The sequence below is a fragment of the Aeromonas sp. ASNIH8 genome, from assembly GCF_002919855.1.
Classification (GTDB): Bacteria; Pseudomonadota; Gammaproteobacteria; order Enterobacterales; family Aeromonadaceae; genus Aeromonas; species Aeromonas caviae.
In genome coordinates, this window is the sequence record NZ_PQLN01000008.1 from 1 (window position 1) to 54,477 (window position 54,477).

At 60.7% G+C, this 54,477-nt stretch carries 61 protein-coding genes (1 of these 61 only partly in view); 21 read left to right on the forward strand and 40 right to left on the reverse strand.

Annotated elements, in window-relative coordinates; genetic code table 11:
- Positions 1-226 precede the first annotated feature (226 nt).
- The 4 genes from thyA to rppH all read right to left on the reverse strand — a co-directional run bounded on the left by thyA (position 227) and on the right by rppH (position 4,732).
- Complete coding sequence (gene thyA, locus C3418_RS03565; RefSeq protein WP_103857966.1) at positions 227-1,021, reverse strand: thymidylate synthase; 795 nt, start codon at positions 1,019-1,021, stop codon at positions 227-229.
- Positions 1,021-1,845 (reverse strand): prolipoprotein diacylglyceryl transferase, encoded by an 825-nt coding sequence (gene lgt / locus C3418_RS03570; RefSeq protein WP_042079291.1) that lies wholly within the window; start codon positions 1,843-1,845, stop codon positions 1,021-1,023. Before lgt ends, thyA begins: the two co-directional genes overlap by 1 nt.
- A 66-nt stretch (positions 1,846-1,911) precedes the next feature.
- Positions 1,912-4,191, reverse strand: a complete 2,280-nt coding sequence (gene ptsP, locus C3418_RS03575) for a phosphoenolpyruvate--protein phosphotransferase (protein ID WP_103857967.1) — start codon at positions 4,189-4,191, stop codon at positions 1,912-1,914.
- Between the two features lie 13 nt (positions 4,192-4,204).
- Positions 4,205-4,732, reverse strand: a complete 528-nt coding sequence (gene rppH / locus C3418_RS03580; protein ID WP_010673089.1) for an RNA pyrophosphohydrolase — start codon at positions 4,730-4,732, stop codon at positions 4,205-4,207.
- 731 nt (positions 4,733-5,463) lie between these two features.
- On the opposite strand from rppH, the gene mutH reads away from it, so the two are divergent.
- Both mutH and C3418_RS03590 read left to right on the forward strand, forming a co-directional pair.
- Positions 5,464-6,138 carry a DNA mismatch repair endonuclease MutH gene (gene mutH / locus C3418_RS03585; protein WP_042014896.1) on the forward strand — a complete coding sequence of 225 codons (675 nt, stop codon included), beginning with the start codon at positions 5,464-5,466 and terminating at the stop codon, positions 6,136-6,138.
- Between the two features lie 83 nt (positions 6,139-6,221).
- Complete coding sequence (locus C3418_RS03590; RefSeq protein WP_010673087.1) at positions 6,222-6,551, forward strand: isoamylase early set domain-containing protein; 330 nt, start codon at positions 6,222-6,224, stop codon at positions 6,549-6,551.
- Positions 6,552-6,654: 103 nt separating this feature from the next.
- Here the strand turns inward: C3418_RS03590 and rplS are convergent, their stop codons facing one another.
- The 5 genes from rplS to ffh form a co-directional block, all read right to left on the reverse strand.
- Positions 6,655-7,002 carry a 50S ribosomal protein L19 gene (rplS, locus tag C3418_RS03595; RefSeq protein ID WP_005313505.1) on the reverse strand — a complete coding sequence of 116 codons (348 nt, stop codon included), beginning with the start codon at positions 7,000-7,002 and terminating at the stop codon, positions 6,655-6,657.
- Positions 7,003-7,034: 32 nt separating this feature from the next.
- The gene (trmD, locus tag C3418_RS03600) at positions 7,035-7,784 is read right to left on the reverse strand and encodes a tRNA (guanosine(37)-N1)-methyltransferase TrmD (protein ID WP_010673086.1); all 750 of its coding nucleotides are present in this window, start codon (positions 7,782-7,784) and stop codon (positions 7,035-7,037) included.
- Between the two features lie 34 nt (positions 7,785-7,818).
- Positions 7,819-8,340 carry a ribosome maturation factor RimM gene (rimM, locus tag C3418_RS03605; protein WP_039039979.1) on the reverse strand — a complete coding sequence of 174 codons (522 nt, stop codon included), beginning with the start codon at positions 8,338-8,340 and terminating at the stop codon, positions 7,819-7,821.
- A 24-nt stretch (positions 8,341-8,364) separates the two neighbouring features.
- A complete protein-coding gene (gene rpsP, locus C3418_RS03610; protein ID WP_010673084.1) occupies positions 8,365-8,613 on the reverse strand; it encodes a 30S ribosomal protein S16 in 249 nt (82 codons plus the stop codon).
- A 179-nt stretch (positions 8,614-8,792) separates the two neighbouring features.
- On the reverse strand, positions 8,793-10,172 hold the full coding sequence (gene ffh / locus C3418_RS03615; RefSeq protein WP_010673083.1) for a signal recognition particle protein: 1,380 nt from the start codon (positions 10,170-10,172) through the stop codon (positions 8,793-8,795).
- A 285-nt stretch (positions 10,173-10,457) separates the two neighbouring features.
- Between ffh and C3418_RS03620 the strand changes: the two genes are divergently transcribed.
- Both C3418_RS03620 and C3418_RS03625 read left to right on the forward strand, forming a co-directional pair.
- The gene (locus C3418_RS03620; protein ID WP_103857995.1) at positions 10,458-11,249 is read left to right on the forward strand and encodes an inner membrane protein YpjD; all 792 of its coding nucleotides are present in this window, start codon (positions 10,458-10,460) and stop codon (positions 11,247-11,249) included.
- Between the two features lie 39 nt (positions 11,250-11,288).
- The gene (locus C3418_RS03625) at positions 11,289-12,569 is read left to right on the forward strand and encodes an HlyC/CorC family transporter (protein ID WP_010673081.1); all 1,281 of its coding nucleotides are present in this window, start codon (positions 11,289-11,291) and stop codon (positions 12,567-12,569) included.
- Positions 12,570-12,599: 30 nt separating this feature from the next.
- On the opposite strand, the gene C3418_RS03630 is transcribed toward C3418_RS03625, so the two are convergent.
- The gene (locus C3418_RS03630) at positions 12,600-13,067 is read right to left on the reverse strand and encodes an Rrf2 family transcriptional regulator (RefSeq protein WP_039039978.1); all 468 of its coding nucleotides are present in this window, start codon (positions 13,065-13,067) and stop codon (positions 12,600-12,602) included.
- A gap of 111 nt (positions 13,068-13,178) precedes the next feature.
- On the opposite strand from C3418_RS03630, the gene hmpA reads away from it, so the two are divergent.
- Positions 13,179-14,372 carry an NO-inducible flavohemoprotein gene (gene hmpA, locus C3418_RS03635; RefSeq protein ID WP_103857968.1) on the forward strand — a complete coding sequence of 398 codons (1,194 nt, stop codon included), beginning with the start codon at positions 13,179-13,181 and terminating at the stop codon, positions 14,370-14,372.
- An 82-nt stretch (positions 14,373-14,454) separates the two neighbouring features.
- On the opposite strand, the gene C3418_RS03640 is transcribed toward hmpA, so the two are convergent.
- The 6 genes from C3418_RS03640 to C3418_RS03670 all read right to left on the reverse strand — a co-directional run bounded on the left by C3418_RS03640 (position 14,455) and on the right by C3418_RS03670 (position 19,429).
- Positions 14,455-15,045, reverse strand: coding sequence for a tetratricopeptide repeat protein (locus C3418_RS03640; RefSeq protein ID WP_103857969.1), 591 nt, complete (start codon positions 15,043-15,045; stop codon positions 14,455-14,457).
- A gap of 384 nt (positions 15,046-15,429) precedes the next feature.
- Entirely contained in the window at positions 15,430-16,365 is a 936-nt protein-coding gene (gene mdh / locus C3418_RS03650; protein ID WP_010673076.1) for a malate dehydrogenase, read from the reverse strand.
- A 242-nt stretch (positions 16,366-16,607) separates the two neighbouring features.
- Positions 16,608-17,270 (reverse strand): arginine ABC transporter permease ArtM, encoded by a 663-nt coding sequence (gene artM / locus C3418_RS03655; RefSeq protein WP_103857971.1) that lies wholly within the window; start codon positions 17,268-17,270, stop codon positions 16,608-16,610.
- Positions 17,271-17,272: 2 nt separating this feature from the next.
- Positions 17,273-17,923 (reverse strand): arginine ABC transporter permease ArtQ, encoded by a 651-nt coding sequence (gene artQ, locus C3418_RS03660; protein ID WP_010673074.1) that lies wholly within the window; start codon positions 17,921-17,923, stop codon positions 17,273-17,275.
- Between the two features lie 3 nt (positions 17,924-17,926).
- Positions 17,927-18,664 carry an arginine ABC transporter substrate-binding protein gene (locus C3418_RS03665; protein WP_010673073.1) on the reverse strand — a complete coding sequence of 246 codons (738 nt, stop codon included), beginning with the start codon at positions 18,662-18,664 and terminating at the stop codon, positions 17,927-17,929.
- Between the two features lie 24 nt (positions 18,665-18,688).
- On the reverse strand, positions 18,689-19,429 hold the full coding sequence (locus C3418_RS03670; protein WP_041210949.1) for an ATP-binding cassette domain-containing protein: 741 nt from the start codon (positions 19,427-19,429) through the stop codon (positions 18,689-18,691).
- Between the two features lie 200 nt (positions 19,430-19,629).
- Here C3418_RS03670 and argR point away from each other — a divergent pair, with 200 nt between their 5' ends.
- Positions 19,630-20,100 (forward strand): transcriptional regulator ArgR, encoded by a 471-nt coding sequence (gene argR, locus C3418_RS03675; protein ID WP_005308670.1) that lies wholly within the window; start codon positions 19,630-19,632, stop codon positions 20,098-20,100.
- 79 nt (positions 20,101-20,179) lie between these two features.
- Here argR and C3418_RS03680 read toward each other — a convergent pair whose 3' ends face one another.
- The 5 genes from C3418_RS03680 to glnK form a co-directional block, all read right to left on the reverse strand.
- Complete coding sequence (locus C3418_RS03680; protein ID WP_103857972.1) at positions 20,180-21,085, reverse strand: Dyp-type peroxidase; 906 nt, start codon at positions 21,083-21,085, stop codon at positions 20,180-20,182.
- Positions 21,086-21,174: 89 nt separating this feature from the next.
- The gene (locus tag C3418_RS03685) at positions 21,175-22,209 is read right to left on the reverse strand and encodes an ABC transporter ATP-binding protein (protein WP_103857973.1); all 1,035 of its coding nucleotides are present in this window, start codon (positions 22,207-22,209) and stop codon (positions 21,175-21,177) included.
- A gap of 40 nt (positions 22,210-22,249) precedes the next feature.
- Complete coding sequence (locus tag C3418_RS03690; protein WP_103857974.1) at positions 22,250-23,875, reverse strand: iron ABC transporter permease; 1,626 nt, start codon at positions 23,873-23,875, stop codon at positions 22,250-22,252.
- Positions 23,876-23,914: 39 nt separating this feature from the next.
- Positions 23,915-24,922 (reverse strand): Fe(3+) ABC transporter substrate-binding protein, encoded by a 1,008-nt coding sequence (locus C3418_RS03695; RefSeq protein WP_010673068.1) that lies wholly within the window; start codon positions 24,920-24,922, stop codon positions 23,915-23,917.
- Between the two features lie 228 nt (positions 24,923-25,150).
- Positions 25,151-25,489, reverse strand: a complete 339-nt coding sequence (glnK, locus tag C3418_RS03700; protein WP_005332325.1) for a P-II family nitrogen regulator — start codon at positions 25,487-25,489, stop codon at positions 25,151-25,153.
- A gap of 201 nt (positions 25,490-25,690) precedes the next feature.
- On the opposite strand from glnK, the gene arfB reads away from it, so the two are divergent.
- Both arfB and C3418_RS03710 read left to right on the forward strand, forming a co-directional pair.
- Positions 25,691-26,107 carry an alternative ribosome rescue aminoacyl-tRNA hydrolase ArfB gene (gene arfB, locus C3418_RS03705; protein WP_010673067.1) on the forward strand — a complete coding sequence of 139 codons (417 nt, stop codon included), beginning with the start codon at positions 25,691-25,693 and terminating at the stop codon, positions 26,105-26,107.
- A gap of 26 nt (positions 26,108-26,133) precedes the next feature.
- Positions 26,134-26,628 carry a methylated-DNA--[protein]-cysteine S-methyltransferase gene (locus C3418_RS03710; RefSeq protein ID WP_103857996.1) on the forward strand — a complete coding sequence of 165 codons (495 nt, stop codon included), beginning with the start codon at positions 26,134-26,136 and terminating at the stop codon, positions 26,626-26,628.
- Between the two features lie 599 nt (positions 26,629-27,227).
- Here the strand turns inward: C3418_RS03710 and C3418_RS03715 are convergent.
- The 7 genes from C3418_RS03715 to C3418_RS03745 all read right to left on the reverse strand — a co-directional run bounded on the left by C3418_RS03715 (position 27,228) and on the right by C3418_RS03745 (position 34,686).
- A complete protein-coding gene (locus C3418_RS03715; RefSeq protein ID WP_103857975.1) occupies positions 27,228-28,424 on the reverse strand; it encodes a NupC/NupG family nucleoside CNT transporter in 1,197 nt (398 codons plus the stop codon).
- A gap of 182 nt (positions 28,425-28,606) precedes the next feature.
- Complete coding sequence (locus C3418_RS03720) at positions 28,607-29,542, reverse strand: LysR family transcriptional regulator (RefSeq protein ID WP_010673064.1); 936 nt, start codon at positions 29,540-29,542, stop codon at positions 28,607-28,609.
- An 82-nt stretch (positions 29,543-29,624) separates the two neighbouring features.
- Positions 29,625-30,161, reverse strand: coding sequence for a glutathione peroxidase (locus C3418_RS03725; RefSeq protein ID WP_103857976.1), 537 nt, complete (start codon positions 30,159-30,161; stop codon positions 29,625-29,627).
- A gap of 59 nt (positions 30,162-30,220) precedes the next feature.
- Positions 30,221-30,784: an NnrU family protein gene (locus C3418_RS03730; RefSeq protein ID WP_103857977.1), complete on the reverse strand. Its 564-nt coding sequence runs from the start codon at positions 30,782-30,784 to the stop codon at positions 30,221-30,223.
- A gap of 261 nt (positions 30,785-31,045) precedes the next feature.
- Entirely contained in the window at positions 31,046-32,179 is a 1,134-nt protein-coding gene (locus C3418_RS03735; RefSeq protein WP_103857978.1) for a glycerate kinase, read from the reverse strand.
- A gap of 9 nt (positions 32,180-32,188) precedes the next feature.
- A complete protein-coding gene (locus tag C3418_RS03740; protein ID WP_103857979.1) occupies positions 32,189-33,451 on the reverse strand; it encodes a GntP family permease in 1,263 nt (420 codons plus the stop codon).
- Between the two features lie 119 nt (positions 33,452-33,570).
- Complete coding sequence (locus C3418_RS03745; protein WP_103857980.1) at positions 33,571-34,686, reverse strand: sugar diacid recognition domain-containing protein; 1,116 nt, start codon at positions 34,684-34,686, stop codon at positions 33,571-33,573.
- 206 nt (positions 34,687-34,892) lie between these two features.
- Here C3418_RS03745 and C3418_RS03750 point away from each other — a divergent pair, with 206 nt between their 5' ends.
- From C3418_RS03750 to C3418_RS03760, 3 genes are all read left to right on the forward strand, one after another.
- Entirely contained in the window at positions 34,893-35,267 is a 375-nt protein-coding gene (locus tag C3418_RS03750; RefSeq protein WP_039039964.1) for a YacL family protein, read from the forward strand.
- Between the two features lie 49 nt (positions 35,268-35,316).
- Complete coding sequence (locus tag C3418_RS03755; RefSeq protein WP_039039963.1) at positions 35,317-35,607, forward strand: hypothetical protein; 291 nt, start codon at positions 35,317-35,319, stop codon at positions 35,605-35,607.
- A gap of 161 nt (positions 35,608-35,768) precedes the next feature.
- Positions 35,769-36,599, forward strand: coding sequence for a CPBP family intramembrane glutamic endopeptidase (locus C3418_RS03760; RefSeq protein WP_103857981.1), 831 nt, complete (start codon positions 35,769-35,771; stop codon positions 36,597-36,599).
- A 75-nt stretch (positions 36,600-36,674) separates the two neighbouring features.
- Here the strand turns inward: C3418_RS03760 and C3418_RS03765 are convergent, their stop codons facing one another.
- The 5 genes from C3418_RS03765 to C3418_RS03785 form a co-directional block, all read right to left on the reverse strand.
- On the reverse strand, positions 36,675-37,094 hold the full coding sequence (locus C3418_RS03765; protein WP_103857982.1) for a DUF4426 domain-containing protein: 420 nt from the start codon (positions 37,092-37,094) through the stop codon (positions 36,675-36,677).
- Positions 37,095-37,112: 18 nt separating this feature from the next.
- Positions 37,113-37,412, reverse strand: a complete 300-nt coding sequence (gene yggU, locus C3418_RS03770) for a DUF167 family protein YggU (RefSeq protein WP_010673054.1) — start codon at positions 37,410-37,412, stop codon at positions 37,113-37,115.
- A complete protein-coding gene (locus tag C3418_RS03775; protein WP_042014922.1) occupies positions 37,412-37,963 on the reverse strand; it encodes a YggT family protein in 552 nt (183 codons plus the stop codon). Before C3418_RS03775 ends, yggU begins: the two co-directional genes overlap by 1 nt.
- A gap of 23 nt (positions 37,964-37,986) precedes the next feature.
- Positions 37,987-38,811, reverse strand: a complete 825-nt coding sequence (gene proC / locus C3418_RS03780) for a pyrroline-5-carboxylate reductase (protein WP_010673052.1) — start codon at positions 38,809-38,811, stop codon at positions 37,987-37,989.
- 123 nt (positions 38,812-38,934) lie between these two features.
- Positions 38,935-39,636: a YggS family pyridoxal phosphate-dependent enzyme gene (locus tag C3418_RS03785; RefSeq protein WP_103857983.1), complete on the reverse strand. Its 702-nt coding sequence runs from the start codon at positions 39,634-39,636 to the stop codon at positions 38,935-38,937.
- A 39-nt stretch (positions 39,637-39,675) separates the two neighbouring features.
- Here C3418_RS03785 and tapT point away from each other — a divergent pair, with 39 nt between their 5' ends.
- From tapT to yaaA, 3 genes are read left to right on the forward strand one after another with little or no spacing between them, the layout of a single operon-like run.
- On the forward strand, positions 39,676-40,710 hold the full coding sequence (gene tapT, locus C3418_RS03790) for a type IVa pilus ATPase TapT (protein ID WP_010673050.1): 1,035 nt from the start codon (positions 39,676-39,678) through the stop codon (positions 40,708-40,710).
- A gap of 23 nt (positions 40,711-40,733) precedes the next feature.
- Positions 40,734-41,843: a PilT/PilU family type 4a pilus ATPase gene (locus tag C3418_RS03795; protein WP_042882153.1), complete on the forward strand. Its 1,110-nt coding sequence runs from the start codon at positions 40,734-40,736 to the stop codon at positions 41,841-41,843.
- Between the two features lie 32 nt (positions 41,844-41,875).
- Entirely contained in the window at positions 41,876-42,649 is a 774-nt protein-coding gene (yaaA, locus tag C3418_RS03800) for a peroxide stress protein YaaA (RefSeq protein WP_103857984.1), read from the forward strand.
- A 187-nt stretch (positions 42,650-42,836) separates the two neighbouring features.
- Here the strand turns inward: yaaA and srmB are convergent, their stop codons facing one another.
- On the reverse strand, positions 42,837-44,057 hold the full coding sequence (srmB, locus tag C3418_RS03805) for an ATP-dependent RNA helicase SrmB (RefSeq protein WP_041210934.1): 1,221 nt from the start codon (positions 44,055-44,057) through the stop codon (positions 42,837-42,839).
- A gap of 127 nt (positions 44,058-44,184) precedes the next feature.
- Between srmB and C3418_RS03810 the strand changes: the two genes are divergently transcribed.
- Complete coding sequence (locus C3418_RS03810) at positions 44,185-44,895, forward strand: tRNA1(Val) (adenine(37)-N6)-methyltransferase (RefSeq protein WP_103857985.1); 711 nt, start codon at positions 44,185-44,187, stop codon at positions 44,893-44,895.
- Positions 44,896-45,130: 235 nt separating this feature from the next.
- Positions 45,131-46,393, forward strand: a complete 1,263-nt coding sequence (gene brnQ, locus C3418_RS03815; protein ID WP_258039784.1) for a branched-chain amino acid transport system II carrier protein — start codon at positions 45,131-45,133, stop codon at positions 46,391-46,393.
- A 90-nt stretch (positions 46,394-46,483) separates the two neighbouring features.
- On the opposite strand, the gene C3418_RS03820 is transcribed toward brnQ, so the two are convergent.
- The 3 genes from C3418_RS03820 to zur are packed head-to-tail and all read right to left on the reverse strand — an operon-like array spanning position 46,484 to position 47,626.
- A complete protein-coding gene (locus C3418_RS03820; RefSeq protein ID WP_039039956.1) occupies positions 46,484-46,711 on the reverse strand; it encodes a hypothetical protein in 228 nt (75 codons plus the stop codon).
- 5 nt (positions 46,712-46,716) lie between these two features.
- Complete coding sequence (locus C3418_RS03825; protein ID WP_010673043.1) at positions 46,717-47,178, reverse strand: chemotaxis protein CheX; 462 nt, start codon at positions 47,176-47,178, stop codon at positions 46,717-46,719.
- Positions 47,168-47,626 (reverse strand): zinc uptake transcriptional repressor Zur, encoded by a 459-nt coding sequence (gene zur, locus C3418_RS03830; protein WP_103857998.1) that lies wholly within the window; start codon positions 47,624-47,626, stop codon positions 47,168-47,170. The genes C3418_RS03825 and zur overlap by 11 nt, the downstream gene beginning before the upstream one ends.
- 136 nt (positions 47,627-47,762) lie before the next feature.
- Here zur and dusA point away from each other — a divergent pair, with 136 nt between their 5' ends.
- On the forward strand, positions 47,763-48,749 hold the full coding sequence (gene dusA / locus C3418_RS03835; protein WP_103857986.1) for a tRNA dihydrouridine(20/20a) synthase DusA: 987 nt from the start codon (positions 47,763-47,765) through the stop codon (positions 48,747-48,749).
- Between the two features lie 2 nt (positions 48,750-48,751).
- A complete protein-coding gene (locus tag C3418_RS03840; protein ID WP_103857987.1) occupies positions 48,752-48,901 on the forward strand; it encodes a hypothetical protein in 150 nt (49 codons plus the stop codon).
- 82 nt (positions 48,902-48,983) lie between these two features.
- On the opposite strand, the gene C3418_RS03845 is transcribed toward C3418_RS03840, so the two are convergent.
- Together C3418_RS03845 and hupA are read right to left on the reverse strand one after the other, a co-directional pair.
- Positions 48,984-49,409 carry a hypothetical protein gene (locus C3418_RS03845; RefSeq protein ID WP_029313758.1) on the reverse strand — a complete coding sequence of 142 codons (426 nt, stop codon included), beginning with the start codon at positions 49,407-49,409 and terminating at the stop codon, positions 48,984-48,986.
- Positions 49,410-49,522: 113 nt separating this feature from the next.
- A complete protein-coding gene (hupA, locus tag C3418_RS03850; RefSeq protein ID WP_005305063.1) occupies positions 49,523-49,795 on the reverse strand; it encodes a nucleoid-associated protein HU-alpha in 273 nt (90 codons plus the stop codon).
- Between the two features lie 338 nt (positions 49,796-50,133).
- On the opposite strand from hupA, the gene C3418_RS03855 reads away from it, so the two are divergent.
- Positions 50,134-50,616 carry an Rsd/AlgQ family anti-sigma factor gene (locus C3418_RS03855; protein ID WP_029313757.1) on the forward strand — a complete coding sequence of 161 codons (483 nt, stop codon included), beginning with the start codon at positions 50,134-50,136 and terminating at the stop codon, positions 50,614-50,616.
- Positions 50,617-50,718: 102 nt separating this feature from the next.
- Positions 50,719-51,105 carry a PilZ domain-containing protein gene (locus C3418_RS03860; RefSeq protein ID WP_029313755.1) on the forward strand — a complete coding sequence of 129 codons (387 nt, stop codon included), beginning with the start codon at positions 50,719-50,721 and terminating at the stop codon, positions 51,103-51,105.
- A gap of 53 nt (positions 51,106-51,158) precedes the next feature.
- On the opposite strand, the gene radA is transcribed toward C3418_RS03860, so the two are convergent.
- Positions 51,159-52,523 carry a DNA repair protein RadA gene (radA, locus tag C3418_RS03865; RefSeq protein ID WP_010673036.1) on the reverse strand — a complete coding sequence of 455 codons (1,365 nt, stop codon included), beginning with the start codon at positions 52,521-52,523 and terminating at the stop codon, positions 51,159-51,161.
- A 100-nt stretch (positions 52,524-52,623) separates the two neighbouring features.
- Here radA and C3418_RS03870 point away from each other — a divergent pair, with 100 nt between their 5' ends.
- On the forward strand, positions 52,624-54,477 hold the 5' portion of the coding sequence (locus C3418_RS03870; protein ID WP_103857988.1) for a PilZ domain-containing protein. 522 nt of this gene lie beyond the right edge of the window; 1,854 of the gene's 2,376 nt are visible here — the first part of the coding sequence; it begins with the start codon at positions 52,624-52,626; its stop codon lies off the right edge, out of view.

Here is a 54,477-nt window from a genome sequence, read left to right on the forward strand (position 1 = left end):
GATTACGACGACATCCTTGATGCCTGCACATCGGCCTGGAAGCACTTTATTGCCGATGTGGAGCGGGTGATGTCACTTTGTAGCCGAGATTGGATAAAACTGACCTAATGTTTAATCCGATTGGTATAACAATTCACATGAGGCATGAAAAAGGCGCCCGCAGGCGCCAATGGAACAGGAGTGTCGAACCGTCTTCACTGTCCGTCTCCGGGGGGCAAGGGGCCCCTCAGATGGCAACGGGGGCCTTGATGCCGGGATGGGGATCATAGCCCTGGATCTCGAAGTCCTCGAACCTGTAGTCGAAGATGGAGTCCGGCTTGCGCTTGATCACCAGCTGCGGCAAGGGCCGCGGCTCACGGCTGAGCTGCAGCGCCGTCTGCTCCATGTGGTTGGCATAGAGATGCACGTCGCCCCCGGTCCAGACGAAGTCCCCCACCTCGAGGTCACACTGCTGGGCCATCATGTGGGTCAGCAGGGCGTAGCTCGCGATGTTGAACGGCAGGCCGAGGAAGACATCGCAACTGCGCTGGTAGAGCTGGCAGGAGAGCTTGCCGTCCGCCACATAGAACTGGAAGAAGGCGTGGCAGGGAGCGAGCGCCATCTTGTCCAGCTCGCCCACGTTCCAGGCGGAGACGATGATGCGGCGAGAATCCGGGTTTTGCCTGATGTCGTCCACCGCCTTCTGGATCTGGTCGATGACAGCCCCGTCGGCGGTCGGCCAGGAGCGCCACTGGGCGCCGTAGACCGGGCCCAGATCGCCGTTCTCGTCGGCCCACTCGTCCCAGATGCTGACGCCGTTCTCTTTGAGGTAGGCGATATTGGTATCGCCGTCGAGGAACCAGAGCAGCTCGTGAATGATGGAGCGCAGGTGACACTTCTTGGTGGTCACCAGCGGGAAGCCTTCCGCCAGATTGAAGCGCATCTGATGACCAAACAGGGAAACGGTCCCGGTCCCGGTACGATCGGATTTGACTGTCCCCTCGTCCAGGATCTTCTGCATCAGGTCGAGATAGGCACGCATTACTTGGCCTCCTTGGGCGCATTGCCGAACAGACGGGGCTGTTTATAGGCGGCCCAGACCATGAGCGCCCCCGCCACTATCATCGGGGTGGAGAGGATCTGGCCCATGCTGATCTCGTTGAAGTAGAGGCCCAGCTGGCTGTCCGGCTGACGGACGAACTCCACCAGGAAGCGGAACAGGCCGTAGAACAGCAGGAACAGGCCTGAGATGGCGCCGCGGGGTGGATGCTTGCGCCAGAACAGGTTCAGGATGATGAAGAGCACCACCCCTTCCAGGGCGAACTGGTAGAGCTGGGACGGATGGCGCGGCTCGGGGCCCGCCTCCGGGAAGATGATGGCCCAGGGCACATCGGTGACCCGCCCCCACAGCTCGCCATTCATGAAGTTGCCGATGCGACCGACGCCGAGGCCAAAGGGGATGAGCGGCGCCACGAAGTCGGCCACGGTGAAGAAGTGGCGCTGGGTCTTGTGGGCAAACCAGATCATGGCGGTGATGACCCCGATGAGACCACCGTGGAACGACATGCCCCCGGTCCAGATCTTGAACAGGTAGGTCGGGTCGGCGAGGAAGAGATCGAAATTGTAGAACAGCACGTAGCCGATGCGGCCACCGAGAATGACCCCGAGGAAGCCGTAGAACAGCAGGTCGGAGACCTCGTTGCGGGTCCAGCCGCTGTTCGGCGCATCGGCGCGACGGCCCGCCAGCCACATGGCGAAGGCGAAGCCGAACAGGTACATGAGACCATACCAGCGAACCGATAGTGGTCCCAAACTGAATGCTACGGGATCAATCTGCGAGAAAATCCAATATCCGTCGTGCTGCATAAGCGGTCCCAGTCATAGGAAAAGCCGCATTCTCCGATCATTCGCCAGCAGGAACAAGACTGAATATCAATCTGGCAGCCTGACCTTGTGGCCCGCCCGCAGCAAGCCGCCCAGCCCGTGTTCTTCCAGGTAGCGGGCAAACAGGCCGCGCAGCACGTGGGGATTGTCGTGCTTGAGGCCATCGGCCAGCAGCGTCTTCAGCTCCCCGAGGTCGGATTGACGCAGCACGTACTTGATGCGCGAAATATTGTGGGTATTCATGCTGAAGCGGCGATAGCCCATGGCCAGCAGCAGCAGCACGCCGACCGGATCGCCGGCCAGCTCGCCACAGACCGAGACCGGCTTGTGGTAGCGCTGAGAGGCATCGACCAACAGTTGCAAAGCGCGGATCACCGCGGGATGGAAGGCATCGTAGATGCTGGCGACACGGGCATTGTTGCGATCCACCGCCAGCAGGTACTGGGTCAGGTCGTTGCTGCCCACAGACCAGAAGTCGATGAGCGGCGCCATCTCCGGCAGGATGTACAGCGCGGAGGGGACTTCGATCATCACCCCGAGACTGGGGTAGCGGATCACCGCATCGCGGCTGGCCGCTTCTTCCGACACCTCGCGCCACGCCTGATCCAGCAGACGACGGGAGGCCTTGATTTCACTGACGCTGCTGATCATCGGCAGCATGATGGCCAGATTGTCCAGCCCTTCGCTGGCCCGCAACATGGCCTTGAGCTGCACCAAGAAGAGTTCGGGGTGATCCAGGGTGAGCCGGATCCCCCGCCAACCAAGGAAGGGATTTTCCTCCACGATGGGGAAATAGGGCAGTTGCTTGTCCCCCCCCACGTCCAGAGTCCGCATGCAAACCGGGCGATCCCGATAGGTTTCTAGGATCCCGCGATAGCGGGCAGTCTGCTCCCACTCCGAAGGGAAGCTGTCCTGCAGCATGAAGGGAATTTCGGTGCGATAGAGCCCGACCCCGTCCGCCAGATGATTGAGGGAGATCTCGGTATCCGCACTCAGCCCTGCGTTGAGCAGCAGAGAGACCTTGGTGCCGTCGGCAGTCTCGGAGGGCTGGCTGTCGACGCTACGCACCAGGGTGTCGAGTGCCCGCTCCTCACTCAGCAGTTGCCGGTACTCGGTCAGGATCACCTGGTTGGGTTCGATGAAGAGATCGCCGCTGTAGCCATCGATGACCAGAGTGCGCCCGCCGATGTCACCGAGGGGCAGATCCACCCCCATGATGGCCGCCACCCCCATGGCACGGGCCAGGATGGCGGCATGGGAGTTGGTCCCGCCCTTGAGCGACACCACACCGCTCAGAAATTCCCTCGGGATCTCCGCAAGGATGGTGGCCGTCACTTCATCGGCGACCAGCACCACGGGTTCGCCGATGGTGAGCTGCTCGGGTTCGTCCTGCACCAGCCGGCTGATGAGCCGCTGGGCGATGTCTTTCACATCGGTGGAGCGCTCCCGCAGATAGGGATCCTTCATCCCCTTGAACTGCTCTATCAGCCGATCGCTGATGAGTTTGACCGCCGAGATCGCCGTCCAGTGTTCCTTGCTGACCTTGTTGCGGATGGGCTTGATGTAGCCGGGATCGTTCAACAGGTGCAGATAGATGTCGAAGATGGCGACCGAGTCCTGGCTGTAGCTCTCGCGAAAGCGCAGTGCCAGGCTCTCCAGATCATGGCGCACTTCCTCCACCGCCAGCTCGAGACGGGCAAGCTGCTTGGCATGATCCTCGTCCTTGCGCGGTGTGATGGTATTGAGCGCCTTGCGCGGACGCCACACCCAGGCCTTGGCGATGGCGATGCCACTCGCCCCGGCAATACCGCGCAGCGGCTTGCTCCAGTCGGTCTTCTGCAGCCACCCCTTGGCCTGGGCCTGGGCGATGCGGGCAGCCAGCTGAGCTGCCAGGGTGACCATGAAGGACTCCTCCCCCTCATCGAAGAGGCGGCTCTCCTTCTGCTGCACGACCAGAATCCCCACCACCTGACGCTGATGCATGATGGGAGCGCCGAGGAAGGAGCGAAACGCCTCTTCCGCCACATCGGGCAGGAACTTGAAACTGGGATGGGAGGGGGCATCGGCCAGGTTGATCAGCTCTTCACGCTGACCCACCAGACCGACGATACCCTGCTCGAACGGCAGGGTGGCCTTGCCCACAGCCGATTCGGCCAGACCATCGGTCGCAGCCAGTCGATAGCGGCGCATGTCGGGCTCGGCCACGTAGACGGAGCAGCAGTCCACCGTCATGGCGAGCCGGGTCTGGCTCACCAATGCTTGCAAGGCCTGTTCGAGGGTGTTGGCCTCGGCCATGCTTTCCACGATGCGTCTGAGTTCCGTCAGCAACTAGTTGTGCTCCTTAACGCGAGCGGTTGCGCCGCCCATCTTTTCGGTTAGCCTGCACCACGGGGACTGGCATGGCCAGCGGGGCAAACTCCTTCATCACCCGGCGGTAAACCTCCCGCTTGAAGGAGACGACCTGACGAACCGGGTACCAGAAGCTGACCCAACGCCAATCATCAAATTCCGGGTGACCATGACAGCCAAACTGGATCCTGGACTCTTTGCCAGGATCGAGCTGCAACAAAAACCATTTCTGCTTCTGGCCAATACAGACCGGTGAACTGTCCCAGCGGACGAGTCGTTTGGGTAAGCGATACTTCAGCCAGTTGCGACTGGTCGCCAGTATGGTCACATCGTCCTGCTTGAGGCCTATCTCCTCATACAGCTCACGATACATGGCCTGTTCCGGCGATTCACCATCATCAACCCCCCCCTGCGGAAACTGCCAGGAGTGCTGCCCATAGCGCTTAGCCCACAATACTTGTCCGTCACGGTTACAGATCACGATGCCGACATTGGGACGAAATCCGTCACCATCTATCACGTGATCACCTTATAAAGGCTGAATCTATAACGAGATTGTTCCACATTCACCCCGTGGCGGCAAACAGGGACTGTCATCTTCCATTCATGAATAACTTGGCATTTCAAGCAAAGTTATAAACAAATTGAAGGTTCATGCTAGGCAAGTTGCCCACCCAGACTGTGCATAAACCTGTGATCAAGCAGGTATATACAGTAGTTTTATACTGTGGCATTGCACGGAAGCATATCATACCCGATTCACTTAAAAACAAAATATACATTTAAATACATAAGGTTATAGTTTAATTGCTGGATCAAGATCCATGTCTTTTGCCTAAGAGGATCCAGCTTGTCAATTGTGAACAAGTTCGACTGCTCAAAGATCCACCAAGACGGATTTATCCACAGATATGGCGCATTATCTGCACCGAAATGGCGCTGAAAATTGGCGTACTCTCACATTTATTTCTGGTGCCACGCTTCCTTTCACCACTTTACGCCAGTTATCCAAGATTTCTGTGGATAACTGTGTGCAACAGCTCGCACAAACCCTTGGACAACTCGTTTATGCGGGGATCCGGCGGGCCAACATACTGGATAAATAAAGTAAAACCCTTTAAAATCATTTAGATATGTTGAATTCTGTCACCCATGTCTCCCTGTGTATAGTCGGGCGAGGATCGGTTACAAAATCAGCGATACCATGCAAGGATCCGTATTGCGATGTCTATTATCTCCAGAGGAGCCCTCATGCCCGCCAATCCCCAGTCAGAACAAGAGCTGCTCAGTCGAGCCTACGCCATGGCGGGCTTCACTCTGGCCCAGCTTGCCGCAACGGCAGGCATCCCCGTACCGCGGGATCTCAGGCGTGACAAGGGCTGGACAGGGCAGTTGATCGAGTGGCAGCTGGGGGCCAGTGCAGGTAGCCGTCCCGAGCAGGATTTTCCGGATCTCGGTATCGAGCTCAAGACGATCCCCGTCGATCCTCAAGGGCGCCCGCTGGAAACCACCTTTGTCTGCGTGGCCCCCCTCATCGGGGTCAGCGGCCAGCGCTGGGAGGAGTCGAACGTGCGCAACAAGCTGTCGCGGGTGCTCTGGATCCCGGTGGAAGGCAGCCGCGACATCCCTGTCGGCGACCGTCGCGTCGGCATGCCGCTACTATGGAGCCCGAATGAAGAGGAAGAAGGACTGCTGCGCCAGGACTGGGAAGAGCTGATGGACATGATAGTGCTGGGGGAAGTGGAGCAGATCAGCGCGCGCCACGGCCAGGTATTGCAGCTGCGCCCCAAGGCGGCCAACAGCAAGGCGCTGACCCGCGCCATCGGCCGCAATGGCCAACCCATCATGACGCTACCACGGGGCTTCTACCTCAAGATCGAGTTCACCCATCAACTCCTGCAGCGCCATTTTGCCCTCCCCCTTTGAACCTGTTTATCAACATCCTTGTCATAAAGCGATATAAAAATAACCAGCGCTACTTTCTTCGCAGCCAGTGACAAGGAGTCCATATGCCGATCAACAAGCAATTCCTCAAATCGCGTCCCGAGGTCAAGGTGACCTTTGCCGTCGAAAAGGAGGCCGCCGGTGATGCCGAGCAGGTCTTGCTGCTGGGTGAATTCAGCCAGTGGCAGCCCATTGAACTGAAGAGGATGAAAAACGGGGAGTTCAAGGCGACACTCAACCTGCCGACCGATGGCCCCAGCCATTTCGAGTATTGCTATCAGCTAGTGCAACCCGATGGTGAAACCCTTTATGACAACGACTGGGAGGCGGACGACTATGTGCCTGGCCCCTTCGGACGTGACAACTCGGTGGTGCGGGTCAGCCAGCCAGGTTGAGCTGGAACACCCGAAAGCGGATACAAAAAAGGCTCGCCATTGGCGAGCCTTTTCACTACCTGTCGAGCTTTTCGCCGACATACCGACACCAATTCGAATCGAATTAGTTGAGCTTCTCTTTGATACGAGCAGCTTTGCCGGACAGGTTGCGCAGGTAGTACAGTTTGGCGCGGCGAACATCACCACGACGCTTCAGTTCTACACTGTGGATCAGCGGAGAGTGAGTCTGGAATACACGCTCAACACCTTCGCCGTTGGAGATCTTGCGAACGGTGAAAGCAGAGTGCAGACCGCGGTTACGCTTGGCAATCACGATGCCTTCGAAAGCCTGCAGACGCTCTTTACCACCTTCTTTAACACGAACTTGAACACGTACGGTGTCGCCCTGGGCAAAAGCCGGGATGTCGGTACGCAGTTGCTCTTGTTCAAGCTGCTGAATAATCTTGCTCATTGTCTTTCCTTACCTAGGATAAACTGAAAACTCTACTTAACGCTGTCACGCACTTCGCGGACATACTCGGCAAGAAGTGATTCTTGCTCGTCAGTCAGAGCTAGGTTGTTAATAAGTTCCGGCCTTCTCTGCCAGGTTCGTCCGAGCGATTGCTTGAGTCGCCAGCGCCGAATCACTTCGTGATTGCCGCTTGTCAGCGCCTCGGGCACCGTCAGCCCATCCAACACCTCCGGCCGAGTATAGTGGGGATGATCCAGCAGCCCATCCGTGAAGGAGTCCTGCTCGGCACTGGCCTGATCACCCAAGACCCCCGGGACCAGACGCGAAACCGCATCGATCAGGGTCATGGCAGGCAACTCGCCACCACTTAACACGTAATCCCCGATAGACCACTCTTCGTCGACTTCGGTTTGTATCACGCGCTCATCGATACCTTCGTATCGACCGGCGACCAGAATCAGTTTCTGATTCGTCGCCAACTCGGTCACGCCCGCTTGAGTCAGCTTGCGTCCCTGAGGAGAGAGATAGATGACTTTCGCCCCGTCTCCCGCCGCTTGCTTGGCTGCATGAATGGCATCACGCAGCGGCTGAACCATCATCAACATGCCGGGCCCACCACCATAAGGACGATCATCGACCGTACGGTGTTTGTCGTGGGTGAAGTCCCGAGGGTTCCAGCACTCAATCTGCAGCAGGCCACTCTTGACGGCCCGACCCGTTACCCCGTGCTCGGTAATGGCTCGGAACATTTCCGGGAAGAGGCTAATGACCCCAATCCACATAAGAAACCTCCGGCACCCGTGTTAGCGCGGGAAACTAGAAACCAGGATCCCAATCAACTTCGATTGTTCGAGCAGTCAGATCAATATTCTTGATCACCTGCTCTTCCAGGAACGGTATCAACCGCTCCTTTGCACCAAAGGCATCTTTTACATTGGCCTCAACCACCAACACATCGTTGGAGCCGGTTTCCATCAATTCGGTCACCTTGCCCAGGTCGTATCCCTTGGTGGTTACCACGGTGCAACCAATGAGGTCACGCCAGTAGAACTCCCCTTCGGGCAACGCAGGCAACAGATCGGCGGGGACGCCAATCTCGACGTTGGTCAATGCCAGGGCATCCTCACGCACATCGATACCATCGAGTTTGCAGATCAGACCCTTGTTATGACGCTTCCAGGATGACACCCGGATTTCACGCCACGCCCCGTTCTGATTGATCAGCCAGGGGTTGTAATCGAAAATCGCTTCGGCAACATCGGTGAAGGAGTTCACTTTAAGCCAGCCCTTGATCCCGTAAACGGTCCCCAGGGTGCCCAGAACTACAGGTTTTTCCACCTTAACTCCCTACCGTTTGGCTGATTAAGCAGCTTTGGCAGCGTCTTTGATCAGCTTGGCAACGCGGTCAGAAACAGCGGCACCAGTAGCAACCCAATGCTCGATACGAGCCAGGTCCAGGTTCAGCTTTTCAGCGTTACCAGCAGCAACCGGGTTGAAGAAACCGACGCGCTCGATGAAACGACCGTCACGGGCGTTACGGCTGTCAGCAACTACTACCTGGTAGAACGGACGCTTTTTCGCGCCACCACGTTGTAAACGAATGGTTACCATATCGTCCTCATAAACATCTAATGAACAAGGCCTGCAAATACGCAGACCCTAGCTTAAAATAAGCCGCGTAATTCTACTTGGATTCGTAATAATTGCAACCAAGCCAGCTATTTTTTGCGCAGGGATTGGCATGAAAAAGGCTCACCAGGGTGAGCCTTTCTACCTGACCAGCAGGAAAATCAGAACGGACCGCGACCGCCACCACCGAATCCGGGGGGCAGCATGTTCTTCATCTGGCCCATCATCTTGCGCATGCCGCCCTTGCCGGACATTTTCTTCATCATGCGCTGCATCTCGGTGAACTGCTTGAGCAGCTTGTTCACATCCTGGACCTGCATGCCGGAGCCCGCAGCGATGCGGCGCTTGCGGGAGCCCTTGATGAGATCGGGATGGGCACGCTCTTTCGGCGTCATGGAGCTGATAATGGCCTCCATCCGCACGGTGAGCTTGTCATCCATCTGATCCTTGATGTTGTCCGGCAGGCCGGACATGCCAGGCAGCTTGTCGAGCATCCCCATCATGCCACCCATGTTGCGCATCTGGGCCAGCTGCTCACGGAAGTCTTCCAGATCGAAGCCCTTGCCACTCTTGACCTTGCTGGCCAGCTTGGCCGCCTTCTCTTTATCGACGTTGCGCTCCACCTCTTCGATGAGAGAGAGCACATCCCCCATACCGAGGATGCGGGAGGCGAGACGATCCGGGTGGAACGGCTCCAGCGCGTCGGTCTTCTCGCCCATACCGATGAACTTGACCGGTTTGCCGGTGATGTGGCGCACCGACAGTGCGGCACCACCGCGGGCATCACCGTCTGCCTTGGTAAGGATCACACCGGTGAGCGGCAGCGCTTCGTTGAAGGCCTTGGCGGTATTGGCAGCATCCTGGCCTGTCATGGCATCCACCACGAACAGGGTTTCGACCGGCTTGATGGTGGCGTGCAGATCCTGGATCTCCGCCATCATTTCGCCATCGACGTGCAGACGACCGGCAGTATCGACGATCACCACGTCATAGAACTTCTTGCGCGCCTGATCGATGGCGGCAGTGGCAATGGCGATCGGTTTCTGGCTGGCATCACTCGGGAAGAAGTCGACACCGATGTCGCCCGCAAGGGTCTCAAGCTGCTTGATCGCCGCCGGACGGTAGACGTCCGCACTGACCACCAGCACCTTTTTCTTGCTGCGCTCCTTGAGCAGTTTGGCCAGTTTGCCGACCGTAGTGGTCTTACCGGCCCCCTGAAGACCTGCCATCAGGATGATGGCCGGCGGCTGGGCAGCCAGGTTGAGCTGTTCGTTGGCCTCCCCCATCACGGTGACCAGTTCGCCATGGACTATCTTGATGAAGGCCTGGCCCGGGCTCAGGGACTTGGCCACTTCCTGGCCCACGGCTCGTTCCTTGACGCGCGCCACGAAATCGCGCACCACCGGCAGGGCGACGTCCGCCTCGAGCAACGCCATGCGGACTTCGCGCAGGGTATCCTTGATATTCTCTTCGGTCAGACGGCCGCGGCCGCTGACGTTGCGCAGGGTGCGCGAGAGTCGTTCAGTCAAATTCTCAAACATGACGCTTTCCGGTTCTTGGCGTGACACTGGGGGCATTATACCCCGGTCAGCACTCTAGGGACGATTACTCGCCGCTTGCCGCGGCGGCCTGCCATCGAACGGGCAGGTCAACAAATGGAGGGCAGTATACCCCAGTCAACGCCGGAGGACGATTATTCGCCGCACGGTGACCATCAACGCCTACTTATATGTGGGCAGTTAGCCTCTGGCACAACTGGCGAGCATATCTTGTGCAAGGTATACTGCCCCTCTTATCCATAAAGCTTGTTTGACAACGACCTGGTTATGATCGTGATCTCTGTTCTGGCCCTGGCGTTTTACCTGCTGGCCATCATCGCCTCACTGCACCTGCTGCTCAGCGCCAAGCCCGTCGGGCAAGTGTCGCTGTTCGCCTGTGTCGGCCTGGCCCTGACCGCCCATGGCATGGCGGTGGGCAGCGAAGTGCTGGCCACCCATTCCGGCCAGAATCTCAGCATGTTGAACGTGGCGTCCCTGGTCAGCCTTATCATCAGTTGCTTCATGACCTGCGTCACCCGACGCTTCAACGGCTGGATCCTGCTGCCCGTCGTCTACAGTTTTTCAGCCCTGCTGCTGGCGGCCAGCGCGCTCATTCCCGGGCGCTACATCACCCATCTGGAAGCGCACCCCCAGTTACTGCTGCACATAGGCCTCGCGCTGATGGCCTATTCGGTACTGATGATCGCCTGCTTGTTTGCCCTCCAGCTTGCCTGCCTGGACAGGCAACTAAAATCCAGAAAAATCAGCCATTTGCCAGCCATGCCACCCCTGATGACGGTGGAGAAGCGCCTGTTTCAGCTCATTTCCGCAGGTCTGCTGCTGCTGACCCTCTCCATCGCAACCGGCCTGTTCTTCCTGGAAGACATGTTTGCCCAGGGCAAGTCCCACAAGGCCATCCTCTCTATCCTGGCCTGGTGCGTCTACGCTCTGCTGCTCTGGGGTCACCATACCCGTGGCTGGCGCGGCCGCAAGGTCATCATGCTGAGCCTCATCGGCAGCTTCATCCTGACACTGGCCTATTTTGGCAGCCGCTTCGTCAAGGAAGTGCTGCTTAGCTGACACACGCACATTCCCCAACCATCCTTACAGGAGCCCTTCTTGGACAGTATCTCAACGAGTACATTGCTGATTGTTCTCGTTATCTTGATCCTTTTGTCAGCCTTCTTCTCCAGTTCCGAAACCGGTCTGATGTCGCTCAACCGCTACAAGCTGCGGCATCTGGCCCAGACCAAGCACAAGGCTGCCCGCCGGGTCGAGAAGCTGCTGGCCAGGCCGGACCGCCTGCTTGGCCTCATTCTCATCGGCAACAATCTGGTCAACATCCTGGCCTCCGCCATCGCCACCATCGTCTGCATCCGGCTGTTCGGGGATCTCGGCGTCGCCATTGCCACCTTCGGGCTGACCCTGGTGGTGCTGGTATTCGGGGAAGTCACCCCCAAGACACTGGCGGCCATGTTCCCCGAGCGGATAGCCTACCCTGCCTCCTGGATCCTCAAGGGGCTGATGGTGCCGTTCGCTCCCCTTGTCTGGCTCATCAACAGCATCACTAACCTGCTGCTGAAACTCTTGCGTCTCGAGCACAACAAGGATGACTCCCTCAATTCCGAAGAGCTGCGCACCATCGTCAACGAGGCGGGCAATCTCATTCCCAAGCACCACCAGGAGATGCTGATAAGCATCCTGGATCTCGACAAGATGACGGTGGAGAACATCATGGTCCCGCGCAGCGAGATCTCCGCCATCGACATCAATGACGACTGGAAGATCATACTGCGCCAGCTGGCCCACTGCGCCCACACCAAGATCCTGCTCTATCGCGACAACATCGATGACGTCGTCGGCTTCCTGCACTCACGGGATGCCCTGAGACTGGTCGCCCGGGATCAGTTCAGCAAGTCCAGCCTGCTGCGGGAAGTCGACCCCATCTATTTCATTCCCCAGGGGACCCCCCTCAACGTGCAGTTGGCAAAGTTCCAGCGCAACAAGGAGCGAATTGGCCTTATCGTCGACGAATATGGCGATATTCAGGGGCTGATCACCCTGGACGACATCCTGGAAGAGATTGTCGGTGACTTCACCACCTCCATGACACCGACCCCGAGTGACGAGATCCATCCCCAGCCGGACGGCTCCTTCCTGGTTGAAGGCTCCGCCAGCATCCGCGAGCTGAACAAGGAGATGGACTGGCACCTGCCCATGGACGGCCCACGGACCCTCAATGGCGCCATCCTGGAGTACCTTGAGGAGATCCCCCAACCCAACATCAGTGTCAGGCTGGCGGGCTACCCTATCGAGATTCTCGAAGTGGAGAACAACATGGTGAAGATGGCGAGGATCATGCCGCACCTGTACCGGGACGACTCAGGGTACGAGGATTGAAAAAAGGCTGCCAATGGCAGCCTTTTTGTTTCACTCGCTCTCATCATCCGGCTCCAGCACCAGAGTGGGGATGAGCTCACCGAACACCTGCTGCAACTCGTCACGGTTTGCCAGCAAATCCTGCAGCGTATAACCATCCATCACCGCGAGGAAGGCGTTCATCGCCTCCTTCAAGGCACTCTTGAGCAGACAGACGGAGACGATATGGCAGACCGGGGAGCTGCAGTCGATCCCGTCCAGATTGCCTTCCAACGCCCGGATCACTTGCCCGATATTGATCTCGTCGGGGGAGCGCGCCATGCGGATGCCACCATTCTTGCCGCGTTGTGACTGCAGATAGCCCAGTTTTACCAACTGATTCACCACCTTCACCATGTGGTTGCGGGATACGTCGTACAAGGCGGATACCTTGGCCACGCTCGACAGTTCCCCCTCCGGCAGGGTGGCCAGATAGAGCAGGGCCCTCAATCCAAAATCGGTATAGCTCGTTAGTCTCATAGTGCCTGTAGCGCCTAGCGCGAAGAATTGATGATTGATCCAGATCAATTAAACATTTAGGATGCAACTTAATAAGTGACATTCCAGATGTTCAATTAGAAAGGACCTCCTATGTTAGACCAAGCCACCATCGCCGTCATCAAGAGCACCATTCCTTTGCTCGAATCGGCGGGCCCTGACCTCACACGGCACTTTTATCAGCGCATGTTCAGCCACAATCCCGAGTTGAAGGATCTCTTCAACCTGGCTCACCAGCGTAGCGGGGGACAGCCCTTGGCACTGTTCAGTGCGGTGGCGGCCTATGCCAGGAACATCGACAATCTGGGGGCCCTGGCCGGAGCCGTTGAACGCATCGCCCACAAACACACGGGTTTCCTGATCCAGCCGGAACAATATCACATTGTGGGTAGTCATCTCTTGGCCACGCTCAAAGAAATGGGTGGCAACGCTGTCACGGAGGAGGTCCTTACCGCCTGGGGCAAGGCGTACGGTGTGCTGGCCGACATCTTTATCGGCCGGGAGAGCGAGCTCTATCGGGAAAAGGCAAGCCAGGACGGTGGTTGGCAGGGAACCCGCCCTTTCATCATCAAGGAGAAGCGTCAGGAGAGTGAACTCATCACCTCTTTCGTCCTGGCCCCCCTCGATGGCAACCCCGTGTTGCGTTTCAAACCGGGGCAATATCTCAGTATCAAGCTGGTTCATCCCGCCCTCGAGCATCAGGAGATCCGCCAGTACTCCCTCTCGGACGCCCCCAATGGCCGCGACTACCGCATCAGCGTCAAGCGCGAACCCTGGGGTCAGGCCTCCAACCTGTTGCATGATCATCTTCACATCGGTGACACGGTCGACATCATGCCGCCGGCCGGCGACTTCTTCCTGCAAGAGGAGATAGACACGCCCGTGGTGCTGATCTCCGCCGGGGTCGGCCTCACCCCCATGCTGAGCATGCTCAACCACTTGCTGGCCGAGGGCCCGGATATGGATATTCGCTGGCTTCACGCCTGCGAACATGGCGCCCACCACGCGTTCAGGGACGAGATCCGGGCAAAGAGCAGGCAATACGGGAAACTGGAGAGCCGGATCTGGTATCGGGAGCCGGGGGAGCAGGATGTCAAAGGAGAGGATTACGACTTCAGCGGCACTCTGGCACTGGAGCAGGTCACCGACCTCATTCCGGCCGACGCCCACTACTATTTCTGCGGCCCTGTCCCGTTCATGAAGGCAGTCAAAGCTCAGCTGGAGAATGTGGGCGTGCCTGCCGAGCGGATGCACTACGAGGTTTTCGGCCCCCATCAGGCTCTCTGATCCCTCCCCTGACCGGGAAAATGCACAAGGCCCACAAGCACAGCTTCGTGGGCCTTGTCATATCAAAGCGGACTATCAGGACTCAGCGCATCGCCTTGGCACGGGCGATGGCATTGGCGGGCATCCGGTTGCCGAGCCGGCTGAGCAGGCTCGCCGCCTTCTGGTGCATGGCCTTGTCACCGATGACGGCGCCGTGCAGCCAGTGATACGCCTCCTCGTAATCCAGGGGACTCCCCATGCCCTGCAGCAACATCTCCACCCACTCCATCTGTGCCCGCAAGAAGCCGAGGCTCGCGGCTTCCCGCATCAGGGTCTCGGCCCTCACCAGATCCTTCTGAACCAGGATCCCCTTCCAGTAATAGCGGCCAAGCTGTTCCAGCGCCGGCGCCAGCCCCTGGTTGGCGGCCTCCCACATGTACTGCACCCCGATCTGGGCATCCGGCTTGGTGCAAACTCCCCAGGCCAGCATGTCTCCCCAGAGGAACTGATAGGCAGGGATCTTCATCACCGAGGCCCGCGCCTCGATATCCTGGGTGAGCTGGCACCTGTCCTGCTTCACCCGGGCCAGATGGCGCCCCTGCTCTATCCAGTTGAGCAGTTCGTCCTGGCGATAGAGCGGCACGGCCTGCAACTCTCCCGCAGCAGCGGATGCCTGCGTCGTCGCCCTGGGCAACGGCGCAGCTGCCGGTGCGGACGGTACAGGTGCGGATGCGGATGGCGCCTGGGCTGGCGCTGCTGACACAGGGAGGGATGGCGTGGCGACAGAAGAGGCTGGCGTCAGGGCTGGCTGGGCCGATGATGAGGGTGCAGACGCCGCGGATGGCGGCGCGGTTGCAACCGCCACCGCCTGGGTGGGCGCAGCGGCCGAGGTGGGCTCCGCACCCTGCAAAGGGAAGCTGCACACACCGATAATGGCGATGAGGGTTCTTGGTTTTATCATAGGGATCTCCTGCTGCCTTCTGTTATCGGCAGCCAGGGCCATCTCCTTAGCCCGCTACACCCAACCCCGAAAATGACAAAGGGGAGCCTGGGCTCCCCTTGCGGTCGACGTATAGACTTACTTGACGAAGTCGACGCCCAGCTGGATGTCAGCCTTCAGGGTGGCCAGCATGCTGTCCATCGCTTCCTGCTCGAAGGCGCTCAGCTTGCCGTAGTCCAGCACGGTTTCGACACCGTTCTTGCCGAGCAGCACCGGCTGCGCGAAGAAGGTGGCGTGCTCACCGTTGCCTTCCACATAGGCACACTCGATGACGTTGGCTTCCCCTTGCAGACCCTTGATGAGCGACAGACCGAAACGGCAGGCTGCCTGACCCATGGAGAGAGTGGCGGAACCGCCACCGGCCTTGGCTTCCACCACTTCGGTACCGGCATTCTGAATGCGCTTGGTCATGGCAGCCACTTCCTCAGCGGTGAAGCTGGCGCCTTCAACCTGGGAGAGCAGCGGCAGAATGGTCACGCCACTGTGACCGCCGATGACGTTGACACGTACCTTGTCAACGTTCAGGCCCTTGGCTTCGGCCACGAAGGTCTCGCCACGGATCACATCCAGGGTGGTCACGCCGAACAGGCGACGCTTGTCATAGACACCGGCTTTCTTCAGCACTTCGGCGGCGATGGCGACCGTGGTGTTGACCGGGTTGGTGATGATGCCGATCAGTGCTTTCGGGCAGGAAGCAGCACACTTTTCCACCAGGTTCTTGACGATACCGGCGTTGATGTTAAACAGGTCGGAACGGTCCATGCCGGGCTTGCGCGCCACGCCGGCAGAGATCAGCACGACATCGGCGCCGACCAGAGCCGGGCTCGGATCTTCACCGCAGAAACCTTTTACTTTCACGTCAGTCGGGATGTGGCTCAGGTCCGCCGCCACGCCCGGAGTGACCGGGGCAATGTCATACAGGCTCAGTTCGGAACCGGCAGGCAGGCGGTTTTTCAACAGCAGAGCGAGGGCTTGGCCGATGCCACCGGCGGCACCCAGAACGGCAACTTTCATGATCAACTCCATGTCTAAGCGTAGGTTTAAGGTTGTTTCTAGTTGGGTTAACGCTGATTCTTATTGTGCGCCTCACCTTAAAGGATCCCCTCCTAAAAAACAATCTGATAACAGTTGTAATCACGGGTTCTGTGAGCCAGGGAACAAGCGGCGATGAAAGCGGAGAGGAATATGCGATAAATGGGAGGAAAGACACAGATTTCCTGTGCCCCCCTCATCATTAAGAGGTAAATGTGACTGCTTCAGGACTGGAAAGCCAGTGCCCGACGCTCACACCAGCGGAAACCAATTGTTAACAATCCATTCATGGTCAGATAGAGCGCTCCGGCCACGGTGAACACCGCCAGGGTGTCATAGGTCTGGGCGTTGAGACGCTGGGCCAGCCCCATGATGTCCATGATGGTGATGGTACTGGCGAGCGAACTCCCCTTGAGCACCAGGATCACCTCGTTGGAATAGGCGGGGACCAGCCGACGGGCGGCATGGCGGGTCTTCATCCACAGGGTCTGTCCGGCCGAGAAGCCGAGCGCACGGCAGGCCTCCACTTCACCGGCGGGGATGGCGTCGAGCGCCCCTTTGAACAGCCGGGTGGAGTAGGCTGCGGTATTGAAACCGAGCGCCAGCACGGCGCAGAACCAGGGTTGCTTGAGCAGCGGCCAGAGCGGCCCCGCCTTGAGCCATTCAAACTGGCCAGGCCCGTAGTAGATGAGGAAGATCTGGATGAGCAGCGGCGTACCGGTAAAGATCAGTACCCAGAGCTGCACCAGCTGGGTCGCCACCGGAATGCGACGCTCCAGCACCCAGGTCATGCCGGCCGCCATCAGCACGCCCAGCAACAAGCTGAACGCGGTGAGCTGCAGGGTGATCGCCAGCCCTCCCAGCAGGGTCATCAGGTAATCCTGCATGGTCAGCCTCCGTAACGGCGGGTATAGCGGGACGCCTGCTTCAAACCGAATTCACTCACCAGACTAATAGCCAGATAGATGAGGGCGGCAGCGGCGTACCAGGTGAAGGGTTGATAGGTGCTGGCCGAAGCCATCTGTGCCTGACGCATCATCTCGTTCACCCCGATGAGGGAGACCAGAGCGGTGTCTTTCAGCAGCACCAGCCACTGGTTGCCGAGCCCGGGCAGGGCGTGACGCCAGGCCTGGGGCAGCACGATGCGAAAGAAGGTGTGCCCCTTGCCCAGGCCGAGCGCCTGCGCCGCCAGCCGCTGCCCAGGGGGCACCGCATTGAGGGCGGCACGCAGGGTCTGGGTGGCGTAGCTCGCAAACAGCAGGGAGAGCGCCAGCACACCGCAGGCGAACGGGCTGAACTCCACATACTCCCCGGTGATGAGGAACAGCACCTGGGTCGAGCCGAAGTAGATGAAGAGCACCACCAGCAACTCGGGCAGACCTCGGATCAAGGTGGTCAGGGTGGCCACGGGCCACACCAGCCAACGCTGCTTGCTCAACTCAGCCGCACTGAATGCCAGTGCCAGCACCATGCCACCGACCAGGGATGCCAGGGCCAGCCCGAGGGTCATCCAGGCTGCATCCAACAACAGGCTCAACATGGCTTACTGCGCGAAGTACTTGTCATAGATCTTCTGATAGGTGCCGTTGGCCTTGATCTCGGCCAGCCCCTTGTTCAGCTGGGTCAGCAGTTCCTGGTTGCCCTTGGCCACCGCGATGCCAAAACCGGTACCGAAGTACTTGGCGTCGGTCACCGGGGTACCGACCACGGCGTATTCCTTGTGCTGCTTGAGCCAGTCGGCGGCCACCGCCGTATCGGCAAACACGCCGTCAGTACGGCCATTCATCATGTCCAGGAAGGCGCTCTGGTAGCTGGCGTAGGGCACGGTCAGCAGACCCTTGCTCACCCAGTTGTCCACCAGATAGGACTGGTGAGAAGTGCCGTTCTGCACGCCGACTGTCTTGTCCACCAGATCGTCCGGCCCCTTGAAGGTCTCTTTCTTGGCGACGAACACCGCGGAGTTCTCGTAATAGATGTCGGAGAAGTCGACCTGGGCGGCCCGCTCCGGCGTCACGTCCATGGCGGCGATGACGGCATCATAGCGACGGAACTTGAGGCTGGGGATCAGGCTGTCGAAGGCCTGGTTGTGGAAGCTGCACTCCAGCTTGGCCTGCTCGCAGACAGCGCGGGCCAGATCGATGTCAAAGCCCTGGAACTCGTTCTTGTCATCCAGGTATTCGAACGGCGCATAGGTTGCCTCGGTGGCGAACTTGATCTCTTTGGCCAGCACAGAAGTGCTCAGCAGACCCATGGCGGCGATCAGCAACAGACTCTTTTTCATGACAGCTTCCTTATCGACTCAATATCAATGCATCAAGAATTCGGCAAACCGGCTGGTTTGCGGGGACTGGAAGATGGCGGCGGTGCCGGATTCGATGATCCGCCCCTTCTCCAGATAGATCACCTGACTGGCCACCTTGCGGGCGAACTCCACCTCGTGGGTCACCACCACCTGGGTGATGCCGGTCTGGCTCAGAGTGCGGATGATCTCCGCCACCTCTTTGGTAATTTCGGGATCCAGGGCAGCCGTCGGTTCGTCAAACAGCAGCACCTGGGGATCCATCATCAGGGTCCGGGCAATGGCGACCCGCTGCTGCTGGCCACCGGAAAGCCGTGCGGGCCAGGCGTCCCGTTTGTCGGCCAGTTGCAGCTGGGCCAGCAAATAGGCCCCTTTCTCGATGGCCGCGTCGCGGCTCATGCCGAGCACCTTGACGGGCGCTTCAATCAGATTCTCCATCACGGTGAGGTGCGGCCACAGATTGTACTGCTGGAACACCATGCCCACCTTGCGGCGCAGCGCCTGTGCCTGACGGTTGAATTCGGCAGTAGAGAGGCTGGACGGGAAAGAAAATTCACAGTCTGCGATGCGCAACACACCGGCATCCGGCGTGTCCAGCAAGTTCATCATGCGCAGCAGAGAGCTCTTGCCTGCCCCGCTCGGGCCCAGCAATACCAAGGTCTCGCCGGGAGCAGTCCGAAAGCTCACCTGCTGCAGTACCGGCACCTTGTGCCAGGATTTTTCGATGCCGATTAATTCGATACCCATACAGCCCAATTGAATAAGTTTTCAAAATTTCGTCCTGATTCTAGCGCCAGCATAAGTTGATGCAAGCTATATTTGAATCAATATGCAGAACAAGCGCCGCTTCCTTGCCAAAACAGGCATATGAATGCAAAATAGCAGCGCTGTTCGTATCTGCTGCCTGAGCGTGACAGGCGGTCACTCCCCTCATTCGTGAGTCCAAGATGAAACATAACGACAAGCAAGAAAAACTGGCCAAGGCCTTTAAAGCCTTGCTGAAAGAGGAGCGTTTCGGCTCCCAGGCAGAGATAGTGACTGCCCTGCAAGAGATGGGCTTCGAGAACATCAACCAATCCAAGGTCTCGCGCATGCTGAGCCGCTTCGGCGCCGTTCGCACCCGCAATGCCAAGATGGAGATGGTCTACTGTCTGCCGGTGGAGCTGGGCGTGCCCACCACCTCCAGCCCCCTCAAGAACCTGGTGCTGGATGTCGACCACAACGGCGCTCTGGTGGTGATCCACACCAGCCCCGGCGCAGCCCAGCTGATCGCCCGCCTGCTTGACTCCCTCGGCAAGGCCGAAGGGATCCTCGGCACCATCGCCGGTGATGACACCATCTTCATCACCCCGACCAGCGATACCGACATCGAGGAGCTCTACCTCTCCGCCCTCGAGCTGTTCGAGCAGACGCCCTGATCCGGTCGCCTTGGGCGATCCGCACAAAAATCCCGGCCTTGGCCGGGATTTTTTGTTTTGAGCGGTCGGCAGGCCGGGCTTATTTGCCCTCGGCCACCAGAAAATCGACGGAAGGGGCGAAGAAGGCCGCACCGGTCACCGCCCGGGTGAAGCGCAGCAGGTGATCGAAGTGGCTGCCTTCCCCTTTGTACATGCTGGCCAGCATGGCGTTGAAGTGCAGCGGCGTGCGGCAGCAGGAGATGAAGTAGAGCCCCTGCTCGCTCATGGTGCCCCAGGGCATGCTCTGGCGCAGGATCTCCATGGACTCCCCCTTCGGGGTCTTGAGGTTGACCCGCTTGATGTGGGAAGTGAGCGGCTTGTCGGCGGACTCGTATTCGATGTTGTCGACTTTGGTGCGGCCTATGATGTCTTCCTGCTCCTTCAGGGCCAGCTTCTCCCAGTCGCTCATGGCGTGGACCCAGCGCTGCACGTGGATGTAGGAGCCACCGGCGAACTCGCCGCCGTCCAGCAACGCCACCACGGCGCGGTGCTCATCCTGCGGGTTCTCGGTGCCGTCGACGAAACCGGTCAGATCCCGGCAATCCTGGTTGCGAAAACCGCGGACTTCCTCGGCCAATTCAACAAGCCCGGCCAGCAGGGCCATGACGCGATGACCGGCATGATGCAGCACGTCCACCCGATCAGCACGCAACTGCACGAACAGATCGAACGGGGTATTGGGGGCCTCCTGACCGTTGGCGGATTGCGCCATGAAACCGCGGAACTGGGGCGGCCGGGCGGCAGGATAGAGATCATCCCAGGCGTCGGCCCCGACGGCGACCAGACCGCTGAAGGCAGCATCGGGGAAGTCGGCGCTCACCACCTCCCAGAGTGCTGGCAGGCTGGCCAGGCGGGAGGTCAGGGCAGCGGCGTCACCGGTGCGATTGAACATCAGATAGAGGGCGTGCAGATTCGGCTCTGCGCAGATCCCGGCTTGGGCTTTCATGTCTCTCTCCAAGTGCGTTGGCTATGGGCGTGGCGCGATTATAAACCAGCGCGCTTCCAGTTCATTGATTTCACGACAATACCACGCACTCAGGGCAAGGGGTCAAACAACACCAGGGCATGAGGCGCCACGGTCACCCGCGCGCGCTCCCCTTCCAGAGGCTCACCGATGCTGGCTTCCAGTTGCTGGCCGCCACACTCCACCAGTACCCGGCAGTGATGGCCCAGGAACTGTTGCTCACGCACCCGGAGCTCACCGTCATCCGCCGCCGTCAGCGCCAGTTGCTGAGGTCTGAGCATGAGCTGCAACCGCTCCCCCACCGCGCGGCCATGGGGCTCCTGACCGTAGATGGTTCCAAGGAGGGTCTGCACGCAGTGGCTGTCCACCACCTCGGCCGCCAGATAATTGACCCCGCCGAGAAACTCCGCCACGAAGCGGTTCCCGGGGCGGCGATAGAGCTGCTCCGGCTCCCCCACTTGCTCGATGCGACCGGCGCGAAACAGGGCCAGCCGGTCGGCGAAGGCGAAGGCCTCTTCCTTGCTGTGGCTGACGAAGATGGCACCAATGCCTTGCTGTTTGAGCAGGGCGCGGATCTCGAGGATCAGCTTCATCCGCACCTGGGTGTCGATGTTGGAGAAGGGCTCGTCCAGCAGCATCAGGCGCGGCTTGCACACCAGGGCGCGGGCGATGGCCACCCGCTGCTGCTGGCCGCCGGAGAGCTGATGGGGATAGCGCTCCCCCAGCCCCTGCAGGTTGACCAGCGCCAGCGCCTCGTCCACCTGCTGCTGGCGGCGGCCGCGCTCCTGCCCGGTCAGGCCGAAGCCGACGTTCTCGGCCACCGTCAGGTGAGGAAAGAGGGCGTAATCCTGGAAGATCATGCCGATATGGCGGGCCTCCGGCGGCACACTCACGCCGGGGGCATCGAGCAGGGTCTCTCCCAGCCGGATCTCCCCCTGGGCCAGGGGCAGCAGACCGGCCACCGCCTTGAGCAGCGTGGTCTTGCCACAGCCGCTGGCCCCCAGCAGACAGACGATCTCGTTGTCGGCCACCTGCAGGGAGAGCTGCTCCAGCACGGGGCGGCCATTGTAGTGACAGCTGACCTTCTCGATATTCAGGCAGGACAAGGTTCTTTTCCTCTCGCGTAGTGATGCCGGACGGGGCCGCTCAATGGCCTGGACCATCCAGGGTACGGTTGATCCACAGCAGGGGAATCAGCCCCACCAGCACGATGACGATGGCACCGAGCGCCCCCCGCTCCAGCATCTCGTCCGAGACGAACTGATAGACGTGAGTCGCCAGGGTTTCGAAGTTGAACGGCCGCAGCAGCAGGGCGGCGGGCAGCTCCTTCATGGATTCGATGAACACCAGCATGGCGCCGGCAAAGAGGCCGCGGCGTACCAGCGGCAGGTGAATGCGACGCAGCATGCCGCCCGCCCCCTGCCCCAGAGAGCGGGCAGCCATGTCGAGGCTGGGGGAGATCTTGCTCATGCTGCTCTCCACCGACCCGATGGCGATGGCCACGAAGCGTACCAGATAGCCGAACACGATGGCGGTGAGGGTGCCGGTCAGGAGCAGACCGGGGCCCGGCATCCCGAGCCACTCGGCCAGATCGTTGATGCCAAAATCAAGGGCCGTGAGCGGCACCAGCACGCCGATGGCCAGCACGGTCCCCGGCATGGCATAGCCCATGGCGGCGAGGCGCAGGGGCAGCAGGCTGCGAGTCCCCCCATCGAGGCGACGGAAGAAGCCGAGCAGCAGGGCAATGGCCATGGCCAGCAGGGCGGTCAGGGCCGAGATGGCGAGGCTGTTGCCCGCAAAGCGCACGAATTCGGGCGTCCACGACAGCGCGAAGTAACGCACCCCGTAATCGAGCAGGATGACGAACGGCAGGGCAAACCCCGCCAGCACCAGGCCCCAGCACCAGAGCCCGGCCAGCACGCCCCTCAGGCCCCCGAGGGGGTAACGCAGGGGCTGCTCGAAGCCCATGGACTTCTGGAACACCTGCTGGCGCTGGCGGGAGCGGCGCTCCAGCGCGATGAGCAGCACCACCGCCAGCAGCATCAGACAGGAGAGCTTGGCGGCGGTCGCCAGGCTGCCGTAGCCGAGCCAGGTGTCGTAGATGGCGGTGGTCAGGGTGTTGATGGCAAAGAAGTGGACGGTGGCAAAGTCCGCCAGAGTTTCCATCGCGACCAGAGATGCCCCCACCATGATGGCCGGGCGGGCCAGGGGGAGGCTCAGGCGGCGAAAGCTCTGCCAGGGGGTGCAGCCGAGCAGACGGCTGGAGTGAATGAGGCTGACCGACTGCTCCAGGAAGGAGGCCCGTGCCAGCAGATAGACATAGGGGAAGAGCACCAGCGCCAGCACCCAGGCGGCGCCCCCGAGGGAGCGAATGGCCGGGAACCAGTAGTCGGTCGGTCCCTGCCAGCCAAACAGGGCACGCAGCCCCGCCTGCAGCGGGCCCGAGTAGTCGAGCAGGTCGGTATAGACGTAGGCAACGATATAGGAGGGCATCGCCATGGGCAGCATCAGCGCCCATTGCAGGGCGCGGCGCCCCGGCACCTCGCACATGGCCACCAGCCAGGCGGTGGGCACTCCGAACAGCAGGCTGAAGCAGACCACCCCCAGCACCAGGCCGGACGTGTTTCGCAGATAGTCCGGCAGTACGGTATCGGCGAGGTGGGCAAACAGTTCCCCATCAGCCGAGAAGGCGGAGAAGACCAGGGCGAGTACCGGCAAACCCAGCAGCAGGGCGGTGGCCCAGCTGCCGGCAATCCATCCAAAATGTTTCATGAGTCCACAGAAGTTGATGGGGCCGTTGGCCCCATCTGATTACAAGTCGAATTTCACTTCATCCAGCAGTTGCAAGGCGTCCTTGCGGTGCTTGGCATAATCGCTGACCGGCATGGGGTCAGACTTGAACGTGCCCCAGGACTTGACCATGGCAGAAGGCTCGACCCCCGCCTTGACCGGGTACTCGGCATTCACATCCGCATACATGTGCTGGGCGGTATCCCCGGAGAGGAACTCCATCAGCTTCTGTGCTGCGTCCTTGTTCTTGGCATACTTGGTCATGGCCACGCCGCTCACGTTGACGTGGGCACCGCGATCACCCTGGTTCGGGAAGTTGATTTCCACCGCGTCGGCCCAGGACTTCTGCGCCGGGTCCTTCAACATGGCACCCAGGTAGTAGCTGTTGCCCAGGGAGACATCACAGATGCCGTCCTTGATCGCCTTGACCTGATCACGGTCGTTGCCCTGGGGCTTGCGCGCCAGGTTGGCCTTGACCCCTTCCAGCCAGGTCTTGGTGTCCGCCATGCCGTGATGGGCAATCATGGACGAAACCAGCGCCACATTGTACTCGTGCTTGCCGCTACGGGTACAAATTTTTCCTTTGAATTCAGGCTTGACCAGATCTTCGTAGCGGATGGTGTCGAGCTTGCCAAGACGCTCCTTGCTGGAGTAGATGGCACGCACCCGGGTGGTCAAGGCGAACCAGCGGTTGTCCGGATCGCGATAGATGGCGGGGATGTTCTCCTGCAGCGTCTTGCTGTCCACCGGCTGCACCAGGTCCTTGTCCACCAGCTCGGTCAGACGGCTGATGTCCACGGTCAGCATCAGATCGGCCGGAGAGAGCTTGCCTTCCCGTTCCAGACGCTCGTTCAGCCCCTCTTTGGCAAACACCACATTGACCTTGATCCCAGTCTCCTTCTCGAACTGCTGGATGATGGGCTTGATCAGCTCATCCTGACGGTTCGAATAGACGTTTACCTCCTGGGCGGCGAACGCCGACTGGGCGACAAGCGTGGAGAAAGCCAGTGCCAACATCTTCATTTTCATCATCCGTTCCTTGTCTGCGTAAAGAGTGATAACCATTTTCGTTTGCATTCTGCATGAATCGGGAGGAGAGGATCAAGGCTGTTTGCTGGGTTGGAACGATCTATTTAATCAGCGGCCAAACAAAAAGACCGGATGGAATCCCATCCGGTCTTTCGACGACCACCCCTTCACACTGTCGGCAGAACCTGCCCGGACCTTTGCCCGACCCGGCCGGGCAAAGGAGCGTACTCAGAGCGCCTCGTCGTCGCTCTCACCAGTACGAATACGCACCGCTTGCAGCAGGTCATAGACGAAAATCTTGCCGTCACCGATTTTGCCGGTATAGGCAGCCTTGCAGATGGCCTCGATCACCCCTTCGACGTTCTCGTCTGCGGTGGCGATCTCCAGCTTTACCTTCGGCAGAAAGTCGACCTGGTACTCGGCCCCCCGGTATAATTCGGTGTGCCCCTTCTGGCGACCAAAACCCTTCACTTCGGAGACGGTCAGGCCTTCCACCCCCAGGTTGGCGATGGCCTCGCGCACGTCGTCCAACTTGAAAGGTTTGATAATCGCAGTAATCAGCTTCATCTGGTTGCTCCCAATCCATGGTATGTCACGAATGGGTCATCAATTCTTGTGCCAAGTATTTTTATCGTTTATTTTCATATAGATAGATATGACACTCTGAGCCAGAAAGGCTCAGGATCACCAAGGAAGCGCATCTCGCCCCATAATGAGGCACCAAGCTGCACCAGACTCCCTTGATGCACCAAATGAGAGCATCACCCCATGTTAGTCATCTCCAACAGCGTGATCATCCCCTGGCATGAACTGCAATTCCAGACCATGCGGGCCCAGGGCAATGGCGGCCAGCACGTCAACAAGACCGACTCCGCCGTCTGGCTGCGCTTCGATTATCGCGACTCCCCCAGCCTGCCGCCGCTCTACAAGGAGGGACTGGAGCGGCTCAGCGACAGCCGGGTTCACGACGGCTTCATCCAGATCAGGGTCGAGACCCATCGCAGCCAGGACATGAATCGCAAGGAGGCCATGAGCCGCCTGACCGAGCTGCTGAAAAAAGCCGCGTGGCGCCCCAAGGCCCGCCACGCCACCAAGCCGACCCGCAGCTCCCAACGCAAGCGGGTCGATGCCAAGAAACGCAAGGGAGAGATCAAATCCACCCGCGGCAAGCCCGTACTGGAGTGACCTGCCACATGCCCGAGGACAAGAGAATGCAGTACAGCTTTTGTGAATGCGCCAAGGGGCCCCTGCTCATCGCCATCGATGGGGCCGGGCTGCGCCACGTGGAATTCATGCAAGGGGAGCGCCCCGTCCTGCCGCAACCGGAGTGGCAGCGGGATGATGCCGCCCTGGCCCCCTTCGTCGAGCAGTTTTCCGCCTACTTTGCCGGCCGCCTGCGGCGCTTCGATCTCCCCCTGGCCGCCACGGGCACACCATTCCAGCAGGCCGTGTGGCAGGCGTTGTGCGACATCCCCTACGGCGAGACCGTCAGCTACCTCCAGATTGCAGAGGCCATCGGCAACCCCAGGGCCGTGCGGGCGGTGGGCGCCGCCAACGGCCGCAATCCCCTCAGCATCATAGTGCCCTGCCACAGGGTCATAGGGCGCAGCGGTGAACTGACCGGCTACGGGGGAGGCATCCCCATCAAGCGCTGGTTGCTGGCACTGGAGCAGGAGACCGCAGACCACTTCGCGCTGACCCCATGAGAGGGTGCGCCTCCTGTCAAATGCGGGTTGCGGGTGCTGGCACCACAGACCACAGGCCACTCGCGCGGATCCTCTGACGAGCGGCATCTCCATCACATACGAGTTGCTGGTCCCAATAGCAGACCGCGTTGCACTGCTCATGACGGGCAACACCCCAATCACATGCTGGTTGCTTGCCATCTTGCAGCATGGTTACGTGATGCGTTGAGCAGGCATCGGGATAATATTCCGACGGAACCGCCCCATGGCAGGAGCATGCCCACCACCCCGATTCATCTTTCCTTTGAGCCGCACAACAAAATAAATCACTGATTATTTATTTCATTTCAGCATCAATCATTTAAAAATCACATTGCAGCAGCATTTTGAAAATGAACACAGTATGAAGAATCGCCTCAGAAGCGCTTCAGAGAGCATCAGGCATCATGGCTTCACACTTGGATGGGACGGCTCATCCCTCATTCAGGTGGCACCCATGTGACGCTTCCAATCTGTCTTTTCCCCGCGCCTCCCCAGAGGCGCTTTTTTTGCCTGCAAGCGGGTGCAAAAAAGCCCGCCGAAGCGGGCAATGACCGGAAGGTGCTGACTTCCAGGGTCTATCAGAGGGCGAGGAACAAGCCTGCCAGGGAGGCGCTCATCAGGTTTGCCAGCACCCCCGCCAGGATGGCGCGCATGCCGTAGCGGGCAATGAAGGACTTGCGCTCCGGCACCATGGCCCCCAGGCCGCCGATGAGGATCGCCATGGAAGAGATGTTGGCGAAACCGCACAGGGCGAAGGTGACGATGGCCTTGCTCGACTCGTTCAAGGTCTGATCCTGCACCAGGGCAATGAAGGCGACGAACTCGTTGATGACGATCTTGGTGCCGATCAGGGCACCGGCCGCCTGGGCCTGATCCCAGGGGACGCCGATGAGCCAGGAGACGGGGGCAAACAGCCAGCCCAGGATGATCTGGAAGCTCAGCTCCAGCCCCACCAGGTCGCCGGCCCAGCCCAGCAGGCCGTTGAGCAGGGCGATCACGCCGACGAAGGCCAGCAGGGTCGCCCCCACGGCGACGGCGATGTTGAGACCCGCCATGGCGCCATCGGCGGCCGCTTCAATGACGTTGGTAGCGCGGGGGATCTCCACGTCTTCATGGTGATCTTCCTCTTGCGCGGCGGGCGGCACCAGGATCTTGGCCATGGCAAGCCCGGCAGGGGCGGACATGAAGGCCGCCGCAATCAGGTATTTCAACTCGACCCCGATGCTGGCGTAGCCCACCAGGGTGCCGCCGGCTACCGAGGCCAGCCCGCAGCTCATCACCGCAAAGAACTGGGAATCGGACATCCTGGAGAGATAGGGTTTGACCACCAGCGGCGCTTCCACCATGCCGACGAAGATGTTGGCGGTGGCAGAGAGGCTCTCGGCGCGGCCGGTGCCCAGCAATTTCTGCAGGCCGCCGCCGAGCAGGGCGATCACTTTGGGCATCAGGCCGATGTGATAGAGGATGGCGATCAGCGCGGAGAAGAAGATGATCACCGGCAGCACGTTGAAGGCGAAGATGAAGCCCAGCTTGAACTTGGCCAGCTCCCCGAACAGGAAGGCAATCCCCTCCTGGCCGTAGCCGATGACGCTGCTGACGCTCTCGCTGACACCGTTCAAGACCTGCTGACCGGCGGGCAGCCAGAGCACCAGGGCGGCGAAGAGCACTTGCAGGCAGAGGGCAAAGCCCACTGTTCGCAACGGGATACGACGACGATTATCAGAGCAGAGTGCGGCCAGGGCCAGGATGCTCAGGATACCAAGCAGGGCAATCATGGGGATTCCATCCAGTGAGGCTGAAGATGGGCGCGGATTCTGCTCCCCTCCCCTCACCGCCGCAACCCTGCAGGGTTACAACCCTGTTAGCAAAAACGTTTGCACGATATCGATTGCGCCAACTGACTGATTTGACACAACTTTGAAACCGCACTCACGCCAGTGTTCTTGTATGGAAACGATTATTCCTCGGTGCCGGACAATTTCCCCCCGAGCCAGGGTGCGAGTCGCTGCGCCCAGTAGGGCCCGGGTCCGAAGCTCTCCTTGAGGAAGTCGATGAACAGCCGGATCTTGGGATCCAGATGCTCTCGCCTGGCATAGACGGCGTGCACCGCCATCTTCTGGTTCGGTTGCCACTGGGGCAGCAGAGGGATGAGCTGACCAGATTGCAGCTCCTTGTCCAGCAGGTAGTTGGCCACATAGGCGATGCCGAGCCCGGCCAGGGCGGCGTCCCGCACCGCTTCCGCCAGATCCACCCGATAGTTGCCCGCCACCTGCACCGTCTGGCGCTCCTTGCCCTGGCGAAATGACCACTCGTGGTAGCGCCGCTCCCGGCTCTGGTAGGTGATGCAATTGTGATGGGCCAGATCCCTGGGGTGCAGTGGCGTGCCGTGACTCAGCAGATAATCCGGCGAGGCCACCAGCACGAAACCGATGTCTGCGAGTCGCTGCCCTACCAGGGACTCGGGTTTGTCCTCGTAGGTGGTGATCCAGAGATCCAGCCCCTCATCCACCAGATTGGTGCGGTGATCGAACAGGGACACCTCCAGCTCCAGATCCGGATAACGTGCCTGAAACGCCTTGAGGCGCGGGATCACGTGCAACCGCCCGAAGGATTGACCAACCCCCAGATGGAGCACACCGCTCACCTTGCCACGGCGCTCCGCCACCATGGATTCCGCCTCCAGCGCCACCGCCACCAGAGCGCGGCAGTGGCGGGCATACTCCTGACCCAGTTCGGTGAGCCCGAAACGGCGGGTAGTGCGCTGTACCAGCTGGGCGCCGAGCGCGGTTTCCAGCAGGGCGAGCTGCTTGCTGATGTGGGATTTGGAAACCCCGAGGCGGCGCGCAGCCGCCGAGATGCCCTGTTCACGAACCAGGGCATCGAAGATCACCATTTGGGGAAGACGTTGCAGCACGGTGTCACCGGAGTGGATGGCGGGGCCGCATTATTCCAGAGCGGCCCGCCATGGGGTAGGGTCAGTGCCCCAGGGCATCGATGATCTGCTGTTTGAGAGGATCATCCGACGGATTCTGGTTGGCGCCATAGCTCGCAATCAGCTTGCCGTCCCGCCCGACCAGGTACTTGTGGAAGTTCCAGTTGGGCGCATCACCGTCGGCAGCAGCGGTCAGCCCCTTGAACAGCGGCACCGCATCCGAACCCCGCACCGCCACCCGGTTGAACATGGGGAAGGTCACCCCGTAGTCCCGGCGGCACACCTCGGCGGTTTTGTTCTCGTTGCCCGCCTCCTGCCAGAAATCGTTGGAAGGGAAGCCCAGCACCATCAGTCCCTTCTCCTTGTAGCCCTGATAGAGGGCTTCCAGATCCCGGAACTGACCGCTGTAACCGCAGTAGGAGGCGGTGTTGACCACCAGCACCACCTTGCCCTCGGTCAACTGGCAGAGGTTGTGGCGCTGGGTGCTGTTGAGCTCCCGCATCTCCACGTTGAAGTAATCGGGGCAGGCGGCAGAGACCGCACCCGAGCCGAGCATCAGCAGCAGGGTGAACCATTTCATCGACGTGACTCCCATTGTTTTGTCCATCATACGCAAGACCCCGGAATCTGGTTCAGGGATCAGTGCAGGGGGATCCCGGTCAGCCAGCCGTGTCCCCAGAAGATAAGCAGAGCCGTGAGGGCCAGCCCCGCACCCAGACTGATCCCCGTCCCCTGCCAGGTGGCGGCGGCACGGGGGTGACGACCCCACTCCCGCATCGAAATCCAGACGATGCTGATGAGAGCCCAGAGACCGAGCCCGCCAAACAGCACCAGAGAACGCGCCTCGCTGTTCACCGCCAGATGGGCCCCCGACCAGAGCAGCACCCCGAGCAGCTGGGGATGCACCAGCCAACGGCGGAAATGGTTCGCCCCCTGCCCCGCACACAGCAGGACAAGGGCGATCGGCATGATCCCCATCACCAGGGTGGGCCCCCAGACAGGCAGAAAATAGAGAGGCATAGGGCTGGCACTGCGCCAGCCTGCGAGGATGCAGCCGATGGCGACGAACACCAGCAGCGAGAAGAGCCCCTTGTAGCGGTTCTCCCCCAGCCGAGCCCGCAGACGGGCGCGGTGCTGTGCCGCAAAACAGGGGTAAAGATGAGTCAGGGTGAACAACACCACCCCCAGGGTCAGCAGGATCATGGCTCGCACCTCGCATATTGCCCCCCGGAATGGGAAGCCCTCCCTCAGGCGGGCCTTGTTTCTCGTGGCTCCCTCACTGTCGGGAGATCACTATGCCGCAAAGCCCCTTGTCAGAATACAAAAACCATATGAAAGACAGCAGGATAATAAAAAAAGCCGACCCAAGGATCGGCAAGTGCGTCAGAGGTGCCACGCCGGGCCGCTCACTCTGCTGCACGGGGCAAGGTCAGGCCGATGCACCGCATCGGCCAGGAGAGAGGGTCATTTGCGCAGCAGGTAGAGAGCCGCCACGTTGCGTGCCGTGAGCTGCAGGTTGGTGGTGGCGGTGGCCAGCGCCTCCGGCAGGGACATGGCCCGATTGACCACGGCGAACACCGCATCCAGCCCATGCTCGTGCACCACGCCGCAGTCATCGGTGAGGCATCCGGCGATGCCGATCACCGGCTTGCCGAACTGCTTGGCACAGCGAGCCACCCCGATGGGCGTCTTGCCATGGATGGTCTGGCTGTCGATGCGGCCCTCGCCGGTGATGACCAGATCCGCATCGGCCACCGCCTCGGCCAGGTTCAGCGCCTCGATGACGATCCGGATGCCGGGTTTGAGCTCGGCGCCGAGCAGCCCCACCAGGGCGGCCCCCATGCCGCCTGCGGCCCCCGTTCCCGGGATCTCCTTCACCTGCTTGCCAAGCGCCTGCTCGATGCAGTCCGCGTAACGGGCTAGATTGGCATCCAGCTCGGCCACCATCTCGGGAGTTGCCCCCTTCTGCGGACCGAACACGGCGGACGCCCCTTTGGGGCCGCACAGCGGATTGTCCACGTCGCAGGCCACCTCGATGGTGAGTCCGGTCAGACGGGGATCCAGCCCGCTCAGGTCGATGGTGGCCAGCTCGGCCAGACCGGCACCGCCCGGCGCGATGGGGGTACCATCTGCTTTCAGGAGCTTGCCGCCGAGTGCCTGGATCATGCCGGCACCGCCGTCATTGGTGGCGCTGCCGCCGATGCCGAGGATGAGGTGGTTCACCCCCATCTCCAGCGCGGCCAGGATCAGCTCCCCGGTGCCGACACTGGAGGTGAGCCGCGGATTGCGCAGCTCGGGCGCCACCAGATGGAGGCCGGAGGCCGCCGCCATCTCGATGACGGCGCGCTTGCCATCCCCCAGCAGGCCCACGAAGCCCTGCACCCTGTTACCGAGGGGGGCGGTCACCTCGACCGGCAGGATGCGACCACCGCTGGCATCTACCAGAGACTGCACCGTCCCCTCGCCGCCATCGGCCATGGGCAGCTTGACGTAGGTGGCATCCGGCAGCACCTGCTTGAAACCGGCCTCGATGGCATCGGCCACCGCCATGGCGCTCAGGCTCTCCTTGAATGAATCGGGGGCGATCACAATTTTCATATCAGTTCCTTAGGCGAGGCCAAACACGCCAAACATCAGGGTGGAGACAACGGCGATGGTCAGACCGACCGCGGTTTCGTAGGGGATGAGCTTGAGTCGCTCGCCGACGCCCATGTGGACGCTGCCGCCGGTGGCATGGAAGAAGGAGCCGTGGGGCATATGGTCAAACACGGTGGCGCCGGCGTGGATCATGGCGGCCCCTGCCAGGCTGCTGATCCCCAGTTCAATCAGAGTGGCGCTGAACACGTTGGAGGCCACCACGGTCCCGGCCGTGGTCGAGGCGGTCGCCAGCGACATCAGGGCACCGGAGATGGGGGCCAGCAGATAGGAGGGCAGACCGGAAGCGGTCAGGCCGCTGATGAGCACATCTTTCAGGCCGGAGTTGGCGATGATGCCCGCCAGGGTACCCGTCCCCAGCAGCATGATGGCCACCGGCACCATGCGGGCCAGGCCCGAGACGGCAAACTGGTTCACCTTGGTGAACTTGCCCATCATCAGGGCCCCCACCAGGCCGCCGAGGGGCAGCGCAATGAGCGGGTCCACCACGATGCCGGCGATGGGACGCAGAGCCAGCAGCAGGATGGCGACCAGGGGCGCACTGATGGCGGCGGCAAAGCCGGGCAACTTGGCACCGTCAACGCTCACCACCTCGTCGGCGGCCACCTTGCTGCCCCGGTTGTTGAGGCGCTTGGCGAGCCAGTAGGCCATCACCAGACCGAACAGGCCGGGAATGATGCCCGCCGCCATCACCGAGGTGAGAGGCAGGTGGAAGGCATCGGCTGCCGCGATGGCGTTGGGGTTGGGAGACATGACGTTGCCCGCCTTGCCACCGCCTATCATCGCCAGCAGGATGGCCGCCTTGGAGAGATCGGCACGGCGGGCGATGGCCAGCGCAATGGGGGCGACCGTGATGACGGCCACGTCCACGAAGACGCCGACCGCGGTCAGGATCAGGGTGGCCAGCGCCAGGGCCAGCAGGGCGCGGGTTTCGCCGAGTTTCTTGACGATGGTCTCGGCGATGGTGGTGGCGGCGCCCGATTCGATGAGCACCCCGGCCAGCACACCCGCCGCCAGGATCCGCATCACCGCCGTGGTGATCCCCTGGGCGCCGCCGATCATCAGGGCGACGGTCTGGGTCAGGTCGGCGCCACCGATCAGGCCACCGGCCAGGGCACCGACAATCATGCCGTAAGCGGGCGGCACCTTCTTCAGGATGAGGAAGATGGCGATGGAAAGCGCGGCGAGCGCGCCGAGCGCGGAGACTGGGATCATGACGGGCACCTTGTTGTTGTAATGAGTGGCGCCATTATGGGGATCCCCGCCTGGAATGCTTTGGCCATAAAACCAAAAAAAGCATTTACCGGCCTTGTATTTTTGTTGGAAAAGACAAATCAGCTATCGAGACTGAGCCCGAGATAGAGCAGGAACTTGTCATCTAACTTGTTGAAATTCAAGCCGGTTATCTGCTCTATCCGGGTCAGTCGATAACGCAGGGTGTTGGGGTGAATGAACAGGGCTTCGGCACAGGGATGCAGATCACAATCCTGCAAGAAATATTGGCGCAGCGTCTTTTGCAGCGTTCCCTTTGTGTCCTCCTGCGCCAGCTTTTGCAGCGGAGCCCGTAGCTGATCCGCCTGCCAGGAGTCCGCCAGGGTGCCGAGCAGCACTGAAAGCCGGTAATCCTCGAAGAAATAGACCTGCTTGCGGGGCGACTGGCGCATGCCACGGCGCAAGGTGTCTCGCGCCGTCTGGTAGGAGAGCGCCAGCCCGGGGATGCCGGCGAAGTAATCACCCACACCGATGCGAACCTTGAAATGGGGAATACGGGAGAGCAGCTGCCGGATCCGGCTGCGCTCCTGCGCCGACTGCCAGACGCCGTCGCTGAGCTGGGCGGGTTTGAGCACCACTATCTCGTCCAGGCCGTTGATGGCCACCAGGTTGTCCCGCTCCGGGTTTTCCAGCAGGTGAACCAGCTCCCTCACCTGGGCGGGCTCGGCCTCCTCCAGCGCCAGCACGGCCACCACCCGGGGCTGGGCGAGATCCAGCTCGAGGAAGCGGGCCACCTGTTGCAGTTGATCGGCCCGCCCTTCGCCGCGAATGAGCTGCAACACCAGCTCCTCCTTGTGGCGCTTGTCCCACTGCAACTGCTCGGTGAGTGCCGCCTGTTCCAGGATGAGCTCGGCGGTCATGCGCACCAGCTCGGCGTAAGCACGCACGATGTCCGGCTCCCCAGAGATGCCGATGACGCCGAGCAGCTCCCCCTGATAGGCGATGGGCAGGTTGATGCCGGGCCTCACCCCCTTGAGCTCCCGGGCGGTGGCCTCGCTTATCTCCACCACCCGGTTCTCGGTCAGGGCCAGCACGGCCCCCTCGTGGCGCTGGTGCAGCCGCTCCGGATTGCCGGACGCAATGATGAGTCCCCGCTCATCCATCACGTTGACCGAGAACGAGAGGATCTTCATCGCCCGGCTGACTATCTGATGCGCGAGCGCGTCGTTGAGCTGCATTGCCTCTCCATACCATTCGTTGACAGGGTCCCCGGCGTGCGCCATCACCGGGATCACCCGTTAAAGATCCCACATCATCAAGACAAGCGCGGGGGGGATCGCTAGAATAGGCCACTTTACGCTATCAGTGCCCCACCATGGATCAAGGATCCGGCATCATGCCGCTTTGCGCCGTGGTGGTTTCACCCTCCGATATGGACTCCGCTATGGATTATGAATTTCGCCGCGACCCGTTCGGTGGCTATCGCGCCCGGTTCTCCATGGGCCATGAAGCCATCGGCCAGTGGTTGATCGACGAGGTGGGCAAGGACGAGGAGAAGCTCGACGAGCTGTTCGCCATCATCGACCAGCTCTCCAGCCGGGCCCGCACCGAATACCGGCTGCTGGGGGGCGACTACTCCCTGCTGCTGACCCACGAGGAAGCCGAGGTGAAGGCCAATGTCCTCAATATCGAGCAGGACGAGGATCTCGACGATCTCGCCTACTACGATGATGAACAGCTGGCCATGTGCGGGCTGGAAGATTTTGCCCAGGTACTCGGCTCCTGGCGCGCCTTTATCCGCAACGAGGATATGGGCTGATTACCCCCATTCGGGCGAGCATGCCCCTTGCAACCCAACAGGATTGACTATGTCCATTTACGATTTTGATGACGAACTGCCGGAAGACGAGCTGGATCAACCGAAGAAACCCGCCCAGCCCAAGAAGAAGGGCAAGCAGGTGCTGAACACCCAGGTCAACCTGAGCCCGCGCGATGCCAGCCGCCTGAACGGCATGCACGTCGAGGCCATCACCACCCTGGATGACGTCAGTCTGCCGAAGAACGTCATCTTCAAGGCCGGTCTCATCGCCCTGGGCGAGCTGGAAGCCAGCAAACGCGCCGACATCATCGCCCGGGTCATCGCCGAGTCCGGTCGCTGATACGGGAAGGCCATCGTCTCTCTCGGTGACATCTTGCCGCCGCCCAAGCCGGAGCCCAGCTCCGGCTTTTCATTGCGCGTCTTCTGCCGGCCAGTCCCTTTTCCTTGAACCAGACCATGGGGATCGTTAAGGTGCGCCCTTCATTCATACAAGGAGACTCGATGTTACCACTCCCCGATATTCTCATCTGGCTCGTCCTGGGGCTCGCCGTACTCTGCTGCCTCGCCCGCCGGACCAGGCCCGGCATGCTCCTGTTGGGACTTGCCCTGCTTACCGCCCTCTGGCTTGAGCGACTCGCGCCCCTCGCCGCTCTTGTCAGCCTCGCCGGTCTGCTGCTGGCCTGGCGTACCCCCACCCTGCCCCCACCCTGGCGCGGCGTCGCACTGACGCTGGTCCTGCTGTGGTCCCTCGCCCTGACGCTGCATCTGGTGCCCGGCTTTGACAATCTCAGGGTGCTCGACAAGGTACAGGCGGGCCCGGCCAGCGTGCCCTTCACCCTCTACCTCAATCTGGACAAGCCGCTCATTTTCTTCGCCCTGCTGCTGGCCATCCCCGGCCTGCTCGGCCCGGGTGGAACGATGCGCTGGCGGCCGCTGGCCCTGCTCATCCTGCCGCTCGCGGCCCTGCTCATCACCGCCTGGCAACTGGGCGCCCTCAAACCCGAAGCGGGACTGCCTCACTGGTGGTGGCTGTTCGCATTCAACAACCTGCTGTTCACCTGTGTGGCGGAAGAAGCGCTGTTCCGGGGATGCATCCATCAAGGGGTGGCAAGCCGAAGCACGCCCTGGGCAGGTCTCCTGGTCGCCAGCCTGCTGTTCGGCGCAGCCCATCTTGCCGGTGGCCCGTTGCTGGTGTTGTTCGCCGCGCTGGCGGGGGCCTGCTATGGCCTGGCGTTCCAACTGAGCGGGCGCTTCAGTATCGCCATCCTGTTCCACTTCCTGTTCAACTTCGCCCACCTGGCCCTGTTTACCTATCCCCTGGCCAGCCACTGACGTCGAGCACAGGTTCACCGGGCAAAAAAATGCCCCGCCCCCGTGGGGGCAGGGCATCTGCATTCACCCTGCAATCTAGTCGACGTAGAAGGTCTGCTGGAAGGTCAGCGTCTGCTGCTGCCCCTCCCCCATGATCTTCAGGGTGAACTGGTAGGTGTCCTCATTGCGATAGGGCAGCACTGCCAGGTAATAGATGGCATTCCCCTCTTTCACCTCCTGAAAATTCAGGGTGCGAAGGGTGCCGGTCAGATTGCGGGCTTCGCCGCTGATCCCCACCGCCTGTGCCACCCCCTGCTTGTTCTGCACCGCGATATTGACGATGCCGTTATAGCGGCTGCGCTCCAGGCCATAGGTCCTGGCTACCTCGAGGGTGAGGAAGCTGGAGTTGAACGCGCTGTAGTGCACTTTCCAGGGGCCCAGCTCCTGCATCTGCTCAGCCCGCAGCGGCAGCGTCATCAGGAGTGCCAGCAGGCAACTCATCCAGGCTGTTTTCATGATGTCATCCCTCTCGTATCAACCCTGATTATCGAGCAGAGCGGCAATCTCGGCGGGGATCTGCTTTGGCGCGTCGATGGCGACCGTCTTGTGCCGACCCAGCTCCCCCCGCAGGATGCGAACCTGCCCCTTGGCCACCTTGCACTGCTTGGCCAGGTACTTGATCAGGTGACTGTTGGCCTGACCATCCACCGGCGGTGCCGTGATGGCCACTTTCAACTCGTCACCGTGCAATCCGATGATCTGATCCCGGCTCGCCTTGGGCTGGATCATCAGATGCAACACCAGCTCGTCCCCTTCCAGCAGGACGGCGGGCATCAGATCATCCACCACAACTGGCCGAACAGATCCCCCATCAGGTAGTTGATGGCCTGCAGCGCGATGAAGGCGACCAGCACGGAGAGATCCAGCCCGCCCAATGCAGGCAGGATGCGGCGAATGGGGGCCAGGAAGGGTTCAGTGAGCTGGTGCATCACGTATTCAATGGGGTTGCGACCCTGGCTGACCCAGCTCAGGATGGCGCGGATAAGCAGGATCCAGAAGATCATGGAACCCGCCTTCTTCAGCACGGTGAGCGTCGCAAACAGACAGAGAGTGAGCCAGTCCGCCTGCAGCACATTCATGCTCTTGAGCAGGACCAATTTGCCAACGGCGATCAGCAGCGCCAGCAGCACAGAGGCCATGTCCAGCCCGCCAAAACCCGGGATGACGCGGCGCAGGGGCACCACCAGCGGGTTGGTCAGCTTGACCACCATCTGGCTCATGGGGTTGTAGAAGTCGGCCCGCGCCCACTGCAGCCAGACCCGCAGCAGCACCACCATGAGGTAGAGATCAAAGACAGTGTTAATCAAAAAGTAAGCCGTGTTCATCCGGGCTCCTTGCTAAAAGGGATTCAGAAAAGGGTTTCCATTTCGCCGGCCCGGGTAACGGCCGCCTGCATGGCTCTTGCGGTCAGCGGCATCAGCCCCTGCTCCTGGAATGTCTTGACGGCCTCGGCCGTGGTCCCGCCCTTGCTGGTCACCTGCTCGCGCAGGGTCTGTAGCGACAGCTCGGGATTCTGCTCCACCATGGCGGCCGCCCCCAGTGCGGTTTGCTGCACCAGCAGGCGGGCCTGCTCCGGCGTAAAGCCCATGGCCTCGGCCTCCTCGGCAATCGCCTGCATGAACAGGAAGAAGTAGGCCGGGGCACTGCCCGCCGCCGCAATGACGCCGTTGATGCCAGCCTCCTGCTCCACCCAGAGGGTCTTGCCCACGGATTGCATCATCTGTTCGGCCACCGCCCGATCGGCCTGCCCGATGGCGGGCGGTGCATAGAGCCCGGTCATCCCCAGCCCCAGCAAGGAGGGGGTGTTGGGCATGGTGCGAATGATGCGATCGTGACCACCCGCCATCTCCTGCAAGCGCGCGACGCGAATGCCGGCGGCGATGGAGATGAGCAACTTGCCATCCAGCGAGCCAAGCTCGGCCACCAGCGCCGTCAGCATGCCCGCCATCAGCTGGGGCTTGACCGCTAGCACGATCACCTCGGCCTCCCGGGCCGCCTCGGCGTTGTCCTGGGTGATACGGATGCCGAACTGGCTGGCCAGTTCGTCCAGCTTGGGACGGCTGGGATTGGCGGCGATGATACGCTCTGCCGGGTAACCCGCCTGGATGAGGCCGGCAATGATACTGCGGCTCATGTTGCCTGCCCCGATGAAGGCGAGGGTTCTCTGCTGCATCAAACACTCCTGTTACTGACATCGCAGCGGATGCCGACCCAACCTGTGCGGGCTGACAGCATCACACGCGCCTGTTTACCTGAAAAAAAGCACGACCGGGATGTTTCTCGCCCCGGCTCTTGCTCATGAATAGTCACGGGCCCCGAAGATGGCGGTCCCGACCCGCACCATGGTGCTGCCATGGGCAATGGCAGGCTCGAGATCCTCGGTCATCCCCATCGAAAGGGTGTCGACGCTCGGGTATTGTTGCGCAAGCTCGGTGAACAGAGCCTGCATGCGCGCCATCTGGGCCGCGAGCACCCCCTCGTCGCTGGTATGCTCGGGGATGGCCATCAGGCCGCGCAACCGCAGCCGCTCGCTCTGGGCCACCAGAGAGGCCAGGCGGAAAATCTCTTGCTCCGACGTACCGGATTTGCTGCTCTCTCCGCTAATATTGATTTGCAGACAGATATTTAGCGGCGCGAGCCCACCCGGTCTCTGATTGTTGAGGCGTTCGATGAGCTTGTCGCGATCGACACTTTGAACCCAATCGAACCGCTCCGCCACCAGCTTGGACTTGTTCGATTGCAGCGGACCGATAAAGTGCCACTCTATGTCTGTACAGGCGTTCTGCTCGCGCAAGGCATCAATCTTGAGCGCGGCCTCCTGGGCGTAGGATTCGCCAAAGCGCCGCTGGCCGGCGGCATAGGCAGCCTGAATGTCCCCCAGCGGCTTGGTTTTACTGACAGCAAGCAACTGGATGTGATCTGGGCTGCGGCCAACACGCCGGGCAGCCTCTACAATACGTTCCTTTACCTGAAGCAGGTGCTGGGCAATCTGGCTCATATTTCGTTCGTAATCTTGTGATGGGAGAATAACAAATCTATGGATATCACAGAGTTATTGGCATTCAGTGTAAAGCATAAGGCCTCGGATCTACACCTCTCGGCCGGGGTCCCCCCGATGATCAGGGTTGATGGGGAGGTTCGCAAGATCAATTTGCCCGCCCTGGATCACCGGGAAGTCCATGCTCTCATTTACGACATCATGAATGACCACCAGCGCAAGGAGCTGGAGGAGAACTTCGAGGTGGACTTCTCCTTCGAAGTACCCGGCATGGCACGCTTTCGGGTCAACGCCTTCCAGCAGGCGCGCGGCTCGGGCGCCGTGTTTCGTACCATCCCGAGTACCGTTCTGACCCTGGACGATCTGGGGGCGCCGGAGATATTTCGCAAGATAGCGGAGTACCCTCGCGGCCTGGTACTGGTGACTGGGCCCACCGGCTCGGGCAAATCCACCACCCTGGCCGCCATGGTCGATTACATCAATGACAACTTCCACCACCACATCCTCACCATCGAGGACCCCATCGAATTCGTGCACGAGAACAAGCGCTGCCTGGTGAACCAGCGGGAAGTACACCGCGACACCAAGAGCTTCAGCAACGCCCTGCGCTCGGCCCTGCGGGAAGACCCGGATATCATCCTGGTAGGTGAAATGCGGGACCTCGAAACCATCCGCCTCGCCATGACCGCCGCCGAAACCGGTCACCTGGTGTTTGGCACCCTGCACACCTCCTCGGCTGCCAAGACCATCGACCGTATCATCGACGTCTTCCCCGGCTCGGAGAAGGACATGGTGCGATCCATGCTCTCCGAATCCCTGCGGGCGGTCATCTCCCAGACCCTGCTCAAGCGTATCGGTGGCGGCCGGGTGGCGGCCCACGAGATCATGCTGGGGATCCCGGCGGTGCGAAACCTCATCCGGGAAGACAAGGTGGCCCAGCTCTATTCCGTCATCCAGACCGGGATGACCCACGGCATGCAGACCATGGACCAGAGCCTCAAGCAGCTGGTCAACCGGGGGGTCGTCGCCTCCCTTGATGCCAAGGCCAAGGCTGTCGATCCCAATACCATTTAAGCTCGCACACCCAAGGAGTCGCCATGAACATGGATGTTCTGCTCGCCGCACTGGTTGAACAAAAGGGCTCGGATCTCTTCATCACGGTCGATGCCCCCCCGACCCTCAAGGTCAACGGGCGTCTGGTGTCGCTCGGGCCGGCTCCCCTCGACAAGACGACGGCGCTGGCGTTGATCAGAGAAAGCCTGGACGAGACCCACTTCGAGCGCTTCCTGCACACCCGCGAGGCCAACTACGCCATCCAGCGAGGCTCGCTGGGGCGCTTTCGGGTCAGCGCCTTCTGGCAACAGGATATGCCGGGCATGGTGCTGCGACGCATCGAGACCCGCATCCCCACCTTTGACGAGCTGGTGCTGCCTCCCATCCTGCAGGAGGTCGCCATGGCCAAACGCGGGCTGGTGCTCTTCGTCGGCGCCACTGGCGCCGGCAAGTCCACCACCCAGGCGGCCATGATCGGCTTTCGCAACCAGCACGGTGACGGCCACATCCTGACGGTGGAGGATCCGGTGGAGTTCGTCCATCAGCACGATCGCTGTCTGGTGACCCAGCGGGAGGTGGGGATCGACACCGCATCCTTCGATGTCGCCCTCAAAAACTCCCTGCGCCAGGCCCCGGATGTCATCCTCATCGGTGAAATCCGCTCTCAGGAGACCATGGAGTTCGCCATCCAGTTCGCCGAGACAGGGCACCTCTGCCTCGCCACCTTGCACGCCAACAATGCCAACCAGGCGCTGGATCGCATCCTGCATCTGGTCCCCCAGGAGAAGCACCGCCAGTTCCTGTTCGATCTCTCCTTCAACCTACGCGCCATCGTCGCCCAGCAGCTGCTCCCCTCCGCTCATGGGCAGCGCCGGGTCGCCGCCTTCGAGATCCTGCTCAACACCCCGCTCGTCACCGACATCATCCGCAAGGGAGAGATGCACAGACTCAAGGAGGTGATGACCAAATCCGGCGAGCTCGGCATGCAGACCTTCGATCAGGCGCTGTTCACCCTGTTCTGCGCCGGCCAAATTGGCTACAGTGAGGCCCTTGCCCATGCCGACTCCGCCAACGACCTGCGACTGCTCATCAAGCTGTCGGGTCGCGAGCAGCTGGGCGCAGGCACTCTCGACAACGTGACCCTGGATGAATGAGGGGCGTGCGTCACCGCTAGTAAAGGACCGTTATGCTGATTGTGGTTTCCCCGGCCAAGACGCTGGATTACGAGTCACCCCTGGTGACCTCCCGTTTCACCCAACCCGAACTGCTGGACCACTCCGCAGCACTGATCACCCGGGCTCGTCAACTGAGCCCGGACCAGATCGCCAGCCTGATGAAGATCAGCGACAAGCTCGCCGGCCTCAACGCCGCCCGCTTTGCCGAGTGGCAGCCTGACTTCACGCCGGCCAACGCCCGCCAGGCGCTGCTGGCCTTCAAGGGGGACGTCTACACCGGTCTGGCCGTAGAAGATTTCAGCGAGGCCGACCTCGACTTCGCCCAGGCCCACCTGCGCATGCTCTCCGGCCTTTATGGCGTACTGCGGCCGCTTGACCTCATGATGCCCTACCGCCTGGAGATGGGGATTAGGCTTGAGAACCCGCGCGGCAAGGACCTCTACCAGTTCTGGGGCGACATCATCACGGAGCACCTGAACAAGGCGCTGGCGGCCCAGGGGGACGACGTGCTGATCAACCTCGCCTCCGACGAGTATTTCAAGTCGGTGCGCCCGAAAGCCCTGCAGGGGCGCATCATCACACCGGTGTTCAAGGACGAGAAGAACGGCCAGTTCAAGATCATCAGCTTCTACGCCAAGAAGGCCCGCGGCATGATGGCACGCCACATCATCAAGCATCGGCTCACCCGGGTGGAACAGCTGACCGGTTTCAATGCCGACGGCTACTACTTCGTACCGGAAGAGTCCGACGCCAATACCCTGATGTTCAAGCGCGCTGAAAATTAATTACACATTCAAGGGAACCAAGTCGGAGATCCTCGGGTCTGACTCTGTGAATCCTCTGTTGTAAGCACTTTTTGTTGGCCGACGTCCTTGCGTCGGCTTTTTTCTGCGCCTCTCTCAGGCCACTCCCCAGGCAGCAGACAGCAAAACGGCCATCCTGGGATGGCCGTTTCAACTGTGCTCGGGGGCATTACTTCTTTTTCTTCTTTGCCGACTTCTTGGCATCCTTCGGCTTTTTCTTCTTCACCGGCACCCGCGCTTCCTTGTGTCTGGGGCGCAGCTCATCGATCACCCGGCGCTTGAGGCGCTCCTCGGTGTAGCGTTCGATCTTGGCGACCATGGCCATGTCGTGAGCTTCCACCAGGCTGATGGCGCAGCCACGGTTGCCGGCACGACCGGTACGACCGATGCGGTGCACATAGACATCCGCGCCGTAGGGCATGTCGTAGTTGATGACATGACTGACGTTCGGCAGGTCGATGCCGCGGGCGGCCACGTCGGTGGCGATGAGGAAGGGCACCTCCCCTTCGTGGAACTTGCGGATAGACTCTATGCGCTTGGCCTGCTCCATCTCGCCACGGATCCAGGCGCAGGGCACGCCTGCCGCCTGCAACTGGCCGGAAAGCTCCGCCAGTCGCTCACGGGTCTTGACGAAGATGATGGCCTTCTGGGTCTCCGGGTTTTTCAGGATGTGCACCAGCAGAGCCAACTTGTGGGCGGCATCATCGGCCAGGTGGATCCACTGGGTGATGGGGCGGCGCTCGCTGCGGGGCGGCTCGGCGTGCAGCTCAACCGGGTCTTTGAGGATCTCGCTCGCAAACTTCTCGAGGCCGGCCCCTTCCAGGGTGGCGGAGAAGAGCATGGTGTGCTTGCGGTAGCGCGCCTCTTCCACGATGCGGTTCACGTCCTTGATGAAGCCCATGTCCAGCATCCGGTCCGCTTCATCCAGCACCAGCACCTCGATGTCGTGGCTCTCGAACTCCTCTTTCTCGATGTACTCGAGCAGACGGCCCGGGGTGGCCACCACGATGTCGGTGGTCTTGGTCAGGGCAGGCAGCTGCTCTTCATGGCTGACGCCACCGATGATGGTCTCGATGCTGAGATGGGTGTGCACCGCCAGGGCCTTGGCGTGAGCACTCACCTGCAGCGCGAGCTCGCGGGTCGGAGTCAGGATCAGCATGCGGCACGGACCCGGCTTGCGACGCGGGAAGTCCAGCAGGTGCTGCATCGCGGGCAGCAGGAAGGCGGCGGTCTTGCCGGTGCCGGTCGGCGCAGAGGCCAGAATATCGCGGCCGTCCAGGGCTGGCTCCAGCACCATCTGCTGGATGGTGGTGGGGCGGGTGAATCCCATCTCGGCCAAGGCCCGACTGAGGGCTGGATTCAGGTCGAAATCATCAAAGGACTGGCTCATGGCAATACTCGGTCATTAAGGAAGCGGCAGATTATAGGCGATTATGCCGCCGGCTCCTATGGTGACTGTGGCTTAGCCGCTATAATCGCCGGCCATTTTCCGCGGGCAGGCACAGGAGGAGGGCCGAATGGGGCGCAACAACGGTTTCACGTTCAAGCAATTTCACATCGATCACGACCGCTGCGCCATGAAGGTCGGTACGGACGGCATTCTGCTGGGAGCCTGGGCGCCGGTCGACAGCGCCCGCCGGGTGCTGGACATCGGCACCGGCAGCGGCCTCATCGCCCTGATGCTGGCCCAGCGCAGCACGAACGACTGCCACATAGACGGGGTGGAGCTGGATAAGGATGCAGCCATGCAGGCCCAGGAGAATGTGGCGGCCTCCCCCTGGCGTGAGCGGGTCACCATCATAGAGAGCGCCATTCAGGATCACCTCGCCCCCCCTTACGATCTCATCGTCTCCAACCCGCCCTATTTCCCGGCAGGCCAGACACTCCGCGATCCGGCCAGGGCTCTGGCCCGTCATACCGGGGGGCTCGACCCCAGGGGATTGCTGGCCGCCAGCGATCGCCTGCTGAACCATACCGGGCAACTGGCCCTGGTGCTGCCCACGGCGATGGCGGATGAAATTTTATGCATTTCGTCGAGTTATGATCTGTATGAGCGTTGTTATCTGGCTGTTACCACCAGAGAGGGGAAAGAGGCAAATCGTGTTTTATTGCTGCTTGGCAGAGGATTAAACAAGTGTGAGAGGGGTGAAATTGTGATCCATTCTGCCACAGGAGGCTATTCCGACAGATATATCCAACTAGCCAGCCCCTTCTATTTGAAGATGTAAATTTTGCCTTGAACTATTTTTTCACATCATTATGCTGACTGCTAAATGAGCGCCCGCTCAAGACCAGTTCAAACCACTGGTCGCGATGAAAAAACCAGCGGGGCTCTTTTTTTTACCCCCGGAAAGTGCCGGTCACTGACAAATAAAAAACTATAACAAGCAATAGTTTACAAGACAGACGAGGTTGAACTTGACGAAATCACTCACATTGTCCGATGTACTCGGATTGGGCTTCATGACCTTTGCGTTCTATCTGGGCGCAGGCAACATCATCTTCCCGCCCCTGGCCGGCTTCATGGCGGGTGAGCACCTCTCCCTGGCCATGCTGGGCTTCCTGGTCACCGCCGTGGGCCTGCCCCTCATCACCATCATCGCCGTCGCCAAGGCTGGCAACGGCTGGGCCGGCATGACCAAGCTGCTGCCGGCCGGCGTGGCCACCGCACTGGCCGTCGCCATCTACATCATCATCGGCCCGGCCTTCGCCGCCCCCCGTACCGGCCTGGTGGCCTACGAGATGGGCCTCAAGCCCTTCCTTGGCGACATGGGACCATCCGGTCTGGCTGCCTACACAGTACTGTTCTTCGGCGTGGCCATCCTGGTCTCCCTCAACCAGGGCAAGCTGATGGATGCCATCGGCAAGTACCTGACCCCGCTACTGATGCTGCTGCTGCTGACCCTGGCCATCGGTGTCTTCGTCGCACCGCAAGGAAGCATGCCTGCCGCATCCGGTGACTACCAGAGCACCCCCTTCGTGAAGGGCATTCTGGAAGGCTACAACACCATGGACACCCTGGCGTCCCTGATGTTCGGCGCCCTGATCGTCGACCTGCTGCGCCAGAAAGGCATCCATGGCTACCAGAGCCAGTTCAAGTACCTGGCCATCGCGGGCATCATCTCCGCCATCGGTCTCTCCGTTGTCTATGTCTCCCTGTTCCAGCTGGGCAACACCGCTGCCGGCGTCGCCACAGACGTGAGCAACGGCGGTGCCATCGTCAACGCCTACGTACTGAGTCTGTTCGGCCAACCGGGTCAGTTCATCCTGGCAGCCATCATTACCCTGGCCTGCTTCACCACGGCCGTCGGCCTCATCTCCGCCTGCTCCGACTTCTTCCACAACCTGACCGGCATGAGCTACAAGAAGCTGGTCGTGCTGCTGGGTGTCATCTGCGGCGTCGTGGCCAACGTGGGCCTGAGCCAGCTCATCAGCCTCTCCATTCCGGTGCTGGTCGCCATCTACCCGGTTGCCGTGGCGCTGGTACTGGTCACCTTCCTGAAGGGTTACTTCGGTCGCCCCCGCCTGGTGTTCCGCTCCGTGCTGCTGGTCGCCTTCCTGTTCGGCTGCCTGGACGGCCTGGGCGCCGCCGGCATGAAGATGGATGCTTTCGCCTTCCTGCCGCTGTTTGACAAAGGCCTGGCCTGGTTGCTGCCGACCCTGCTGGCCTGTGGCCTCGGTGTCATGGTGCGTGGCAATGGCAAGCTGGCTGCAGAAGCGGCCTGATAACAGATCTTGACCAAATGAAAGAGGCCAGCATTTGCTGGCCTCTTTTTTGTTGGTGCAATCTGGTTCATCCGTTGTGGAGAGCGCTCGTCAGAGTACGGTTGCTGGCTTGGGTTTGCCTGCAAGACCGTACCAGTGATGCTCAAACCGGCCCGCATGCCAGCGCAGGGTGCCCCAGGGCTGGTCAGCCTGCCAGCGCGGGAAGTTGATCTCCACGCGGTTGTCTTCGTACTTGTAGAGAGAGGTGCTGATCTCGATATCCGACAGGATAAGCAGCACCACCCCACCGATGACACTCCATTTCAGCATCTTCCACATGGCGATTACTCGAAGCAGATCTCGATGGTGGCACGGCCATACTCCGATTCGAACGGCATCATGATCTTGGCGCCGTCGGCCCGGTGAGTGATGGTGTGATTGGGACCGGAGACGATGACCGGGGTCGCCATGTCGAACTCATAGCCCTTCTCCCCCAGCATGCGTTTGGCGCCGCCCGTCACCATGTTGGTGATCTCGCCCACCATGTCGGTCACTTCCTCGTTGATGGTGGCCGGCGCCTCCCCCAGCATGCGACGCATGATCTCCAGTGCCAGCCCCTTCTCGAAGCTGATGGAGAGGGAACCCCGGGTCTGCGGACCCACCATGCCAATCAGGCCGGAGACATCTCCCCGAGCCAGCTCGTCCGTCTTGCGCTTGGGCGCGCCCGGTTTGAGTTCCAGCTGTGCCATGGTGGAGAGCACGTTGAGCAGGGAGAGCAGGAACGGGTTTACAAAATCAGCCTTCATCTTGACTTCCTACGGTAGCGGAACAGCGGGCACATTGACCATGGGCTTCTATGGTCTTGTTGGTAATAGTAAAACCATGCTGATGAGCCTGCTCGGAAAAGGCGCTGTCGATGGCGGGATCGTGCAGCTCCACTACCTCACCGCAACGATCGCAGATCAACAGTTGCATCGGGTGGGCATGGTCGAAGTGGCAGCAGAAGATGAAGGCGTTGAGCGACTCCACCTTGTGGGCAAAGCCCTGTTCGAGCAGGAAGTCGAGCGCCCGATAGACGGTAGGCGGTTTGGCATGAGCTTCGGTCTGCTGCAACTGGGCCAGCAAATCATAGGCACTGATGGCATTGCCGTGGGCGGCAAGCAGCCGGAACACCTGGCGCCGTGTCGGGGTGAAACGGATCCCGCGCTGCTCGCAGAGGCGTTCCGCTCGTTGTAGAAGTTGGTCTTGATTCATGTTCACGCAGATACCCTGTCAATTAGCCGGATACTATCACAGGGCCCCCAGTGCGCGGCGACAAAATTCATTTTCTGGGGCTGTCTCACGTTGTGATAGAATCCCGCCCCTTGTTTGGCCAACCCGGATGATTTTTATGCAGGCGCAGCGCTTTTCCATCGCCCCCATGCTGGACTGGACCGATCGGCATTGCCGTTATTTCCACCGTCTGATGACCCGCCAGACCCTGCTCTATACCGAGATGGTGACCACGGGCGCCATCATCCATGGCAAAGGGGATTATCTGGGTTACAGCGAGCAGGAACACCCTCTCGCCCTGCAACTGGGTGGCAGCAACCCGGCAGACCTGGCCCGCTGCGCCAGGCTCGCCGAGGAGCGCGGGTATGACGAGGTCAACCTCAACGTCGGCTGCCCTTCCGATCGGGTACAAAACGGCCGCTTCGGCGCCTGCCTCATGGGCGAACCCGCGCTGGTGGCCGATTGCGTCAAGGCGATGCGCGACGTGGTCGACATTCCGGTCACCGTGAAGACCCGTATCGGCATCGACGAGCAAGACTCCTACGAGTTCTTGCAGGCCTTCATCGAGCAGGTAAGGGACGCCGGTTGCGATACCTTCATCGTCCATGCCCGCAAGGCCTGGTTGAGCGGCCTGAGTCCGAAAGAGAACCGCGAGATCCCGCCCCTCGATTATCCTCGCGTCTACCGGGTCAAGCAGGATTATCCGGAACTGACCATTGCCATCAACGGCGGGGTGACCAGTCTGGAACAGACTCTTGAACATCTGCAGCACCTCGACGGGGTCATGATGGGCCGCGAAGCCTACCAGAATCCCTACATTCTGGCCCAGGTGGACAATCTGGTGTTCGGCGAGAACCGTGCCGTGCCGAGCCGCCACGAGGTGGTGCGGATGATGCTGCCCTACATCGAACAAGAGCTGGCCAAGGGAAACTACCTCTCCCACATGACCCGCCACATGCTGGGGTTGTTCCAGAACATGCAGGGCGCGCGCGCCTGGCGTCGCCATCTGAGCGAGAATGCCTGCAAGCCGGGGGCCGACATTCAAGTGGTGCTGGACGCCATGGCCAAGGTGCCGGAGTTCGCGCCGGCCGACGCGGTGGAGTGATCATGTACCGCTTCACCGGATCCTGGCTGCACAAGGCCCTGGTGCGTCTGTGCGCCGGCCTGCTCACCATTCTCGGCATCAAGCTCAGCGCCTTCTATTTCATCGGGCTGCTGATCTTGCTGGGGCTGCACCGGGACCAACTCCTGGGCTGAACGCCACCTCTCCCGAACAAGAAAAAGCCGGCGCCCCTGCGCCGGCTTTTTTGTCACCACGGAGGCGACCCGACAGTCTGGCTTACTCCTCCTGAACCATGAACTGGAGTTCAGGGGGAGAAGAGGTCAGCACATCGGCGCAGTAATCCCAGGTCGAGATGCGGTAGTGCTGCAAATCTTCATCCAGGTGCAGTCCATCGGATTCCTGATGGAACCAGCTGGCGAAACGGGACGGGGTAATGAGCTGGATCTGCTCCTCGATGACGTGGCTGTCACGCCCCTCCGCCAGATCGCAATCCTCCATCACCCGCACCGCGAAGATGTGGCGAAAACTCACCCGGCACAGGGGCAACGGAGGCAGATCGATGCTGCGAGCACGCCCCAGCATGACGGTCAGGGTGTCGCTCCAGATATCCTGATGCAGTTCGGCCACGACCAGGCCGGGAGGGAGTTGACGAGAGGGAGCCCAGGGGACGGCTACCTGCCGAATGGCATTTTTCTGTTCCATATCCACCTCGCTACAGCGCATGCCATATCCTGAGTGTATCTGAAACAAATTTTGACGAAGATGGCAAGAAAAAACCCGGCACAAGCCGGGTTTCATTTGATTACAAGACGACCTTATTTGACGGCGTCTTTCAGCGCCTTGCCAGCCACGAAGGACGGCACATTGGCAGCTGCAATCTGGATCTCTTTACCGGTTTGCGGGTTGCGACCGGTACGGCCCGCGCGATGGTTGACCTTGAAGGTACCAAAACCCACCAACTGAACGGCATCGCCCTCTTTCAGGCTCTGGGTAATACCATTGATGATCTCTTCCAGAGCGACTTTGGCCTGAGCTTTGCTCAGGTCTGCTTTGGCGGCAATTGCATCGACAAGTTGAGCTTTGTTCATAACATTTCCTTTATGATCGGGCATTTAGCACCGGGCCACTCTATTCAAAAAAAAACACTCAGGCAAAGGCTTTATCAGCCGGATTGGCTTGAATGCTGGGGTTTTCATCAAGATCTGCGGAAATAGTCACATATATCGCCCCCTTGTCCCCTGGATGGGCGACAGGATGCGAAGCACCGGTGGGGAGCGGCATGCAAATCCCCGCCTGATGTAACAATATCCCTACACTCCTATTGACGGTCAACAGGATTTTCCCTAGTTATAGGAGTGTCGTCAGTCGATGAGAATGACCGGAGGCGTGCGACCCGAGTGCCGCATGCCATGCCCATGGAGGGACTATGTTAACTGAACTGGAAAAAACCAAGCGCGCACTGGCAGGCAAGCACAGAGCAATAGATGACTGGCTGGATGCCAGACAGGCGTTGCTGGTCGAGTACATGCGACTGGCAGGCCTTATGCCCGCCAAGTGCAAGCAACGCACCCTCCCAGGCCATGTAGAACTGCAACGTTTTTGCGAACAACTGGTCGACTACGTCAGCGCAGGCCATTTCGAGATCTACAACCACGTCGTCACCGCCTTTGAGCAAGCCAGCGGCGACAAACTGGAGCTGGCCAAGCGCATCTACCCCCATATCCGTGCCTGTACCGAATTCGCGCTGGAGTTCAACGACAAGTACAGCAACGCCGACGAAGCCCAGTTGCTGCAACTGGACGAGGATCTGAACCAGCTCGGCCCCGTGCTGGAAGACAGGTTCAAACAGGAGGATCGGCTGGTCAAGGCGCTGCAGGTGGTGGAATCCCTCAGCCATCAGCAGGTCTGATATTCAATATCGGAGCCAGTTCAATATCCTGGCGTGCCAGCTGGATTACACTCTGCAACATGAAGAATGAGCATCTTGCTCGCACGCAGACCGGAGACGACCATGGCCGAGCGCCGCCACTTTACTCGGATTTTCTATTTGACCGCCGCCAAGCTCACCCAGGGTGAACACCAGTGGCGCACCCAGCTGGTCGATGTCTCCCTGCAGGGAGCCCTGCTGCTCAGACCCGAGGATTGGGTCGCCAGCGAGGACAAGGAGTACGAAATCTGCTTCGTGCTCGGGGGCAGCGACATCGAGATCAAGATGCAGGTCGAGCTGACCCACGAAGCCAGCAAGAAGCTGGGGTTTTACTGCCACCACATCGACATCGACAGCGCCACTCACCTCAAGCGGATGATCGAGCTGAACATCGGAGAGGAGCAACTGCTCCATCGCGAGCTGGAGCAGTTGCTGCAAGAGCACCGAGACCACGTCCCCCCCGAATCCTGAGCGGGCGGGCAGAAAAACAAAGGAGCGTTCATACGCTCCTTTTTCATGGTTGGTTACAGGGCCTCGAGGGCATCGGAGAGTTTCTTCACCGGCACCACCTCCATCCCCTCGATGGGATGTTTGGGCGCATTGGCATGCGGGACGATGGCTCGGCGGAAACCGTGCTTGGCCGCCTCCTGCAGTCGCTCCTGACCCGAGGGCACGGGCCGTATCTCGCCGGAGAGCCCCACCTCACCAAAGACCACCAGATCCTTGGGCAGGGCCTGATCCCGGAAGCTCGACACCATGGCCAGCAGCAGCGCCAGATCCGCGCTGGTCTCCTCGACTTTGACGCCACCCACCACGTTGATGAACACATCCTGATCCGCCATCTGCAACCCGCCGTGACGATGCAGCACCGCCAGCAGCATGGCGAGACGGTTGTGGTCCATCCCCACCGCCACACGGCGCGGATTGGAGAGCTGGGAGTAATCCACCAGCGCCTGCAACTCCACCAGCAGGGGGCGCGTGCCTTCCCAGATCACCATGACGATGGAGCCCGGCGCCTGCTCCTCCCCGCGGCTGAGGAAAATCGCGGAAGGGTTGCTCACCTCCTTCATTCCCTGCCCGGTCATGGCGAAGACCCCCAGTTCGTTGACCGCACCGAAGCGGTTCTTGTGGGAGCGCAGGGTGCGAAAACGCGAGTCGTGCCCGCCATCCAGCAGCACGGAGCAGTCGATGCAGTGCTCCAGCACCTTGGGGCCAGCCAGGGTGCCGTCCTTGGTGACGTGGCCCACCATGAAGATGGCCACATGATTCTGCTTGGCATAGCGTGTCAACAGCGCCGCCGACTCCCGCACCTGGGAGACGGAACCCGGCGCGGACTGCACATCCGCCACGTGCATCACCTGGATGGAGTCGATGACCATGATCTGAGGTTGCTCCTGCTGGGCGATGAGGCAGATCTGCTCGACACTGGTCTCGGACAACATGCGCAGCTTGTCCGTGGGCAGACCCAGCCGACCGGCCCGCATCGCCACCTGTTGCAGTGATTCCTCACCGGTCACATAAAGGGTCTTCATGCGCTGCGCCAGGCCGCACATGGTCTGCAGCAACAGGGTCGACTTGCCGGCCCCGGGGTTGCCACCGATGAGAATGGCCGAACCGGGGACCACGCCGCCACCGAGTACGCGGTCCAGCTCTTTGAAGCCCGAGCTGAAACGGGGGATCTCCGTGGTGGCGATCTCCGCCAGGGTCTGCACCTGGCTGCCGACGGCGCCCGCATAACCGGTATAGCGAGCACTCTTGCCGGGTGTCGTCACCCCCAGTCGCACCTCGGTGATGGTGTTCCACTCCTTGCACTCGCTGCACTGGCCTTGCCAGCGGGTGAAGTCGGCTCCACATTCGGAACAAACATAGGCGGTTTTGTTTTTGGCCATGGATAACTCGGGGACAGGATGAATTCCTGCTTGATATACTTGTTTGCGACCGGCAGATCAAACCCAGAATCGGAAAAGTGACTTTCCGCGGCAGGAATACATGGATTCAGAACAACCACTACATCTGATAGAACAACTTGTCCCCCTGCTCCGGGAAAAGGACTTCGACGAAATCTTCAACCGTCTGACCCAGAACGAAAATACCAACAGCCGGTTCCTGCTGAAGATGGAACTCAAACGCAAGTGCACCCCCTGCCGGCGCGTCATCGACATGCGCAACGAGCTGGGCGCCCTCTGTCAGGTGCATGAGTTCGACGGGGTGACCCACTTCATGCCCGCCGAGGCCATCGAGCTGTTTCAATCCCAGTGCTACCTCTACCGGGACAGCTACACCCTGGGGGTCTACGAGGCGCTGCAAGCCTGGTACAAACTCAACCAGGGGCGCAGCGACAATCTGGCACTGCCCATCAGCCCGTTTCGTCCGTTCGATGTCAGCGCCATCCCCTTCGCCAGCCATTACGGGCGACAGGAAGAGCGCATGCACTTCAGCTCTCCCATGGTGCTCCAGCTCGCCAACGGCGAGAAGATCCTCGCCAAGAGCTCCGACATCTCCCTCGGCGGCATCCGGGTATCCGTGCCCTATCTGCCCGACTACCAGACAGGCGACCTGATAGCCGTCTTCTTCACCGGACTGGAACGCGATCATCCCCATCCCCTGCTGCGTGACCCGGTCAGCTACCAGATCCTGGGGGAGGAGAGAAAAGAGGACAAATTCTGGCTCAGGCTGCTCAAGAACGGCGAGCATCCGGTGTTCGACGAGTTCCTGCGCGACTTCATCGAGCGCAACCGCAGCCGCTATCGCGTCAGCGTCGACTACCTGCTCTCCGCCGCCGTCATCAAGGGGTATGAGCAGTTCTATCTGCCGCGCATGACCGGCATGCCCCTCTATTTCGGCAAGGGCAGCATCCCCGCCCTCGAGATCGCCCTGCGCACCGAGAACAACCAGCACATTCTCGAATACTGGCGCGACGCCAAGAACCGCGACATGCTCGCCAGCCTCTTCACTGCGGCCCGCATGCCCTCGTTGCTTCCAGGCAAAGAGGGGCTGCGCGAGACGCTGATCTACAGCTTTACCCATGCGGTACGCAGCCACCTCTACTTCTTCTCCGCGACCCGGGAGGAGCTGGAACAGAGCGGACTGACCGCGCTCTTCTTCCAGATCGGCGCCCGCCGCCCCAGCTGGCGGGTATACAAGTTCAGCATGGAAGCCTGCACCCTGCGGGAGGCCGACCTCGACAACCCCCAGGGCGGGGCGAGCCCGTTGCAGGACAGGCTGCTGCGCGAGCGCCTGGCCCAGCTCGGATACGTGGGCATGCTGCAGGAGATAAACCTGGACAACCAGCGCGACGAGTTCCAGCGAGAGACGGGTCAGGATCCGCTCAACGCCAACGCCTTGCAGCGCTTTGGCCATGACATCCATGCCGCCCCCTTCGAGATAGAGACGCTGCACTATGTGCAACTGCGCAAGGAGGCGCGCTACATGCACAAGACGGCCATCGTCTTGCATCACAAGGAGCGAACCTGGGTCGGCTGGACCCGAGACATCTCGGCCCACGGCATGCAAATCGAGCTGGAGGAGCCGTTCGACGGGGAGAAGGGAGACATCATCACGGTGGCCCTGCCCCGTTTGCAGGAGCTCGCCAGGAACATGGACCTGCAACGCCTGCCCTATCGGCTGGTCAGCCTCAACCTGAGCAGAACCGTGCTGCATCTGTGCATCGAGGGGACGGCCGAGCGCCATACCGGCCACCAGTTCTTCAGCCTGCTGATCGAAAGCAACCAGAACAAGCTCAAGACCACCCGGGAGTTCAATCGCTATCGCGGCATGGCCAGGGCGCTGCGCAACCTCTACACCCACCACCTGTTCAACACCCCCGTCTATGTGAACAAGCTC

What these genes read in the sequence shown, in the direction of transcription:
- thyA (WP_103857966.1), bottom strand. Translation starts at nt 1,021, where the DNA reads ATGCGTGCCTATCTCGACCTGATGCAGAAGATCCTGGACGAGGGGACA.
- lgt (WP_042079291.1), bottom strand. Translation starts at nt 1,845, where the DNA reads ATGCAGCACGACGGATATTGGATTTTCTCGCAGATTGATCCCGTAGCA.
- mutH (WP_042014896.1), top strand. Translation starts at nt 5,464, where the DNA reads ATGCCCGCCAATCCCCAGTCAGAACAAGAGCTGCTCAGTCGAGCCTAC.
- C3418_RS03590 (WP_010673087.1), top strand. Translation starts at nt 6,222, where the DNA reads ATGCCGATCAACAAGCAATTCCTCAAATCGCGTCCCGAGGTCAAGGTG.
- rplS (WP_005313505.1), bottom strand. Translation starts at nt 7,002, where the DNA reads ATGAGCAAGATTATTCAGCAGCTTGAACAAGAGCAACTGCGTACCGAC.
- trmD (WP_010673086.1), bottom strand. Translation starts at nt 7,784, where the DNA reads ATGTGGATTGGGGTCATTAGCCTCTTCCCGGAAATGTTCCGAGCCATT.
- rpsP (WP_010673084.1), bottom strand. Translation starts at nt 8,613, where the DNA reads ATGGTAACCATTCGTTTACAACGTGGTGGCGCGAAAAAGCGTCCGTTC.
- ffh (WP_010673083.1), bottom strand. Translation starts at nt 10,172, where the DNA reads ATGTTTGAGAATTTGACTGAACGACTCTCGCGCACCCTGCGCAACGTC.
- C3418_RS03620 (WP_103857995.1), top strand. Translation starts at nt 10,458, where the DNA reads ATGATCGTGATCTCTGTTCTGGCCCTGGCGTTTTACCTGCTGGCCATC.
- C3418_RS03630 (WP_039039978.1), bottom strand. Translation starts at nt 13,067, where the DNA reads ATGAGACTAACGAGCTATACCGATTTTGGATTGAGGGCCCTGCTCTAT.
- hmpA (WP_103857968.1), top strand. Translation starts at nt 13,179, where the DNA reads ATGTTAGACCAAGCCACCATCGCCGTCATCAAGAGCACCATTCCTTTG.
- mdh (WP_010673076.1), bottom strand. Translation starts at nt 16,365, where the DNA reads ATGAAAGTTGCCGTTCTGGGTGCCGCCGGTGGCATCGGCCAAGCCCTC.
- artM (WP_103857971.1), bottom strand. Translation starts at nt 17,270, where the DNA reads ATGCAGGATTACCTGATGACCCTGCTGGGAGGGCTGGCGATCACCCTG.
- artQ (WP_010673074.1), bottom strand. Translation starts at nt 17,923, where the DNA reads ATGTTGAGCCTGTTGTTGGATGCAGCCTGGATGACCCTCGGGCTGGCC.
- C3418_RS03665 (WP_010673073.1), bottom strand. Translation starts at nt 18,664, where the DNA reads ATGAAAAAGAGTCTGTTGCTGATCGCCGCCATGGGTCTGCTGAGCACT.
- C3418_RS03670 (WP_041210949.1), bottom strand. Translation starts at nt 19,429, where the DNA reads ATGGGTATCGAATTAATCGGCATCGAAAAATCCTGGCACAAGGTGCCG.
- argR (WP_005308670.1), top strand. Translation starts at nt 19,630, where the DNA reads ATGAAACATAACGACAAGCAAGAAAAACTGGCCAAGGCCTTTAAAGCC.
- C3418_RS03680 (WP_103857972.1), bottom strand. Translation starts at nt 21,085, where the DNA reads ATGAAAGCCCAAGCCGGGATCTGCGCAGAGCCGAATCTGCACGCCCTC.
- C3418_RS03690 (WP_103857974.1), bottom strand. Translation starts at nt 23,875, where the DNA reads ATGAAACATTTTGGATGGATTGCCGGCAGCTGGGCCACCGCCCTGCTG.
- C3418_RS03695 (WP_010673068.1), bottom strand. Translation starts at nt 24,922, where the DNA reads ATGAAAATGAAGATGTTGGCACTGGCTTTCTCCACGCTTGTCGCCCAG.
- glnK (WP_005332325.1), bottom strand. Translation starts at nt 25,489, where the DNA reads ATGAAGCTGATTACTGCGATTATCAAACCTTTCAAGTTGGACGACGTG.
- arfB (WP_010673067.1), top strand. Translation starts at nt 25,691, where the DNA reads ATGTTAGTCATCTCCAACAGCGTGATCATCCCCTGGCATGAACTGCAA.
- C3418_RS03710 (WP_103857996.1), top strand. Translation starts at nt 26,134, where the DNA reads ATGCAGTACAGCTTTTGTGAATGCGCCAAGGGGCCCCTGCTCATCGCC.
- C3418_RS03715 (WP_103857975.1), bottom strand. Translation starts at nt 28,424, where the DNA reads ATGATTGCCCTGCTTGGTATCCTGAGCATCCTGGCCCTGGCCGCACTC.
- C3418_RS03720 (WP_010673064.1), bottom strand. Translation starts at nt 29,542, where the DNA reads ATGGTGATCTTCGATGCCCTGGTTCGTGAACAGGGCATCTCGGCGGCT.
- C3418_RS03725 (WP_103857976.1), bottom strand. Translation starts at nt 30,161, where the DNA reads ATGAAATGGTTCACCCTGCTGCTGATGCTCGGCTCGGGTGCGGTCTCT.
- C3418_RS03730 (WP_103857977.1), bottom strand. Translation starts at nt 30,784, where the DNA reads ATGATCCTGCTGACCCTGGGGGTGGTGTTGTTCACCCTGACTCATCTT.
- C3418_RS03735 (WP_103857978.1), bottom strand. Translation starts at nt 32,179, where the DNA reads ATGAAAATTGTGATCGCCCCCGATTCATTCAAGGAGAGCCTGAGCGCC.
- C3418_RS03740 (WP_103857979.1), bottom strand. Translation starts at nt 33,451, where the DNA reads ATGATCCCAGTCTCCGCGCTCGGCGCGCTCGCCGCGCTTTCCATCGCC.
- C3418_RS03745 (WP_103857980.1), bottom strand. Translation starts at nt 34,686, where the DNA reads ATGCAGCTCAACGACGCGCTCGCGCATCAGATAGTCAGCCGGGCGATG.
- C3418_RS03750 (WP_039039964.1), top strand. Translation starts at nt 34,893, where the DNA reads ATGGATTATGAATTTCGCCGCGACCCGTTCGGTGGCTATCGCGCCCGG.
- C3418_RS03755 (WP_039039963.1), top strand. Translation starts at nt 35,317, where the DNA reads ATGTCCATTTACGATTTTGATGACGAACTGCCGGAAGACGAGCTGGAT.
- C3418_RS03760 (WP_103857981.1), top strand. Translation starts at nt 35,769, where the DNA reads ATGTTACCACTCCCCGATATTCTCATCTGGCTCGTCCTGGGGCTCGCC.
- C3418_RS03765 (WP_103857982.1), bottom strand. Translation starts at nt 37,094, where the DNA reads ATGAAAACAGCCTGGATGAGTTGCCTGCTGGCACTCCTGATGACGCTG.
- yggU (WP_010673054.1), bottom strand. Translation starts at nt 37,412, where the DNA reads ATGCCCGCCGTCCTGCTGGAAGGGGACGAGCTGGTGTTGCATCTGATG.
- C3418_RS03775 (WP_042014922.1), bottom strand. Translation starts at nt 37,963, where the DNA reads ATGAACACGGCTTACTTTTTGATTAACACTGTCTTTGATCTCTACCTC.
- proC (WP_010673052.1), bottom strand. Translation starts at nt 38,811, where the DNA reads ATGCAGCAGAGAACCCTCGCCTTCATCGGGGCAGGCAACATGAGCCGC.
- C3418_RS03785 (WP_103857983.1), bottom strand. Translation starts at nt 39,636, where the DNA reads ATGAGCCAGATTGCCCAGCACCTGCTTCAGGTAAAGGAACGTATTGTA.
- tapT (WP_010673050.1), top strand. Translation starts at nt 39,676, where the DNA reads ATGGATATCACAGAGTTATTGGCATTCAGTGTAAAGCATAAGGCCTCG.
- C3418_RS03795 (WP_042882153.1), top strand. Translation starts at nt 40,734, where the DNA reads ATGAACATGGATGTTCTGCTCGCCGCACTGGTTGAACAAAAGGGCTCG.
- yaaA (WP_103857984.1), top strand. Translation starts at nt 41,876, where the DNA reads ATGCTGATTGTGGTTTCCCCGGCCAAGACGCTGGATTACGAGTCACCC.
- srmB (WP_041210934.1), bottom strand. Translation starts at nt 44,057, where the DNA reads ATGAGCCAGTCCTTTGATGATTTCGACCTGAATCCAGCCCTCAGTCGG.
- C3418_RS03810 (WP_103857985.1), top strand. Translation starts at nt 44,185, where the DNA reads ATGGGGCGCAACAACGGTTTCACGTTCAAGCAATTTCACATCGATCAC.
- brnQ (WP_258039784.1), top strand. Translation starts at nt 45,131, where the DNA reads ATGACCTTTGCGTTCTATCTGGGCGCAGGCAACATCATCTTCCCGCCC.
- C3418_RS03820 (WP_039039956.1), bottom strand. Translation starts at nt 46,711, where the DNA reads ATGTGGAAGATGCTGAAATGGAGTGTCATCGGTGGGGTGGTGCTGCTT.
- C3418_RS03825 (WP_010673043.1), bottom strand. Translation starts at nt 47,178, where the DNA reads ATGAAGGCTGATTTTGTAAACCCGTTCCTGCTCTCCCTGCTCAACGTG.
- zur (WP_103857998.1), bottom strand. Translation starts at nt 47,626, where the DNA reads ATGAATCAAGACCAACTTCTACAACGAGCGGAACGCCTCTGCGAGCAG.
- dusA (WP_103857986.1), top strand. Translation starts at nt 47,763, where the DNA reads ATGCAGGCGCAGCGCTTTTCCATCGCCCCCATGCTGGACTGGACCGAT.
- C3418_RS03840 (WP_103857987.1), top strand. Translation starts at nt 48,752, where the DNA reads ATGTACCGCTTCACCGGATCCTGGCTGCACAAGGCCCTGGTGCGTCTG.
- C3418_RS03845 (WP_029313758.1), bottom strand. Translation starts at nt 49,409, where the DNA reads ATGGAACAGAAAAATGCCATTCGGCAGGTAGCCGTCCCCTGGGCTCCC.
- hupA (WP_005305063.1), bottom strand. Translation starts at nt 49,795, where the DNA reads ATGAACAAAGCTCAACTTGTCGATGCAATTGCCGCCAAAGCAGACCTG.
- C3418_RS03855 (WP_029313757.1), top strand. Translation starts at nt 50,134, where the DNA reads ATGTTAACTGAACTGGAAAAAACCAAGCGCGCACTGGCAGGCAAGCAC.
- C3418_RS03860 (WP_029313755.1), top strand. Translation starts at nt 50,719, where the DNA reads ATGGCCGAGCGCCGCCACTTTACTCGGATTTTCTATTTGACCGCCGCC.
- radA (WP_010673036.1), bottom strand. Translation starts at nt 52,523, where the DNA reads ATGGCCAAAAACAAAACCGCCTATGTTTGTTCCGAATGTGGAGCCGAC.